Origin of the sequence: Nocardioides sp. SYSU D00038 (assembly GCF_016924665.1) — a bacterium.
GTDB lineage: Bacteria > Actinomycetota > Actinomycetes > Propionibacteriales > Nocardioidaceae > Nocardioides.
Genome location: NZ_JAFFJT010000024.1, coordinates 164,962 through 215,970, shown reverse-complemented (window position 1 = coordinate 215,970; position 51,009 = coordinate 164,962). Strand labels below are relative to the sequence as shown.

Annotated in this window: 46 protein-coding genes (1 of these 46 only partly in view); 27 read left to right on the top strand and 19 right to left on the bottom strand. The window is 73.9% G+C overall.

Going from position 1 to position 51,009, the window contains the following annotated elements; translation table 11 throughout:
• The coding region (locus tag JT721_RS14745) for a winged helix-turn-helix domain-containing protein (protein WP_205473995.1) at positions 1–436 on the top strand (436 nt) is incomplete at its 5' end.
• A gap of 47 nt (positions 437–483) precedes the next feature.
• On the opposite strand, the gene JT721_RS14740 is transcribed toward JT721_RS14745, so the two are convergent.
• The 7 genes from JT721_RS14740 to rplM form a co-directional block, all read right to left on the bottom strand.
• Complete coding sequence (locus JT721_RS14740; protein WP_205473994.1) at positions 484–1,197, bottom strand: hypothetical protein; 714 nt, start codon at positions 1,195–1,197, stop codon at positions 484–486.
• On the bottom strand, positions 1,194–2,651 hold the full coding sequence (locus tag JT721_RS14735) for a glycosyltransferase (protein WP_205473993.1): 1,458 nt from the start codon (positions 2,649–2,651) through the stop codon (positions 1,194–1,196). The genes JT721_RS14740 and JT721_RS14735 overlap by 4 nt, the downstream gene beginning before the upstream one ends.
• A gap of 61 nt (positions 2,652–2,712) precedes the next feature.
• Entirely contained in the window at positions 2,713–3,969 is a 1,257-nt protein-coding gene (locus JT721_RS14730; protein ID WP_205473992.1) for a carboxypeptidase-like regulatory domain-containing protein, read from the bottom strand.
• 49 nt (positions 3,970–4,018) lie between these two features.
• Complete coding sequence (locus tag JT721_RS14725; protein WP_205473991.1) at positions 4,019–5,014, bottom strand: GNAT family N-acetyltransferase; 996 nt, start codon at positions 5,012–5,014, stop codon at positions 4,019–4,021.
• Between the two features lie 62 nt (positions 5,015–5,076).
• A complete protein-coding gene (gene glmM, locus JT721_RS14720; protein WP_205473990.1) occupies positions 5,077–6,423 on the bottom strand; it encodes a phosphoglucosamine mutase in 1,347 nt (448 codons plus the stop codon).
• 10 nt (positions 6,424–6,433) lie between these two features.
• A complete protein-coding gene (gene rpsI, locus JT721_RS14715) occupies positions 6,434–6,934 on the bottom strand; it encodes a 30S ribosomal protein S9 (protein WP_205473989.1) in 501 nt (166 codons plus the stop codon).
• A gap of 40 nt (positions 6,935–6,974) precedes the next feature.
• On the bottom strand, positions 6,975–7,418 hold the full coding sequence (rplM, locus tag JT721_RS14710; protein WP_205473988.1) for a 50S ribosomal protein L13: 444 nt from the start codon (positions 7,416–7,418) through the stop codon (positions 6,975–6,977).
• A 283-nt stretch (positions 7,419–7,701) separates the two neighbouring features.
• Between rplM and JT721_RS14705 the strand changes: the two genes are divergently transcribed.
• The 3 genes from JT721_RS14705 to JT721_RS14695 are packed head-to-tail and all read left to right on the top strand — an operon-like array spanning position 7,702 to position 10,012.
• Positions 7,702–8,991: a citrate synthase gene (locus JT721_RS14705; protein ID WP_205473987.1), complete on the top strand. Its 1,290-nt coding sequence runs from the start codon at positions 7,702–7,704 to the stop codon at positions 8,989–8,991.
• Positions 8,982–9,599, top strand: a complete 618-nt coding sequence (locus JT721_RS14700; RefSeq protein WP_205473986.1) for an HAD family hydrolase — start codon at positions 8,982–8,984, stop codon at positions 9,597–9,599. The genes JT721_RS14705 and JT721_RS14700 overlap by 10 nt, the downstream gene beginning before the upstream one ends.
• Positions 9,596–10,012 (top strand): 4'-phosphopantetheinyl transferase superfamily protein, encoded by a 417-nt coding sequence (locus tag JT721_RS14695; RefSeq protein ID WP_205473985.1) that lies wholly within the window; start codon positions 9,596–9,598, stop codon positions 10,010–10,012. The genes JT721_RS14700 and JT721_RS14695 overlap by 4 nt, the downstream gene beginning before the upstream one ends.
• Here JT721_RS14695 and JT721_RS14690 read toward each other — a convergent pair.
• Together JT721_RS14690 and JT721_RS14685 are read right to left on the bottom strand one after the other, a co-directional pair.
• A complete protein-coding gene (locus JT721_RS14690; protein ID WP_205473984.1) occupies positions 9,978–11,288 on the bottom strand; it encodes a M1 family metallopeptidase in 1,311 nt (436 codons plus the stop codon). The two genes, JT721_RS14695 and JT721_RS14690, sit on opposite strands and share 35 nt — an antisense overlap.
• Positions 11,285–15,130 (bottom strand): Pls/PosA family non-ribosomal peptide synthetase, encoded by a 3,846-nt coding sequence (locus JT721_RS14685; RefSeq protein ID WP_307828069.1) that lies wholly within the window; start codon positions 15,128–15,130, stop codon positions 11,285–11,287. The genes JT721_RS14690 and JT721_RS14685 overlap by 4 nt, the downstream gene beginning before the upstream one ends.
• Before the next feature lie 83 nt (positions 15,131–15,213).
• Between JT721_RS14685 and JT721_RS14680 the strand changes: the two genes are divergently transcribed.
• Together JT721_RS14680 and JT721_RS14675 are read left to right on the top strand one after the other, a co-directional pair.
• Positions 15,214–16,404, top strand: coding sequence for an NAD(P)/FAD-dependent oxidoreductase (locus JT721_RS14680; RefSeq protein ID WP_205473983.1), 1,191 nt, complete (start codon positions 15,214–15,216; stop codon positions 16,402–16,404).
• A gap of 45 nt (positions 16,405–16,449) precedes the next feature.
• Positions 16,450–17,883 carry a S1C family serine protease gene (locus tag JT721_RS14675; RefSeq protein ID WP_205473982.1) on the top strand — a complete coding sequence of 478 codons (1,434 nt, stop codon included), beginning with the start codon at positions 16,450–16,452 and terminating at the stop codon, positions 17,881–17,883.
• 3 nt (positions 17,884–17,886) lie between these two features.
• On the opposite strand, the gene JT721_RS14670 is transcribed toward JT721_RS14675, so the two are convergent.
• The 3 genes from JT721_RS14670 to JT721_RS14660 all read right to left on the bottom strand — a co-directional run bounded on the left by JT721_RS14670 (position 17,887) and on the right by JT721_RS14660 (position 21,962).
• Positions 17,887–18,912: a GNAT family N-acetyltransferase gene (locus JT721_RS14670; RefSeq protein WP_205473981.1), complete on the bottom strand. Its 1,026-nt coding sequence runs from the start codon at positions 18,910–18,912 to the stop codon at positions 17,887–17,889.
• A complete protein-coding gene (locus tag JT721_RS14665) occupies positions 18,909–20,594 on the bottom strand; it encodes an ABC-F family ATP-binding cassette domain-containing protein (RefSeq protein ID WP_205473980.1) in 1,686 nt (561 codons plus the stop codon). The genes JT721_RS14670 and JT721_RS14665 overlap by 4 nt, the downstream gene beginning before the upstream one ends.
• 585 nt (positions 20,595–21,179) lie before the next feature.
• On the bottom strand, positions 21,180–21,962 hold the full coding sequence (locus JT721_RS14660; RefSeq protein WP_205473979.1) for a hypothetical protein: 783 nt from the start codon (positions 21,960–21,962) through the stop codon (positions 21,180–21,182).
• A gap of 94 nt (positions 21,963–22,056) precedes the next feature.
• Between JT721_RS14660 and JT721_RS14655 the strand changes: the two genes are divergently transcribed.
• Genes JT721_RS14655 through JT721_RS14645 form a run of 3 tightly spaced genes read left to right on the top strand, consistent with a single transcriptional unit; the run spans position 22,057 to position 25,376 of the window.
• On the top strand, positions 22,057–23,211 hold the full coding sequence (locus JT721_RS14655) for an acyl-CoA dehydrogenase family protein (protein ID WP_205473978.1): 1,155 nt from the start codon (positions 22,057–22,059) through the stop codon (positions 23,209–23,211).
• A gap of 12 nt (positions 23,212–23,223) precedes the next feature.
• Positions 23,224–24,363: an acyl-CoA dehydrogenase family protein gene (locus JT721_RS14650; RefSeq protein ID WP_205473977.1), complete on the top strand. Its 1,140-nt coding sequence runs from the start codon at positions 23,224–23,226 to the stop codon at positions 24,361–24,363.
• A gap of 44 nt (positions 24,364–24,407) precedes the next feature.
• Positions 24,408–25,376 carry a phosphatase PAP2 family protein gene (locus JT721_RS14645; RefSeq protein WP_205473976.1) on the top strand — a complete coding sequence of 323 codons (969 nt, stop codon included), beginning with the start codon at positions 24,408–24,410 and terminating at the stop codon, positions 25,374–25,376.
• On the opposite strand, the gene mgrA is transcribed toward JT721_RS14645, so the two are convergent.
• Together mgrA and JT721_RS14635 are read right to left on the bottom strand one after the other, a co-directional pair.
• Positions 25,345–26,388, bottom strand: coding sequence for an L-glyceraldehyde 3-phosphate reductase (gene mgrA / locus JT721_RS14640; protein ID WP_205473975.1), 1,044 nt, complete (start codon positions 26,386–26,388; stop codon positions 25,345–25,347). The two genes, JT721_RS14645 and mgrA, sit on opposite strands and share 32 nt — an antisense overlap.
• 657 nt (positions 26,389–27,045) lie before the next feature.
• Positions 27,046–27,627, bottom strand: coding sequence for a TetR family transcriptional regulator (locus tag JT721_RS14635; protein WP_205473974.1), 582 nt, complete (start codon positions 27,625–27,627; stop codon positions 27,046–27,048).
• A gap of 60 nt (positions 27,628–27,687) precedes the next feature.
• Here JT721_RS14635 and JT721_RS14630 point away from each other — a divergent pair, with 60 nt between their 5' ends.
• From JT721_RS14630 to JT721_RS14605, 6 genes are read left to right on the top strand one after another with little or no spacing between them, the layout of a single operon-like run.
• A complete protein-coding gene (locus JT721_RS14630; protein ID WP_205473973.1) occupies positions 27,688–28,440 on the top strand; it encodes an SDR family oxidoreductase in 753 nt (250 codons plus the stop codon).
• Positions 28,440–29,237, top strand: a complete 798-nt coding sequence (locus JT721_RS14625; RefSeq protein ID WP_205473972.1) for an SDR family NAD(P)-dependent oxidoreductase — start codon at positions 28,440–28,442, stop codon at positions 29,235–29,237. The genes JT721_RS14630 and JT721_RS14625 overlap by 1 nt, the downstream gene beginning before the upstream one ends.
• Positions 29,234–30,283 (top strand): phosphotransferase family protein, encoded by a 1,050-nt coding sequence (locus tag JT721_RS14620; protein WP_205473971.1) that lies wholly within the window; start codon positions 29,234–29,236, stop codon positions 30,281–30,283. Before JT721_RS14625 ends, JT721_RS14620 begins: the two co-directional genes overlap by 4 nt.
• Positions 30,284–30,311: 28 nt before the next feature.
• On the top strand, positions 30,312–31,556 hold the full coding sequence (locus tag JT721_RS14615; protein WP_205473970.1) for an acyl-CoA dehydrogenase family protein: 1,245 nt from the start codon (positions 30,312–30,314) through the stop codon (positions 31,554–31,556).
• A 1-nt stretch (position 31,557) separates the two neighbouring features.
• Entirely contained in the window at positions 31,558–32,709 is a 1,152-nt protein-coding gene (locus tag JT721_RS14610) for an acyl-CoA dehydrogenase family protein (protein WP_205473969.1), read from the top strand.
• Positions 32,710–32,737: 28 nt separating this feature from the next.
• Positions 32,738–33,703 carry an alpha/beta hydrolase gene (locus tag JT721_RS14605; protein WP_307828067.1) on the top strand — a complete coding sequence of 322 codons (966 nt, stop codon included), beginning with the start codon at positions 32,738–32,740 and terminating at the stop codon, positions 33,701–33,703.
• A gap of 1,037 nt (positions 33,704–34,740) precedes the next feature.
• Here JT721_RS14605 and JT721_RS14600 read toward each other — a convergent pair.
• A complete protein-coding gene (locus JT721_RS14600; RefSeq protein WP_205473968.1) occupies positions 34,741–35,322 on the bottom strand; it encodes a TetR/AcrR family transcriptional regulator in 582 nt (193 codons plus the stop codon).
• A gap of 23 nt (positions 35,323–35,345) precedes the next feature.
• Here JT721_RS14600 and JT721_RS14595 point away from each other — a divergent pair, with 23 nt between their 5' ends.
• The 3 genes from JT721_RS14595 to JT721_RS14585 are packed head-to-tail and all read left to right on the top strand — an operon-like array spanning position 35,346 to position 38,522.
• On the top strand, positions 35,346–36,521 hold the full coding sequence (locus JT721_RS14595) for an MFS transporter (RefSeq protein ID WP_205473967.1): 1,176 nt from the start codon (positions 35,346–35,348) through the stop codon (positions 36,519–36,521).
• A gap of 43 nt (positions 36,522–36,564) precedes the next feature.
• Positions 36,565–37,920 (top strand): MFS transporter, encoded by a 1,356-nt coding sequence (locus JT721_RS14590; protein ID WP_205473966.1) that lies wholly within the window; start codon positions 36,565–36,567, stop codon positions 37,918–37,920.
• The gene (locus JT721_RS14585; protein ID WP_307828066.1) at positions 37,917–38,522 is read left to right on the top strand and encodes a hypothetical protein; all 606 of its coding nucleotides are present in this window, start codon (positions 37,917–37,919) and stop codon (positions 38,520–38,522) included. The genes JT721_RS14590 and JT721_RS14585 overlap by 4 nt, the downstream gene beginning before the upstream one ends.
• 11 nt (positions 38,523–38,533) lie before the next feature.
• Here JT721_RS14585 and JT721_RS14580 read toward each other — a convergent pair whose 3' ends face one another.
• Positions 38,534–39,007: a DinB family protein gene (locus JT721_RS14580; RefSeq protein ID WP_205473965.1), complete on the bottom strand. Its 474-nt coding sequence runs from the start codon at positions 39,005–39,007 to the stop codon at positions 38,534–38,536.
• Positions 39,008–39,579: 572 nt separating this feature from the next.
• Between JT721_RS14580 and JT721_RS14575 the strand changes: the two genes are divergently transcribed.
• The gene (locus JT721_RS14575; RefSeq protein WP_205473964.1) at positions 39,580–40,245 is read left to right on the top strand and encodes a hypothetical protein; all 666 of its coding nucleotides are present in this window, start codon (positions 39,580–39,582) and stop codon (positions 40,243–40,245) included.
• A 21-nt stretch (positions 40,246–40,266) separates the two neighbouring features.
• On the opposite strand, the gene JT721_RS14570 is transcribed toward JT721_RS14575, so the two are convergent.
• Together JT721_RS14570 and JT721_RS14565 are read right to left on the bottom strand one after the other, a co-directional pair.
• The gene (locus JT721_RS14570) at positions 40,267–41,376 is read right to left on the bottom strand and encodes a phospholipase D-like domain-containing protein (RefSeq protein WP_205473963.1); all 1,110 of its coding nucleotides are present in this window, start codon (positions 41,374–41,376) and stop codon (positions 40,267–40,269) included.
• Between the two features lie 35 nt (positions 41,377–41,411).
• On the bottom strand, positions 41,412–42,629 hold the full coding sequence (locus tag JT721_RS14565; protein WP_205473962.1) for a CdaR family transcriptional regulator: 1,218 nt from the start codon (positions 42,627–42,629) through the stop codon (positions 41,412–41,414).
• 167 nt (positions 42,630–42,796) lie between these two features.
• Here JT721_RS14565 and JT721_RS14560 point away from each other — a divergent pair, with 167 nt between their 5' ends.
• The 8 genes from JT721_RS14560 to JT721_RS14525 all read left to right on the top strand — a co-directional run bounded on the left by JT721_RS14560 (position 42,797) and on the right by JT721_RS14525 (position 50,526).
• Positions 42,797–43,597 (top strand): ABC transporter ATP-binding protein, encoded by an 801-nt coding sequence (locus tag JT721_RS14560; protein WP_307828065.1) that lies wholly within the window; start codon positions 42,797–42,799, stop codon positions 43,595–43,597.
• Positions 43,597–44,301, top strand: a complete 705-nt coding sequence (locus tag JT721_RS14555; protein ID WP_205473960.1) for an ABC transporter ATP-binding protein — start codon at positions 43,597–43,599, stop codon at positions 44,299–44,301. Before JT721_RS14560 ends, JT721_RS14555 begins: the two co-directional genes overlap by 1 nt.
• Positions 44,302–44,311: 10 nt before the next feature.
• Positions 44,312–45,190: a branched-chain amino acid ABC transporter permease gene (locus JT721_RS14550; protein WP_205473959.1), complete on the top strand. Its 879-nt coding sequence runs from the start codon at positions 44,312–44,314 to the stop codon at positions 45,188–45,190.
• A gap of 5 nt (positions 45,191–45,195) precedes the next feature.
• Positions 45,196–46,326: a branched-chain amino acid ABC transporter permease gene (locus tag JT721_RS14545; protein WP_205474014.1), complete on the top strand. Its 1,131-nt coding sequence runs from the start codon at positions 45,196–45,198 to the stop codon at positions 46,324–46,326.
• Positions 46,323–47,663, top strand: coding sequence for an ABC transporter substrate-binding protein (locus JT721_RS14540; RefSeq protein ID WP_205473958.1), 1,341 nt, complete (start codon positions 46,323–46,325; stop codon positions 47,661–47,663). Before JT721_RS14545 ends, JT721_RS14540 begins: the two co-directional genes overlap by 4 nt.
• Positions 47,664–47,837: 174 nt before the next feature.
• Complete coding sequence (locus JT721_RS14535; RefSeq protein WP_205473957.1) at positions 47,838–49,139, top strand: cytochrome P450; 1,302 nt, start codon at positions 47,838–47,840, stop codon at positions 49,137–49,139.
• A gap of 160 nt (positions 49,140–49,299) precedes the next feature.
• Positions 49,300–49,884, top strand: coding sequence for a hypothetical protein (locus JT721_RS14530; RefSeq protein ID WP_205473956.1), 585 nt, complete (start codon positions 49,300–49,302; stop codon positions 49,882–49,884).
• Between the two features lie 39 nt (positions 49,885–49,923).
• Complete coding sequence (locus JT721_RS14525; RefSeq protein ID WP_205473955.1) at positions 49,924–50,526, top strand: SGNH/GDSL hydrolase family protein; 603 nt, start codon at positions 49,924–49,926, stop codon at positions 50,524–50,526.
• Positions 50,527–50,554: 28 nt separating this feature from the next.
• Here JT721_RS14525 and JT721_RS14520 read toward each other — a convergent pair whose 3' ends face one another.
• Positions 50,555–51,009, bottom strand: the 3' portion of a protein-coding gene (locus tag JT721_RS14520; RefSeq protein ID WP_205473954.1) for a calcium-binding protein. Its footprint extends 49 nt past the window's final position; only the last 455 of its 504 coding nucleotides appear in the window; the start codon falls outside the window, past its right edge; its stop codon occupies positions 50,555–50,557.

Sequence of the window (51,009 nt, the reverse complement as noted above, 5' to 3'; positions counted from 1 at the left end):
CGAGCCCGCGCCGCCCGCACCACCCCGCGCCGACCCGCCGCCCCCCGCCGACGCTCCGGCAGCGCCGGTCGCCCCGGCGGCCCCGGCCACCCCGGTCGTGACCCCCGCGGCGCCGGCCGTCGCCCCCGCCGGGCTGGTCGTCGACGCCGCGACCGGCCGGGCGACGTACCAGGGCCGGGGGCTGGACCTGACCCCGCAGGAGCTGATCCTGCTCACGACCCTGCTCGAGACCGGCCGCCGGGTCCGCAGCAAGGCCGACCTGGTGCTGGCGCTGCGCGGCCACGGCTACGTCACCTCGCACTTCGTCAACGAGGCCGACAAGCGCGCGGTCGACGCCCACGTCACCAGCCTGCGCCGCAAGCTCGGCGACGACGGGCCCAGCCCGCGGGTGATCGAGACCGTGCGCGGCGTCGGCTACCGGATCGCACCCGCCTGACTCCCCGTCCCGGCGGCTCGCCGGCGCTCGCCGGACGGTCGCCGCGCCTAGTTCGCGTTGATCGGGATGTCCGCGACCTCGGTGACCTCGTCGGAGTCGAAGATCGCGATCGGCACCTGCTGGGTGACCTCGACCCGCTCGAAGCGGCCCGACCCTGCGCGCGTCTCGACGCTGACCGTGGCGGTCAGGCTGAGGGTCAGCCCGATGGTGTCGCGGGAGACCGGACCGATGCGCTGGTTGCGCAGCTCGAAGGCGCCCTTGGGCGAGGTGACCAGCATGCCGCGGCGGGTGGTCACCGGCTCGGGGTCGAAGGTCGCGCGCGCGGCCACGACGTCGAGGCGGTAGGGCTCCTCGGTCGCGCCGCCCCGGGTGGTCGTGGTCGCCGAGGTGACGACGATCCGGTCCAGGTAGACCTTGCGCTTGGTGCGGAACGGGTCGCGCAGCCCCCGGTCGAGGTCGTAGCCCTGGAAGGTGAAGGAGAAGAACTTGTCGCCGGCTGGGTACCACTCGTTGGTCCGCGGGGTGGCCTTGGTGGGGTAGAGCGTGAAGACGAAGTCCATGCCGGGCGCCTCGGGGAGCGCGATGTGCGACTGGAAGGTGCCGTCGCGCGTGAACTGCGAGTCGAAGACGGGGGCCGCGCTCGTGGCGGAGGTCGACGGCGCCGGCGTCCCCCCGGTGTCGTCGTCGCCGAACGGCGTGCAGCCGCCCAGCAGCACGACGGAGAGCGCAGCCGCGGCGACGACGGACGGACGACGGGTCATGCCTTGTACCCCCTGTAGCGACGCAGCGCCTTGAGCGCCATCCAGGCCGTCTGCAGCACGGTCAGCACGCCCAGCACCGGCCACCCCACCGACAGCACGTCGGACTGCAGGTCGATCGGCAGCTGCAACCACACCGCGGCCACCGCGGCGAGGAACACCGCCAGCACGAGGAACGGGTAGAGGTACGACGACCCCTTGCCCCGCTCGGCGGCCGCCTGGGCCGCCCAGTTGTCGGTCTGCTGGCTGCTGAAGAACTTCCACCAGGCCCGGACGAAGTGGCCCATCCTGATCCACATGTAGAGCTCGGCCAGCACCAGCGTGCTGCCGAAGACGTAGTCGCGCCGGTTGGCGAACGCCATCGACCGGGCCACCCGGAAGTTCAGCCAGATCGCCACCGCGGGCGGGATCAGCCACCACGGGCTGAAGACGAACGCCGAGATCGACAGCGAGCCGGCCAGCAGCAGCATGAAGCCGAGCCGGGTCAGCATGTTGAGCACCATCGAGCCGTGCTCGAACCACCGCAGCCTCAGGTTGGGGTGGAAGGGCTGGCCCCGGGTGTCGCCGCGCTGGCCGGGCCACATGAGGTCGATGGCGCCGTAGTTCCACTTCACCTGCTGGGCGTCGAGCGCCCGCAGGGTCGTCATGCCCCCCACGTGGGCGTAGGCGCGCGCCGAGATCTTGGTGAGGTAGCCGGCGCTCTTGATCTGCAGCGAGAGCAGGGAGTCCTCCACCTCGCTGTCGTTGACCCAGGGCGTGCGCTGGTGGGTCGTGCGCAGCACCTCACGCAGCGCGGTGGTGGAGAAGATCGAGAACTGCCCGCCGAGCACGGCCATGTTGCGGCCCTTGAGGAGGTTCTGCATGTTGAACGCCGAGAACTGGGCCCGCTGACCGGCGATGAGGAACTTCGCCGTCCAGCCGTCGAGGGCGCTGTCGTCGATCGAGTAGATGGCCGAGATGCCGCCGATGCGGTCGTCGCTGGAGATCTCGTCGACCAGGTGCTCGAGCGCGTCGGGCTCGGGGGTGGTGTCGCCGTCGACGCCCAGCAGGTAGTCCATGCTCTCGACGAGGCCGTAGCCGTAGTTGAGCGCCCCCACCTTCTTGTCGGGGTTCTTGCCGATGTCGTGCACGTAGATGACCGTCTGCTGCTTGCCGCTGGGGGTCATCCGCTCGTGGGGACCGGCGTAGTGGCTGGCCACCTCGACCGACTCGTCGGTGGTGTTGTTGATGATCACGTGGATGACGTCGGGCAGCCGGGTCTGCATCAGCAGCGAGTCGAGCACCCCGCCGATGGTCTCGGCCTCGTTGTAGGCCGGGATGACGCAGCCGATGGTGGGCCGCTGGTCGGGCTGGTCGGCGGCTTGGTCGAGGGGGGCCTGCTCGCCGTCGCGCGCGTCGAGGCGCACGAACTGGTCAGTCGCGGCGCCGGACCGGGCGCCGTCTCCCCCGCTGGTCACAGGCCAAGTGTGGTCGGACGGCCGGGGCGGCACAGGAGAATCGCTCAACTCGGTGCGCCGTTCAGGGCTGCGCGGGCGGCGGGGTGTGGCACTGCGCGCCGTCCTGCTGGGCGTCCGGGAGGTGCGGCAGCGCCACGGTGCCGAGCGCGGTCGCGCGACCGGTCACGACCGCGACTCCGGAGCGCGTCGCCGACCCGTACTTGCAGTAGGACACCCCCTGGCCGAGGTACGGCGAGTAGGGGCCGGGGCCGACGACGACGCTGAGGTCGGAGCGGGTGGTGAGCTGACCGCCCAGCGTGAACCCGCCGTCGCTGCGGGTGGTGGCCGTCTGGAGGGTGGCGCCCGACGCGTCGCGCAACCGCACCTGGGCCCCGGCCAGGCCGGTCCCTGGGCGGTTGGCGTCGACCACGGTGCCGGTGACGGTGGCGCCCAGCCGGGTCAGCCGCGCCGTCCCGAACGCCACCCGGCCCTTGCGCACCCTCCCGGTGACGGGCAGGGTCCCGCCGAGGTAGCTGCCTACCCCGTCGGCGACCACGTCGTAGCCGCCGGGGTGCAGGCCGCGGACGGTCGTGGTGCCACCGACCATCCGCTGGGTCCAGAACTGGCCCGAACGGCGGCTGACCAGCGTCACCCAGGTGGTGCCGGGATAGGGCGTGCTCCCTGCGTAGAGGTCGAGCACGAGGCGACCGGCCTTGATGCCCAGCCGGACGTCGACCCGCTTGTAGCGTCCCGGCTTCAGGCGGCGGAGGAAGGTGCTGCGCCCCACCCAGGTCCGCTTCCTGTCGTAGGTGAAGACCGAGTAGGTGCCCGCCGGCAGCCCGGCGAGCGCGTAGCTCCCGCTCCGGTCCGCGGTGGTCTCGAAGGACCGGCGGTCGGCGTTCGCCGCGACCACCCGGGCCCCCGGCGCGACCTTGCCCCCGGCCCGCACGGTCCCCCCGATCGCCGCGCCGCGGGGCATCCGGACGTTGCGGATCGTCGTCGCCCCCGCGGTGACCGTCACCGTCACGTCGCGTGGCGCGAGCTTGCGCACGTCGTACGCCGGACGGCGGTCGGTGAACTGGAGGCGGTAGGTGCCCGGCGGCAGCGCGAGGGAGTAGCCGCCGCCGGTGACGCGCCGCTTCCCGAGGTAGGTCCAGTCGAGGCGGAACCAGGCCACCGAGGCCGGCGGGGAGTCGTCGCCGCCCCCCGTGACCGTGCCGCGCACCCGCCCGACGGCGGCCTGGGCCGTCGGCGGCGCGAGGAGGCCGGCGCCGAGCACCGCGACGAGCGCGGTGGCGAGCAGGAGGAGGACGGGGCGACGTCCCTGGGTCGGGTGCACGCGGCAAGCCTAGGAACGCTCGCCCGCGTCCGTCCGCCGAACGGGCAACTCAGGAGAGGTGCTTCTGGAGGTCCAGGCAGCGGTTGGTGATCCGGTAGCCCAGCCGGTCGTTGACGGCGTTCATCCACTCGTTGACGCCGGCGTTGCCGGTGACCAGCTGCTCGCAGGCGGGGAACTCCTCGCGGACGTAGGCGTGGAGGCGGGCCTTGACCGCGAGGCCGAGGCGGTGGCCGCGGTGCTCGGGCAGCACCAGGGTCGAGGTGATGTGGCCGAGTCGCGGGTCGGCCTCGAGCACCGAGACGGCGCTGTAGCCGGCGAGGGTGCCGTCGGGGGCGACGCCGGCGACCAGCAGGTGCGCGGCACGCACCCGGCGACGGCGCTCCTCCCACTCGCGGATCCGCTCGGGGGTCCACTGCTGGGGCTGGAGGTCGAGCTCGCCGAGCGGGGCCTCGCTGAGGAACCGGCTCCACAGCCGGGCCAGCCCGGCCAGGTGCTCCTCGGGGGTGTGGTCGCGCCACCACACGATGCCGTAGCCGTCGAGCCGCTCGGCGGCGAACGACGTGACCTCGGGCAGCAGCGCGGCGGTGCCGGCCAGGTCGACGGTCTTGGTGAACTCCACGCCCGCGACCTCGTAGCCCGACGCGGCGGCGAACCGCACCCCGGCGTTGTCGGCATCGGTCGGGGTCTCCACCGACGACACCACGGTGGTGCGGCCCGCCTCGCGGCAGCGCCGCTCGGCCTCGGCGAGCAGCGCGCGACCGTGGCCGCGCCGTCGCGCGTCGGGCAGCACCCACACCTCGACGAAGCCGACGTGGGTGTTCTCCTGGTGGTGCAGCTCGAGCCGGGCGGCGCCGACCGTGCGCCCGCCCTCGTCGAGGGCGAGCAGGACGACGTCGCGGCCCACCGGTGGCACGGCCAGCGCTGTGCTCGCGGCGGGCCAGGACGGCCAGTCGCCCACGGGGAGCTCGGCGGCCGCGGCGGCACCGACCTCCCACCAGGACCGGAGGGCGCCCGAGTCGGCGGGATCGACGGGGTGCACGCTCACGACCCGACCCTAGGGGTCGGGCAGGAGCCGCCCGACGGCGTCCCGGCCTGCGGCCACCTGGGTCAGAGCGCGAGCTGGGTGCGGACGACGCCCGCGAGCCGCTCCGCGACGTCGTGCGCCAGCTCGGTGGTCGACGCCTCGACCATGACCCGGACCAGCGGCTCGGTGCCGGAGGGGCGCAGCAGCACCCGCCCGGTGTCGCCGAGGCCGGCCTCCTCCTCGGCCACCGCGGCGGCGAGGACGGCGTCCTCGTCGACCCGCGACCGGTCGACGCCGGGGACGTTGACCAGCACCTGCGGGAGCCGGGTGACCACCGAGGCCAGGTCGGCGAGGCTGCGGCCGGAGTCGGCCATCCGCTGCAGCACGTGGAGAGCGGTGAGCAGGCCGTCACCGGTCGTGGCGTGCTGGCTCATGATCACGTGGCCGGACTGCTCGCCGCCGAGCGTGAAGCCACCGACCCGCATCGCCTCGAGGACGTAGCGGTCGCCGACCTTGGTCTGGCGCACGCCGAGCCCGGCGCCCTTCATCGCCTGTACGAAGCCCAGGTTGCTCATCACCGTCGCCACGACGGTGTCCTTGACCAGCTGGCCGCGCTCGGCCATGGCCAGCGCCAGGATCGCGAGGATCTGGTCGCCGTCGACGACCGCGCCGGCCGCGTCGACGGCCAGGCACCGGTCGGCGTCACCGTCGACGGCGAAGCCGGCGTCGGCCCCGTGCTCCAGCACCGCGCGCCGCAGCGGCTCGAGGTGCGTGGAGCCGTAGCCGTCGTTGATGTTCAGGCCGTCGGGCTCGGCGCCGATGACCACGACCTCTGCGCCGGCCCGCTCCAGGGCGAGCGGTCCGGCCTCCCAGGCCGCGCCGTGGGCGCAGTCGAGGACGACGCGGAGGCCGGCCAGCGGCCGGTCGAGCGTCGCGACCAGGTGGTCGACGTACTCCTCGACGGGAGTGGCGTAGGGGGTGACCCGGCCGACCTCGGCGCCCGTGGGGCGCTCCCAGTCCTGGCCGAGCAGCTCCTCGATCTCCTTCTCGAAGGCGTCGTCGAGCTTGACGCCCGCTCGCGCGAGGAACTTGATGCCGTTGTCGGGCATCGGGTTGTGCGAGGCGCTGATGACCACGCCCAGGTCGGCGCCCAGCGTCTGGGTGAGGTGGGCGACGCCGGGGGTCGGCAGCACCCGCAGGCGCAGCACGTCGACGCCGGCCGAGGCCAGGCCGGCGACCACGGCGTGCTCGAGGAACTGCCCCGAGATCCGGGTGTCGCGGCCGACCACGGCGAGCGGACGGCGTCCCTCGGCTCGGGTGTGGTCGACCAGCACCCGGGCCGCGGCCACCGACAGGTCCAGGGCCAGGTCTGCGGTCAGCTGGCCGTTGGCCAGGCCCCGGACCCCGTCGGTGCCGAAGATGCGCGGCATCCGCAGGAGATCAGCGCTTGCTGAACTGGGGCGCCTTGCGGGCCTTCTTCAGGCCGGCCTTCTTGCGCTCGATGACGCGGGCGTCGCGGGTCAGCAGACCGGCCTTCTTCAGGGCCGGGCGGTTGGCCTCGACGTCGACCGCGTTGAGGCAGCGGGCCACGCCGAGGCGCAGTGCGCCGGCCTGGCCGGTGATGCCGCCGCCGTGGATGCGGGCGATCACGTCGAAGCGGCCCTCGAGCTGCAGCTCGGCGAACGGCTCGTTGACCACCTGCTGGTGGAGCTTGTTCGGGAAGTAGGAGTCCAGCGGACGACCGTTGACGGTCCAGACCCCGGTGCCCGGGACGATGCGGACGCGGGCGACGGCCTCCTTGCGGCGGCCGGTGGCCGCGGCGGGGGCGATGGTCGCGGGACGCTCGGGGGTGTCGGCCGACGGCGAGCTCTCGCTGCTGTACGCGACGCCCTGCTCGTTGACCTCGTAGGTCTCCTCGACCTCGGTGGAGTTCTCAGCCACGGGTGTTCCTCACTAAGACTTGTCTCGGCTGCGGATGCGATTACTGGGAGATCTGGGAGATCTCGAAGGGGACGGCCTTCTGGGCCTGGTGCGGGTGCGTCGGGCCGGAGTAGACCTTGAGCTTCTTCAGCATCTGGCGGCCGAGCTTGTTCTTCGGGAGCATGCCCCACACGGCCTTCTCGATGGCCTTGCGGGCGTCCTTCTCCAGGATCTCGCCGATCGGGGTGGCGGTGAGGCCGCCCGGGTAGCCGGAGTGGCGGTAGGCGAGCTTGGTCGTCTTCTTGCTGCCCGAGAGGGCGACCTTCTCCGCGTTGACGATGATCACGAAGTCGCCCATGTCCATGTGGGGGGCGAAGGTCGGCTTGTGCTTGCCGCGGATGAGGTTGGCCGCCTGGACGGCGAGCCGGCCGAGGACGACGTCGGTGGCGTCGATGACGAGCCACTCACGCTGGACGTCGCCGGGCTTGGGGCTGTAGGTGCGCACGGTTCTGCTGCCTCTGTTCTCGTTCGTGGACCGACCGGTGGTCCCGGTCGGTGGTGGAGCCACGCCCTCTGACGAACACGGCCCGGCTCCCCACCCGCAGGTGGTGGTCCGGGGCTGCACCCCTCGGGTCGTGCGGACCCGTGGGACGCGGCAGGAGGCGCGACTGACAAAGATACGGCGAGCGCGCGGGCAGGGTCAAAACGCGGGGCGGGCGGGCGCCGGCCGCTCTCGTGACCCGGACACCGGGTGTTCGGGCCTCCGGGCCGCGGGCTAGGTTGAGAGTGTGACCGAATCTCTGACCGTCCGAGACAACCGCACCGGACAGGAGTACGACGTCCCGATCACCGACGGCACCATCAAGGCCGCCGACATCGGGCAGATCAAGGCCGGGGACGAGGCCCCCGGGCTCGCCGTCTACGACCCGGGCTTCGTCAACACCGCCTCCTGCCGCTCCGCCGTGACCTACATCGACGGCGAGCAGGGGATCCTGGAGTACCGGGGCTACCCCATCGAGCAGCTGGCCGAGAAGTCCTCGTTCCTCGAGGTGGCCTACCTGCTGGTGTACGGCGCGCTCCCGACGAAGGCCGAGTACGACGCGTGGGTGCACGAGATCACCTACCACACGTTCGTGCACGAGAACGTCAAGGAGTTCATGCAGGGCTTCCGCTACGACGCGCACCCCATGGGGATGCTGATGGCGTCGGTCGGGGCCCTGTCGACGTTCTACCCCGACGCGCGCAACATCACCGACGCCGACAACCGCCACATGCAGATCGTCCGCATGATCGCGAAGATGCCGACCCTCGGTGCCTGGTCGTTCCGCCACGCGCAGGGCAAGCCGTTCGTCTACCCCGACAACGACCTCAGCTACACCGCCAACTTCCTCTCCATGCTCTTCAAGATGAGCGAGGCCAAGTACGAGGCCGACGAGCGGCTGGTCAAGGCGCTCGACGTGCTGTTCATCCTGCACGCCGACCACGAGCAGAACTGCTCGACCAACGCCGTCCGCTCGGTGGGCTCCTCGCAGGTCGATCCCTACTCCGCGGTGGCCGCCGGCGTGGCCGCGCTCTACGGCCCCCTGCACGGCGGCGCCAACGAGGCCGTGCTGCGGATGCTCAAGCGGATCGGGTCGAAGGAGAACATCCCGGCCTTCATCCAGGGCGTCAAGGACGGCAACGAGCGGCTGATGGGCTTCGGCCACCGCGTCTACAAGAACTACGACCCGCGCGCAAAGATCATCAAGAAGGCCTGCGACGACGTCTTCGAGGTCACCGGGGTCAACCCGCTGCTCGAGATCGCCCAGGAGCTGGAGAAGATCGCGCTGGAGGACGAGTACTTCGTCAAGCGCAAGCTCTACCCCAACGTCGACTTCTACTCCGGCCTGATCTACGAGGCCTTCCAGTTCCCGCCCGAGATGTTCACCGTGCTCTTCGCCATCGGCCGCACCCCCGGCTGGCTGGCGCAGTGGCTCGAGCTCGTGCAGGACAAGGAGCAGAAGATCGCCCGGCCCAAGCAGATCTACACCGGCGACCGCACCCTCGACTTCGTGCCCGCCGCGGAGCGGTGGGCCTGACGCCGGCGGGCGTCGTCTGGGACCTCGGCAACGTCCTCATCGACTGGCAGGCCCGCGCGGCGATCGCCGCCGGGGTCGGTGAGGACGAGGCCGACCGGCTGCTCGCGGCCACCGACTTCGACTTCCTGGCCTTCAACCACGGCCCGGACTCCGGTCGCACCTGGGCCGAGGCCATCGCCGACGTCGAGCGCGACCACCCGCAGTGGCTGCCGCACGTGCGCGCCTACCACGCCCACTTCCCGGCGTCGCTGGTCGGCGAGGTGCCCGGCAGCGCCGACCTGCTCCGCGACCTGCACGCCGCCGGCGTGCCGATGTGGGGCCTGACCAACTGGTCCCACGAGCTGTGGCCGCACGCGCCGCAGCGGTTCGGCTTCCTCGACCTGCTCGACGGCGTCTACGTCTCCGGCACCGAGGGCGTGGCCAAGCCCGACCTCCGCGCGTTCGCCGCCGTCGCCGAGCGGATGGGCCTGCCGCCGGAGCGGCTGGTCTTCACCGACGACCGCGCCGGCAACGTCGAGGCCGCGATCGCCGCCGGCATGGACGGCGTGCTGTTCACCGACGCGGCCACCCTGCGCACCGAGCTGCGCACCCGCGGCCTGCCGGTGTGAGCAGCCGGGCCGACCGCGTCGCGCTCCGACCCGTCCTGCACCGGCTGCTCGTCGACGAGCTCGGCGTCCGCACCGTGGCGCGGCTGTGCCCGCGCTGCGGGGGCAGCGACCACGGCCGACCGGTCGTGCCCGGTCGTCCCGACCTCCACCTCTCCCTCACGTACGCCGGTGGGCTGGCGGCGGTCGCGTGGAGCACGACCGGGCCGGTGGGGATCGACGTCGAGCCCGGCGCCGACCTGGCGTGGACGCGCCGCGAGGCGTTGCTCAAGGCCGCGGGCACCGGGTTCGGCGGCAGCGGCTCGAGCGCCGAGCCGGCGCTCGCGACCGTCACCCTGCCCCTGCCCGAGGGCTACGTGGGCACGGTCGCCGGCGTGGACGTCAGCTGGCGGCTGGCAGGTCCGGCAGCTCCGTAGCGTCGAGCCACGCGGCGAGGACGGCCACGGCCTCGTCACCGGCTGCGGCGCCGACGTGGGCGCGGAAGTCGTCGGTCGTCACGCTCCCGCCCCGGTGGTCGGCGACCCAGCCGCGCACCAGGTCGAAGAACGCGTCGTCACCGACGACGAGCCGCAGCGCGTGCAGGGTGAGGGCACCGCGCTTGTAGACCCGGTCGTCGAACATCAGCTCCGGGCCCGGGTCGGACAGCAGCACGTCCTGGTCGAGGTCGGCGAGCCGGTCGTGGTGGTGACGGGCCCACGTGTCTGCGGAGTCGCGCTCGGAGGCCTCCGACCACAACCACTCGCTGTAGCAGGCGAAACCCTCGTGCAGCCAGATGTCCTGCCAGCGGGCCAGCGTCACCGCGTTGCCGAACCACTGGTGGGCCATCTCGTGGGCCACCAGCCGCTCGGCGTCCCAGTCGTCGCGGCAGAAGTTCCGGCCGAAGGTGGCCAGCCCCTGCGCCTCGAGCGGGATCTCCAGGTCGTCGTCGGTCACCACGGCGGCGTAGGACGCGAACGGATAGGGGCCGAAGCGGTCCTCGAAGAGCTCCAGCATCTCGGGCTGGCGGGCGAACCCCGCCTCCTCCACGTCGGCCGGGCCGACCCAGGCCAGCGGCACCGGGCCGTCCTGCTCGCGCACCTCGTAGCGCCCGACCTGCACGGTGGCGAGGTAGGTCGCCATCGGCTCGGGCTGGTCGAAGGTCCAGGTGATCCCCCCGGCACGACGCCGCTGGCCGGTGCGGGTGCCGTTGGCCACGACCGTGTAGCCGGGCGGCACCGTCACCGAGATCGTGTACGCCGCCTTGTCGTCGGGCCGGTCGTTGCAGGGGAACCAGGTCGGCGCGCCGTGGGGCTGGCCGGCGACGATCACACCGTCCTCGAGCTCCTCCCACCCGGCGTCGCCGTGGTGGGGGTCGACCAGCGGCCGCGGCTGACCGGCGTAGCGCACCAGCAGCCGGAAGGCGGTGCCCGCAGGCAGGGGGGTGCGTGCGGTCACGACCAGTCGGTGCCCGTGCACCGTGTAGCGCCGGGGGGCCGCGCCGTCGAGCACGACCTTGGAGACCTGCAGGTGCGCCAGGTCGAGCACCAGGCGCGCGGTGTCGTCCTGGGTGACCCCCTCCACCACGGCCTCGCCGCGCAGCCGGTTGCCGGCGACGTCGTAGTCGAGGTCGAGCGTGTAGCGCTCGGCGCGCCAGGAGCGGTCGCCGTGGCCCGGCAGGTAGGGGTCGGCGGTCGGGAGGTCAGGCCCGCTCACGCGCGGTCCGCCCACGGGCCGATCGGGTTGCCGATCCAGTCGGTGCCGTCCGGCACCGACTCCCCCCTCATCACCAGCGACACGGGACCGACCGTAGCGTGCCGTCCCAGCACGGCCGCGGGCAGGATCACGCTGTTGGGGCCGAGGGTCGCACCCCGCTCCAGGGTCACCGTGTCGAGGCTCAGCAGCCGGTCGTGGAACAGGTGGGTCTGCACCACGCTGCCCTGGTTGACCGTGGCGCCGTCACCGAGCCGGACCAGGTCGACCTCGGGCAGCCAGTACGTCTCGCACCAGACCCCCCGACCCACCCGGGCCCCCATCGCCCGGAACCATGCGTTGAGCAGGGGTGTCCCGGTCACGGCGCGGGCGAACCACGGCGCGGCCAGCACCTCCACGAAGGTGTCGGCCAGCTCGTTGCGCCAGACGAAGGAGCTCCACAGGGGGTGGGCGCCCGGCCGGACCCGGCCGACGAGCACCCACTTGGCAACCGTCGTCACCAGCGCCGCGACCAGTCCCGCCACGGCGAGGAGCGGACCCCCGAGCAGCAGGGCGGCGAGCACGCCCGGCCCCTCGAGCAGGAGCAGGAAGCACCAACCCACGACGGCGTGCAGGGCGACGGCGAGCACCACCGGCACCAGGCGACAGAGCTCGACAGCCGCGCGGGCCGCCTTGAGCCGGGTCGGCGGAGCGTAGGTGCGGGCCCCGTCGCCGTCCGCGACGGCGCGACGCAGCGGCGCGGGTGGGCTGCCGAGCCACGACTCCCCCGAGCGGACGCTCTTGCGCCGCGGCGCCGCCGAGAGCACGGCGACGAGCGACGCCTTGGGCACCTTGCGGCCCGGCGCGGCCATCCCGGAGTTGCCGACGAAGGCGCGCTTGCCGATCTTGACCCGCTCGGCGCGCAGCCAGCCGCCGCCGAGCTCGTAGCCGCCGAGAAGGGTGTCGTCGGCGAGGAAGGCCTGGTCGTTGACCTGCGTGAGCGACGGGATCATCAGCACCGTCGACGCCTCGACGTCGCGGCCGACCCGAGCGCCGAGCAGGCGCAGCCAGTGCGGGGTGAGCGAGGAGGAGTAGAGCGGGAACAGCCAGGTGCGCGCCTCGTCGAGCACCCGCACCGTGGTCCACACCGCGAGCGCCGGCCGGCTGCGCACCGGGTGGGCGCCGACGTCGACCGACAGGGCCGCCACCCGGACGACGCCGACGACGAGCGCGGCCACGACCAGCGGCCCCAGCAACGCGCCGAGCGGCACCCACGGGAGAAGCGCCGCCGCCCCGGAGACGTCGTCGGGGGTGGGCGCCAGGGCCAGCACCGCGCCGGCACCGACCACCACGGCGGTCACGGGGACGGCCGCGAGCGCCAGGGCCACGGCGCCGTACGCCGCCAGCCAGGGGCGCCCGGCCGGGGGCCGCTCCGACCACGGCCCGCGGGCGGCGCTGGCGACCCGCTGGGCCGGCGACCCCGACCAGTACTCGCCGTCGGGGACGACCCCGAAGACCGACGAGCCGGGCGCGACCTCGGCGTCGGCACCCACGTCGGAGCCCGGGCACAGCGTGCTGCGCGCGCCGATGCGGGCCCGGGCGCCGACCCGCACCGAGCCGACCCGGACGACGTCGCCGTCGACCCAGTAGCCGCCGAGGTCCACCTCGGGCTCGACCGAGCAGCCGCGACCCAGCCGGAGCCGCCCGGTCACGGGCGGGAGGCTGTGGAGGTCGACGTCGCGAGCGACCCGGGCGCCGAGCAGCCGGGCGTACCAGGTCATCCACGGCGCTCCGGCCAGCCCGGTCGCGCCGAGCTCGTCGGCGGCCCGCTGGGCCAGCCAGAGTCGCAGGTGGGCCTTGCCGCCCCGGGGGTGCTCGCCCTCGGCCACCGGCCGGAGCAGGGTGCGCGCGATGCCGGCGGCCAGCAGCATCCGGCCGGGTGGGGCGACGAAGATCAGCAGGCCGAGCACCACGGCCCAGAGGGGCGGCCGAGGCACCCACGTGGCGCCGAGCACCTCGAGGGCGTGACCGGCCAGACCGAGCCAGACCAGCCAGCGCGGCACCGACAGCGCCCGCAGCAGCAGCGTGGCGGCCACCTGGCCGACCTGGGTCTTGAGCGGGATGGGCGGCACCCGGCGGTCGCTCGCCGCGCCCGGCCCGTCGAGCCCGTCGAGGAAGGTGGCGAGCGCGCCGAGGGTTGCCCGCTCGTAGATGTCACCGACGGTTACCTCGGGAAACCGGGTGCGCAGCCGCGAGACCATCTGGGCCGCCGTCAGGCTGCCGCCGCCGAGGTCGAAGAAGTCCGCGTCGGCCGCAGTCGCGTCGGCGGCCAGGACGTCGCGCCACAGCTCCGCGACCCAGGCGGCGGTGCCCACGAGACCAGCCGGGGTGGCCGCCGGCGGGAGCGGCCACGGCAGGGCGTCCCGGTCGACCTTGCCCGACGTGCGGGTCGGCAGCTCCTCGACGACCGCCACCCGGGGCACCAGCGCGGCGGGCAGCGATGCCCGCAGCGACTCCACGGCGCTGGCCTGGTCGTACGTCGGGCCGACCGTGACGTAGCCGACGAGGAGGCTGTTGCCGGCGCTGGTGCGGCGCACGGCGGCGGCCGCGCTCACGACCCCCGGCAGCGCGAGCAGGGCGCTGTCGATCTCGCCGAGCTCGATCCGCCGGCCGCCGAGCTTGACCTGGTCGTCGGCCCTGCCGCCGAAGAGCAGCCCGTCGTGGTCGAGGACGACGAGGTCGCCGCTGCGGTAGGCGCGGTCCCAGCCGAGGGTCGGCATGGCGGCGTACTTCTCGGCGTCCTTGTCGGGGGCGAGGTAGCGGGCCAACCCGACCCCGCCGATGATCAGCTCGCCGGTCTCCCCCTCGGCGACCGGGCGACCCTCGGGGTCGACGACCGCGAGGTCCCAGCCGTCCAGGGGCAGGCCGATCCGCACCGGACCCTCCCCGGTCAGCAGCGCGGCGCAGGCGACCACGGTGGCCTCGGTCGGGCCGTAGGTGTTCCACACCTCCCGGCCGGGCGCCACGAGACGCGCCGCCAGCTCGGGCGGGCACGCCTCCCCGCCCATGATCAGCAGCCGCACCTGGTCGAGCGCCTCCGGTGGCCACAGCGCCACCAGGGTCGGCACCGTCGACACCACGGTCACGGCGTTGGCCACCAACCAGGGACCCACGTCGACACCGCTCCTCACCAGGGCGCGCGGCGCGGGCACCAGGCAGGCGCCGTAGCGCCAGGCCAGCCACATCTCCTCGCAGGAGGCGTCGAACGCCACCGAGAGCCCCGCCATCACCCGGTCGCCCACGCCGAGCGGCGCGTCCTGCAGGAACAGCCGCGACTCCGCGTCGACGAACGCGGCCGCGCTGCGGTGGGTGACCGCGACCCCCTTCGGCCTACCGGTCGAGCCACTGGTGAAGATGACCCACGCGTCGTCGTCGGCGCTCGGGCCCGTGGGTGGACGGGCCGCGCCCGGGCGTCGTACGACGACGGTGCGGTCGTTGCCCACGACGGCAGCGACGTCGGCCTCGTCGAACACGAGGCGGGCCCGCTCGTCGGGGTCGTCGACGTCGACGGGCACGTAGGCGGCGCCGGCGAGGAGGATGCCGAGGATCGCGACGTAGAGGTCGGTGGTGCCGGAGCTGACCCGCACCCCGACCCGGTCGCCGGGACCGATCCCGCGCAGGTTGAGCTCGTCGGCCAGCTCGTCGGCCGCCTCCTCCAGCTCGGCGTAGGTCAGGACCCCCGTGCCCGCGTCGACCGCCGGCTCGTCCGGCACCTGCAGCACCGTCTCGCGGAAGACGTCGACCAGGGTGCGGGGGGCGGGGGCGAGCGGACTGCGCAGCAGCAGCGGGTCGGTCAGGGGTGGCACGGGCGGAACCTCCCGCAAGCAGGTGAACGGGAGGTGTCCGGTCCGGAGCGTGGGTCGCCCTCGGTCGATGAGAGGCTGCGCGGGTGCGCGTCGCGGTGGTGGGTCTCGGCATGGGTGGCGCGACCCTCGCCTGCCTGCTGGCCGACCGCGGCGTCGACGTCACGGTGGTCGAGCAGGAGGAGGACCCGCGGCCGGTGGGCGCCGGCATCTGGCTGCAGGCGATGGGCCAGCAGGTGCTCGACCGGCTCGGCCTGCTCGACGCCCTGCGCGCGGAGTCGCGGGCGGTCTCGCGGGTCGACATCCGCACCGCGACCGGGCGCCCGCTGGTCCGGCTCGGGTACGACGCCGTGCCGGGCGCCACGCCGGCGCTGGGCGTCCACCGCGGCGCCCTGTTCGCCCTGCTGCACCGGGCGGTGCGCGAGCGCGGGATCGGGGTCGACCTCGGCGTGCCCGTCACCGGCGTCCGGCCGGTGCCGGGTGGCCTGGCGGTCGAGACCGCGCACGGCGACCACGGGACCTTCGACCTCGTGGTCGGCTGCGACGGCAGCCGGTCGCGGGTGCGGCGGAGCATGGGCGTCGTGGTGCGCGACCACCCCTACGGCTACGGCGCGCTGTGGGCGATCGTCGACGACCCCGGCGAGCTGGCCGCCGACGAGCTCTACCAGTGCCTGCGCGGCACCAGGCAGTACCTCGGGGTGCTGCCGACCGGCCTCGGCCGCACCTCGCTCTTCTGGTCCGTGCGCACCCGCGACATGACCGACGTCCTCGCCCGGGGCCTGCCGGCCTGGCGCGACGCCGCCCGGCCGCTCGCCGGCCGCTACGCACCGCTGGTCGACGCGGTCGACCACCTGCTGCCCGCGTCGTACCGCGACGTGGTGGTCCGCACCCCCTGGCGCACCGCCGACGGCGCCGGCGCGGTGCTGGTCGGCGACGCCGCCCACGCGATGAGCCCCCAGCTCGGCACCGGCACCTCGCTCGCGCTCGCCGACGCCTGGACCCTCCACCACGCGCTCGCCGCGCACCCCCGGCTCGAGGAGGCGCTCGCGGCGTACGAGCGCGGTCGGCGAGGGCACGTGCGCTGGTACCAGTGGTGGACCCGGCTGATGATGCCGGTCTTCCAGAGCGACCTCGCCCCGCTCGCGCTGCCCCGCGACGCGCTGGCGCCGTGGGTGCTGCGGGTGCCGGGCGTGCCCGGGCAGCTGGTCACGACGCTGCTGGGCGACCGCGTCTCGCCGTGGTCGCGCTGGGAGCTGCCGGTTCTTCGCGAAGCCTGACCGACGTCTCAGCGTCGACTCAGCCTGGCTCGCCACCGTGGTCACATGACCGAGCCGAAGCCGCCGTCGGGCCAGGGCCCCGACGCCCACGACCCGCACCACCAGCACGACGAGTACGACGACCAGCCCCCGCAGTACCCCTCGACCTACCCGCCCCCGGCGCCGCCGGCCTTCGCGTCCGCTCCCCCGCCGCCGCCGGCGGCCCTCGATCCGTTCCGGGCGGCGGCACCGCCCACGACGCCGTTCCCCACCGCGGACCGCCACACCGACGGGCCCGCCGCACCGACCTCCCCCTCCGAGAGCGCGAGCGCCCGCCGTCCCCGGCGGCTGGGCCTCGCTGCGGGTGTGGTCGCGGCGAGCCTGGTGGTGGGAGGCGGCGCCGGGGTCGGCGGTGCCGCCGCCTGGAACGCCCTCGCCGACGACGAGCCCGGCACCGGCGGCTCGGGCGGCGTCACCACCTCCCAGGTCGTCGACACCCCCGAGACGCCGGCCGCCGACGGCACCATCGAGCAGGTCGCGGCGAAGGTGCTCCCCTCGGTGGTCAAGATCGACGTCGCGGGCGGACAGGGCGCCGGCTCGGGCTCGGGCATCGTGCTCAGCTCCGACGGCGTGATCCTCACCAACGAGCACGTGGTGGCGGTCGCCGGGGACGGCGGCACCATCCGCGTGTCGTTCAACGACGGCAGCTCGGCGACGGCCACGGTCGTCGGCACCGACCCGCTCACCGACACCGCGGTGATCAAGGCCGACGACGTCTCGGGCCTGACCCCGGCCGCCATCGGCAAGTCGGGCGACCTCCGGGTCGGGCAGGAGGTCGTGGCGATCGGCTCGCCGTTCGGGCTGGAGTCGACCGTGACGAGCGGCATCGTGAGCGCCCTCGACCGCCCGGTCGACGTCGGCTCCGACAACGAGGGCAACTCCACGACCTATCCCGCGATCCAGACCGACGCCGCGATCAACCCCGGCAACAGCGGCGGCCCGCTGGTCGACCTCGACGGCAACGTGGTCGGCATCAACTCCTCGATCCGCACCGCCTCGTCGGGGATGTCGCAGGAAGGCGGCTCGATCGGGCTCGGCTTCGCGATCCCGATCGACGAGGTGCTGCCGATCGTGGACCAGATGCGCGAGGGCGAGACGCCCACCCACGCCCGCCTCGGCGTCACGGTCTCCGACGTGGGCGTCCGCCCGGGCCAAGGTCCCGGCCAGGAGCAGGGCCCGGACCAAGGGGCGGAGGTGCTGGCCCAGGGCGCGCAGATCCAGGAGGTCGGCGACGGCTCCACCGCGGCCGAGTCCGGCCTCGAGGCCGGCGACGTCATCACGAAGATCGACGACCGGGTCATCACCGGCGCCGACTCGCTGGTGGCGACGATCCGGTCCTACCGCCCCGGCGACACCGTGACCGTCACCTACGTGCGCGACGGCGAGACCAGCACCACCGAGCTGACGCTCGACTCCGACGCGGACCGCGCGGCGTCGTAGGCCTCAGGCGAGCCGCTTCTCCAGCTCGCCGAGGCGCTCGACCTCCCGGAAGCCCAGCCGGCGGTTGACCGCGATCATGTGCTCGTTGACCTCGGCGTTGTAGGTGGTCAGCCTGCGGACCTGCGGCGCCTCGCGCTGCAGCAGCCGCAGGTTGGCCACCTTCACGGCCAGCCCGAGCCGGTGGCCGCGGGCGTCGCGGCGCACCAGCGTGCCCCACTGGTAGGCGCGGTCGGGCTCGTGGGCGGTCAGGCACAGGTCGGTGTAGGCCACCACGTCGCCGGCCGGGTCGAGCGCGACGGTGTTGAGCTTGGTGCGGCCCTGGGCCGCCACGAGCGCCTCGTTGTCGCGCACCACCGCCGGGTCGGCCGACTGCTGCTCCCGCTCCAGGTCACCCAGCGGCGCCTCGGTGATGATCGTGGAGACGAGGTCGGCCCAGCCCTGGAGGATGTCGTCGGGCACCGGCCCGACGAACGAGCGCAGCTCGTAGCCCTCGTGGTGGGCGGCGGCGTCGGCCGCGAGCTCGTCGAGGAGGGCGGCGTCGACGGGCAGCGCGAGCTCGCGGTGGACGTCGACGAGGCCGAGGGTGAAGCCCCGCCGGCGCAGCCAGTCGACGCCGACGACGCCCTCGCCCTCGGGATGGTCGTCGTGGGGCCAGCTGGTCTCGGTGGCCAGCAGGGTGCGCCCCCGCTCGCGCGCGACCGCCTCCAGGTGGGCGAGCATCGCGCTGCCGTGGCCACGGCCGCGGGCGTCGGGGACGGTGTGGACGTAGGCCTCCATCAGCTCGAGGTTGTCGACCTCGGAGCCGCGGGCCCGCCCGGTGGTGACCACCCGGTCGCCGTCGAGCCCGGCCCAGGCCAGCGCCCAGCGGCTCGCCTGCTCGGTGGCGAGCTCGGCGCGCACCTCCTCCAGCTGCCAGAACGCCGCCTGCGGCCCGCGACCCGCGGCGTCGGCCTCGGCGTACGCCGCGTGCCAGCCGCGCAGCAGTGCGTCGTCGGCCGGGTCGACCGGCACGATCCGCAGACCGCTCACCGCTCCCTCACCACCCTCGTCTCGTCCCACACCGGGCCGTCGGACTCGTAGACCTCGCCGTCGGCGCCGTAGACCAGGAACCGGTCGAAGCCGCGCGCGAACCACCGGTCGTGGGTCACCGCCAGCACCGTGCCCTCGAACGACTCCAACCCCGCCTCCAGCGCCTCCGCCGACTGGACGTCGAGGTTGTCGGTGGGCTCGTCGAGCAGCAGCAGCGTGGCGCCCGACAGCTCCAGCAGCAGGATCTGGAAGCGCGCCTGCTGGCCGCCCGAGAGCGACTCGAAGGTCTGCTCGGCGGCGTGGGCGAGCTCGTAGCGGTCGAGCACCCGCGACGCCTGCTCGCGACCCATGCCGTCGCGGTGCTCGTCGCCGCGGTGGAGGACCTCGAGCAGCGTGCGGCCGAGCAGCTCGGGGTGGGCGTGGGTCTGCACGAACCAGCCCGGCCGCACCCGGGCGCCCAGCCGGGCGGTGCCCCGGTGGCGCACCGGCTCGATGTGCACGTCGCCGACCGGCTCGTGCTCCTTGTCGGGGCGGGTGCCCCCCGCCGCGAGCAGGCGCAGGAAGTGGGACTTGCCCGAGCCGTTGGATCCGAGCACGGCGACCCGCTCGCCGTACCAGACCTCGAGGTCGAACGGGCGCATCAGCCCGCTCAGCTCCAGGCCCTCGCAGACCACCGCGCGCTTGCCGGTGCGCCCGCCCTGCAGGCGCATCGTCACCTGTTGCTCGCGCGGCTGCTCGGTGGGCGGCCCGGCCTCCTCGAACCTGCGCAGCCGGGTCTGGGCGGCCTGGTAGCGGCTGGCCATGTCGGAGTTGTAGGCGGCCTTCTGCTTGTACATCAGCATCTGGGCGCGCAGCTTGGCGTGCTCCTCGTCCCAGCGCTTGCGCAGCTCCTCGAAGCGGGCGAACCGCTCGCGGCGCGCCTCGTGGTACGACGCGAACCCGCCGGGGTGGGTCCACACCAGGTTGCCGGCGTGGCCGAGCTCGACCGTCACGACCCGGGTGGCGGTGTTGGCCAGCAGCTCGCGGTCGTGGCTGATGAACAGGATCGTCTTGTCCGACTCGCGGATCCGCTCCTCCAGCCAGATCTTGCCGGGCACGTCGAGGTAGTTGTCGGGCTCGTCGAGCAGCAGCACCTGGTCGGGGCCGCGCAGCAGCTGCTCGAGCACGAGCCGCTTCTGCTCGCCGCCGCTGAGCGTGCTGAGCGCGCGGTACTTGGCGCGCTCGTACGGCACGCCGAGCGCGGCCATGGTGACGACGTCCCAGGTGACCTCGAGGTCGTAGCCGCCGGCATCGGCGTAGTCGGAGAGCGCGACGGCGTAGCGCATCTGGGTCTTCTCGTCGTCGTGCTCCATCAGCGCCAGCTCGCAGCGGTCGACCTCGGCGGCGGCCGCCCGCACCCGGGGTGGCGAGACGCTGAGCAGCAGGTCGGCGACGGTCGGGTCGGCGCCGAGGCCGGCCCCCACCGCCTGGCGCATCACGCCCAGCCCGCCGGAGCGGGTCACCGAGCCGGCGGACGGCGTCAGCTCCCCGGTGACGATGCGCAGCAGCGTCGTCTTGCCCGCACCGTTGGCGCCGACGAGAGCGACCTTGGCGCCCTCACCGACCCGGAACGAGACGTCCTCGAGCAGCACCCGGCCGTCCGGGAGCTGGTAGCGGACTCCGGCGACCTCCACGTGACCCACGAGGGGAGATTGTCCGGGACCGGCCGCCGGAGGTCATCCGGTTTTGCCCGGGCGGTGGTGAGCAGGCCCCCGTTCGCGGGGCGGGGATCGAGGCTGACGCACCGCCACTGTTGGCGACCCAGGCAGCGGTGAGCAGACCCCCGTTCGCGCTGCGGGGAACGAGGCTGACGCACCGCCACCCCGCGGCTCGCCAGGCAGCGGTGAGCAGACCCCCGTTCGCCCGGCGGGGAACGAGGCTGACGCACCGCCACCCCGCGGCGACCCGGGCAGCGGTGAGCAGGCCCCCGTTCGCGGGCCGGCGATGGAGGCTGACGCACCGCCACCCCGCGGCCCGCCCAGGCAGCGGTGAGCAGACCCCCGTTCGCGCTACCGAGAACGAGGCTGACCCACCGCCACCCCGCGGCCCGCCCAGGCAGCGGTGAACAGACCCCCGTTCGCGCTACGGAGAACGAGGCTGACCCACCGCCACCCCGCGGCCACCCAGGCAGCGGTGAGCAGACCCCCGTTCGCGCGGCGGAGAACGAGGCTGACCCACCGCCACCTCGCGGCGACCCGACCACCCAGGCCGCCCGAGCCGGCGCCGCGCTACCCCAGCGGAGCCGCGATCGTGCCGACCAGCGACTTCTCCTCGTCGCGGTAGTCGACGTCGAGGCAGACGCCGCCGGCGTCGACGGCGACGACCTCGACGGTGCCGGTGGCCCCGTCGGCGGTGCCGTACGCCCGCCCGCCGCCGTCGAGGGAGACCGAGAACGTCAGCACGCCGAACTCCGCGGTCCACCGCACCACCTGACCGGCCTCGAGGTCACGGAGGTCGTCGCCGGCGTTGTAGGCGGTGAGGAACACCGTCGCGAGGTGCTGGTCGGCCTTGGGCTGCACGCCCTTGGTCGCCAGGCGGTCGATCGGCACGGGGAAGTCGGCGGCGTGCAGCGTGTGGATCGGCCCGCCGAGGTTGATGCCGCCGGCCTGGGTGAGCCGCAACGACTCGCCGTCCGGGTACGTCGCGGTCACCGAGGTGGTGCAGTTCTTCAGCGCCTCGCTCGGCCGGCTGCCGCTGGAGCCGCCCGACCCGCCGCTCCCGGAGCCGCTCCCGGAGCCATCCCCGGAGCCACCCCCCGACCCACCGCCGGAGCCGCCGGCGTCCGGCTCGCCGTCGCCGTCGACGTCCGCGTCGTCGGCGTCGGGCACGCCGTCGCCGTCGGTGTCCTTGCTGCCGTCGGGCTCGCCGTCGCCGTCCTCGTCGGAGACGGCGTCGTCGCCCGAGGCCGAGGCGGACGACGACGGCGACCGGTCGGCCTCGGCGCCGTCGTCGCCACCGCAGCCGGCCAGCACGAGCACGAGGGCGCAGGCGAGCACGGGAAGGGAACGCATGCCCGGGACGGTACTGGTTGGGCGCCCCGCCCATGTCGTCGTGTCCACCCACGCGCCAGAATGGCGGGACACGACGAAAGCGAGGGTGTCCGGGATGCAGCTGGAGCTGTCCGCCGAGGACCAGGAGTTCCGCGAGAAGGTGCGCACCTTCTTCACCACCGAGGTGCCGGAGGAGATCCGCGAAGCGGTGCGCGAGGGCCGTGAGCTCACCAAGGAGCAGTTCGTGGAGAGCATGCAGGTGCTCAACGCCGCCGGGCTGGCCGTCCCGAACTGGCCCACCGAGTGGGGCGGGCAGGACTGGACCGAGCTGCAGCGCCACATCTGGCACGAGGAGCTCCAGGCCGCGAGCGTGCCGCTGCCGCTGGCCTTCAACGCCACGATGATCGGCCCGGTCATCGCCCACTTCGGCACCGACGAGCAGAAGCGGAAGTTCCTGCCGCCCACGGCCAACCTCGACATCTGGTGGTCCCAGGGCTTCTCCGAGCCCGACGCCGGCTCCGACCTCGCCTCGCTGCGCACCACCGCGGTGCGCGACGGCGACGGCTGGGTGGTCAACGGCCAGAAGACCTGGACCACGCTGGGCCAGTACGGCGACTGGATCTTCACGCTCGTGCGCACCGACCCCGACGTGAAGAAGCAGGCCGGCATCTCGATGCTGCTCATCGACATGACCACCCCGGGCGTGGAGGTGCGGCCGATCGAGCTGATCGACGGCGGCCACGAGGTCAACGAGGTGTGGTTCGAGGACGTCCGGGTGCCGGGCGAGAACCTCGTCGGCGACCTCAACGGCGGCTGGACGATCGCGAAGTTCCTGCTCGGCAACGAGCGGGTCGGGGTGGCCCCGGTGGGCCAGGTCAAGGGTGCCCTGGCCCGTGCCAAGGAGAAGGGCGCGGCCGTGCTGGCCGACGACCCGCTGCTGCGCGCCCGGGTGGCCGAGCTCGAGAACGAGCTGCTCGCCCTCGAGCTCACCGCACTGCGGGTGGTCGCCCGCTCCGCCGACGGCGCGCCCCACCCGGCCAGCTCGGTGCTCAAGCTCAAGGGCTCCGAGCTCCAGCAGGCGGTCAGCGAGCTGACCCTCGACCTCGCCGGCTCCGGCGCCCTGGTCTTCGGCGCCCAGGAGGGGTCGGGCCTCGAGGAGTGGGCGCAGCGCGCCGCGCCGACGTACCTGAACTTCCGGAAGGCCTCCATCTACGGCGGCTCCAACGAGGTGCAGCGGCAGATCATCGCCAAGACGATCCTGGGACTCTGAGGGAGCACGACGATGGACTTCACCTACGACGACGAGCAGGTCGCGCTCCGCGACGCCGTGCGCGGCCTGGCCGGCAAGGCCTACTCCGACTTCGAGCAGCGCCGCCGCACCGTGGCCGACGACCCCGGCTGGGACGAGGACCAGTGGCGCCGGATGGCCGAGATGGGCCTGCTGGGGCTGCCGTTCGCCGAGGAGGACGGCGGTGTCGGCGCCGGGCCGGTCGAGATCGGCATCGTCTGCCAGGAGCTCGGGCGCGTGATCGCGCCGGAGCCCTACCTCACCTCGGTCGTGTTGGCCGGGGGGCTGGTCTCGGCGGTGGGCACCCCCGAGCAGCGCGGCGAGGTGCTCGGCGCGCTCTCGACCGGCGAGCGGGTGCTCGCCTTCGCCCACGACGAGCCCGGCACCCGCTGGACGTCGACGGCGTCCGAGGTCACCGCCGCCGTCGACGGTGACACCTGGACCCTGAGCGGCACCAAGGAGCCGGTGCTCCACGGCGCCCGCGCCGACCTGCTGGTCGTCAGCGCGGCGCTGCCCGACGGCGGCACCGGCCTGTTCCTGGTCGAGGGCGACGCGGCCCAGCGCAGCGGCTACCGCACCCTCGACGGGGGCCGGGCCGCGCGGGTCCTGCTCGACGGCACGGCCGCCGCACCCCTCGGCACGCCGGGGCAGGACGTCACCGCGAGCATCGCCACGGTGCGTGACATCACCCGGGTGATGGCCGCCAACCAGGCCCTCGGCGCGATGCAGACCGCGCTGGCGGCCACCACGTCGTACCTCACGAGCCGCAAGCAGTTCGGCGTCACGCTCAACACCTTCCAGGCGCTGACCTTCCGGGCCGCGGACATGTACGTCTCGCAGGAGCTCACCCAGAGCATCGTCGACTGGGCCACGATGGTCGTCGCCAAGGGCGACCCGGCGGAGGTGGCGACCGCCGCGCAGCGGGCCGCGCTCCAGGTCAGCCGCGCGGGTCGGCACGTCGGGCAGGAGGCGATCCAGCTGCACGGCGGCATCGCGATGACGGCGGAGTACAGCGTGGGCAGCTACACCGCGCACCTGACCGCTCTCGACCACCTGCTCGGCGACGGCGGTCACGTGCTGCGCGAGCTGGCCGAGGACGTCCTCGACCACGGCGCGCTGGAGCCGCTGGACTGAGCCGGTGCCCCACGGGGCTGAGAGGGTTGTCTACCCTCTAGCCCATGGTCCAGCAGGTCGACGGTCGCGCCGACCTCGAGGAGGTGCCCGGGCCGGGTCGCACCCGACGCCCGGTGCGGGCCGCAGCGATGGCGGTCTACGCCGGGCTGCTGGTCGCCTGGTCACTCACCGTCGGGGTGCCCAACGACCCCGTGCAGGTCATCGTCTGGCTCTACCTCGGCACCATCGCCTGGAACATCGAGGCGCCGCCGCGCCACCACCTCGCCTTCCTGCGGGACTGGTGGCCGGTCGTGGTGGGCCTGGTCATCTACTTCTTCTCCCGCGGCCTCACCGACGAGCTGGGGCTGCCGGTGCACTGGCGGATGCCGATCCGCTTCGACGAGTGGCTCGGTGGCGGGCTGACCCCCACCGAGCGGCTCCAGGACGCGTGGTGCGCCGACCCGTGCACCAAGGACAGCGCGCCGCGCTGGTACGACGTCCTCCTCACGACCGTCTACTGCACCCACTTCGTCGCCGGGCTCACCATCGCCGGCGTGCTGTGGGTGCGCAAGCGCACCGAGTGGGTGCTGTGGATGCGCCGCTACCTGGCGATCAACTACGGCGCGCTCGTGGTCTACATCGTCTACCCCATGGCGCCGCCGTGGATGGCCTCGCAGGAGGGGCTGCTGCAGACCGAGGTCACCCGGATCACCAGCCGCGGCTGGAGCGACCTGGGGCTCGACCGGATCGACCTGATCCTGCACGGCGTCGGCAACCCGGTCGCCGCGATGCCGTCGCTGCACGCCGGCATCAGCTACCTGATCGCGATGTACGCCATCTGGCGGCTCACCACGCCGCTGCGCTGGCTGCTCGCGCTCTACCCGCTCGCGATGTCGACCGCGCTGGTCTACTACGCCGAGCACTACGTCATCGACATCGTCGCCGGCGCCCTGCTCGCCGCGGTCGTGATGGCCGGCTGCCGGATCTGGGAGGAGCGCCGGGTCAGGACCCGGTCGACCGAGCCCACAGGTTGATCCCGGCGTCGACCGCGTGGCGGTCGATCTCGGCCAGCTCCTCCTCGGTGAGCGGCGGCCCGGAGAGCGCGTCGAGGTTGGCGTCGAGCTGCTCCACCGACGACGCCCCGATCACGGCCGAGGTGACCCGCGGGTCGCGCACCGCCCACTGGAGCGCGAGCTGCGCGAGCTTCTGGCCACGGCCCGTCGCGAGCTCGTTGAGGCGTCGTACGTGGGTGAGGGTCTGCTCGTCGAACGACTCCCCCGGCACCGTCGACCCCTCGCGCGCGGCGCGGGAGTCGGCGGGGATGCCGTCGAGGTACTTGTCGGTCAGCAGCCCCTGGGCGAGCGCCGTGAACACGATGCACCCCATGCCCTGCGCCTCGAGCTCGTCGAGCAGGTCCTCCTCGATCCAGCGGTTGAGCATGCTGTAGGACGGCTGGTGGATCAGCAGCGGCGTCCCCAGCTCGCGCGCGATCTGGGCGGCCTCGCGGGTGCGGGCGGCGGAGTAGGACGAGATGCCGGCGTAGAGCGCCCGCCCCGAGCGCACCGCCCGGTCGAGCGCCATCATCGTCTCCTCGACCGGAGTGTCGGGATCGAAGCGGTGGCTGTAGAAGATGTCGACGTAGTCGAGCCCGAGCCGCGTCAGCGACTGGTCGAGCGAGGCCAGCACGTACTTCCGCGACCCACCGCCCTGCCCGTACGGCCCGGGCCACATGTCGTAGCCGGCCTTGGTCGAGATCACCAGCTCGTCACGGTGGTGCTTGAAGTCGTCGCGCAGGTAGCGCCCGAAGTTCTCCTCGGCCCGGCCGTACGGCGGCCCGTAGTTGTTGGCCAGGTCGAAGTGGGTCACGCCCCGGTCGAACGCGCGGCGCAGGATCGCCCGCTGCACCTCCTCCGGCCGGTCGGTCCCGAAGTTCTGCCACAGCCCCAGCGACAGCACCGGCAGCTGCAACCCGCTCCGTCCGCACCGGCGGTAGCGCATCCCGGTGGTCTCGGTGTCGTAGCGGTCCTCGGCTGCGGTGTAGGCCATGCCCCCACCCTGCCACCCGGGTGGTTCGAGCTGCGCGCTGGTTGAGGTGCGAGCGAAGCGAGCCTCGAAACCCCGCGCACCCGAACGCCCCCAGGGGAACGGGAGGGCCCTCGCCTCACCGGGTCTCGAGGCTCAGGCCTGGCGGCCTTCGCACCTCGACCACCGCCCGCATCGGTGGTCGAGCAGCGACGAGCCCCAGCGAGGAGCGCCCGTCGAGACCCCAGACGGCCGAACGCCCTCCAGTGGGAACGGGAGGGCACTCGGCTCACCGGGTCTCGACGACGCTCGCTGGACTCGACCACCGCAAGCCGGGATGCCGCGCCGCTGGCACGGAGGCGGCGGAGCGACGGGCTTCGTTCGGCACGTCAACGGCGGCGTGGCGCCGCAGCGAACGCCAGGGCACCGCAGGGCAGCGTCCGGCGACACGGCAACGAGTGCCGAACGACGTCCGGCGCGCAGCAGCCGCAGTGCCCCCCCAACGCGCGGCCCCCCGCACCCCACCCACCAACAGCCCCCGCCCGCCGGATCAGACGACAGCGAGTGAGCCCCCGCCCGAGCTCCGCGCGCAGAGCCACCCACCTACGGCAGGGCGTTCGGCTCACCGGGTCTCGACGACGCTCGCTGGCGCTCGCTGCTCGACCAGCCAGCGCCCCCTCCTCAGCCGGCACCCACCATCCGCAGCGCGAGCTCGACGTAGTGGTCGGCGAGGGCGGCGGGGGGCCAGCCGGGCTCGTCGTACCAGCGGGCGACGTCGACGCCGAGGGAGACCAGGGCGGCGGCGGTCATCAGGGGGTCGGGGGTGGTGAAGACGCCGGCGCGGACCCCGCGATCGACGACGTCGCGCACGATGCCGTCGATCTGGTGCCGCACGGCGTCGATCTCGGCGCGGTGGTCGGGGGCGAGGGCGGCGAGCTCGTAGTTCACCACCCGGGCCGAGACGTGGTTGACGGCGTGGTGGTGGACGAAGTCGCCCACCAGCGCGGTGAGCTGGACGACGGGATCGTCGGACGCGGCGACCGCGGCGCGGCACAGGGCAAGGGTGCGGTCGTGGCCCTCGCGGGAGATCAGGTGGAGCAGCTCCTCCTTGGAGCGGTGGTGCACGTAGAGGGCCGCGGGGCTCATCCCCGCCGCCGCGGCGATGTCGCGGGTGGTGGTGCCGTGGAAGCCCTTGACCGAGAACGCCGTGACCGCGGCGGCCAGCAGCCGCTCGCGTGCCCCCGCGTTGACCTCGGCCGTCATGCCAGCGATAGTAAGCAAGCGCTTAGTCACCCGCAACGACCGGACGACGCAGGAGGACGGATGAGGGGTCTCGACGGCAAGGTCGCGATCGTGACCGGGGCCAGCCGCGGCATCGGGCTCGGGATCGCCGAACGGCTGGTCGCGGAGGGGGCGCGGGTGGTCGTCACCGCCCGCAAGCCCGAGCAGCTGGCCGAGGCGGTCGAGCGGCTCGGCGGTGCCGACCACGCGCTGGGGATCGCGGGCAACGCCGGCGACGCCGACCACCGCGCCGAGACCGTGGCCCGCACGATCGAGACGTTCGGCAGCCTCGACCTGCTGGTCAACAACACCGGCATCAACCCCGTCTTCGGCCCCCTGGTCGAGCTCGACCTCGACGCCGCCCGCAAGGTCACCGAGGTCAACGTCGTCGCGGCGCTCGCCTGGGTGCAGGAGGCCTGGCGGGCCTGGATGCAGGAGCACGGCGGCGCGGTCGTCAACGTCTCCTCGCTGTCGGGCGTGCGGCCGGCCCCGATGATCTCGTGGTACGGCGCCACCAAGGCCATGCTGCTCAGCCTCACCGAGAGCCTCGCGGTCGAGATGGGCCCCACGGTGCGGGTCAACGCCGTCGCCCCCGCCATCGTCAAGACCCGCTTCGCCCAGGCGCTCTACGAGGGCCACGAGGAGGAGACCGCCGCGCGCTACCCCGTGAAGCGGCTCGGCGTCCCCGAGGACGTCGCCTCGGCGGTCGCGTGGCTGCTCTCCGACGAGGCCTCCTGGGTCACGGGCCAGAACATCGTGCTCGACGGCGGCGTGTCGCTGACCGGGGGCGTGTGATGGGTGCGCTCGACGGCCGCGGCGTCGTCGTCACCGGCGCCGGGCGCGGCATCGGCCGGGCGCTCGCCGTCCGGGCCGCCGCCGAGGGCGCCCGCGTCGTGGTCAACGACCTCGACGCCGAGACCGCCGCCGCGGTCGCGGCCGAGGTGGGCGGCACCGCCCTGCCCGGTGACTGCTCCTCCGCGGCGGGCGTCACCGCGCTGGTCGACGGCGCCACCGATGCGCTAGGCCGCGTCGACGTCTACTGCGCCAACGCCGGCATCGACCGCACCCACCCCGACAGCCTCCAGCTGCCCGACGACGACTGGGCGGCGATGCTGGAGACCAACGTGATGTCCCACGTGCGGGCCGCGCGCACCCTGGTGCCGCGCTGGCTGGCCGACGGCGAGGGCGGCCGGTTCGTGGTCACCGCGTCGGCCGCGGGGCTGCTCTCGATGATCGGCGCGGCGGCGTACTCCACCACCAAGCACGCCGCGGTCGGCTTCGCCGAGTGGCTCTCGCTGACCTACGGCGACCGCGGCGTCACCGTGCAGGCGATCTGCCCGCAGGGCGTGCGCACCGCGATGCTCGACCAGGCCGGCCCGCTCAAGGACCTGCTCTCCCACGACGACGCGCTCGCCCCGGAGGCGGTGGCCGACGCGTGGGTCGACTCGCTGGCCGACGACCGGTTCCTCGTGCTGCCCCACCCCGAGGTGGCGGGCTACTACGCCGCCCGGGCCGCCGACACCGACGCCTGGCTGGGCGGCATGCGCAGGCTGCGCGCCAAGGTCGACGCGCTGACCGAGGGTGCGCGATGAGCGAGCTGCAGGCGAGCGGCGTACCCGGCCTCGACCTCGACGCCTTCCGGGGCTGGTACGACGGTGTCCGCCCCGGCGAGGTGGCTGGCGAGCTGCGGGCCCGGGTGATCGCGGGCGGCAAGTCGAACCTGACCTACGAGGTCACTGACGGGACGTCGTGGTGGATCGTGCGGAGGCCGCCGCTGGGGCACGTGCTGGCCACGGCCCACGACATGGGCCGGGAGTTCACCGCGATGTCGGCGCTGGCCGACACCGACGTGCCGGTGCCGCGCACCTACGCCCACTGCACCGACCCGGAGGTGCTGGGCGAGCCGTTCTACGTGATGGAGCGGGTCGTCGGCACGCCCTACCGCAGCCGCGCCCAGCTCGAGGAGCTCGGCGCCGAGCGCACCCGCGCGATCGCCACCGAGATGATCGACGTGCTGGCCCGCCTCCACGCCGTCGACCCCGCGGCCGTCGGGCTCGACGGGTTCGGTCGGCCGCTCGGCTTCCTCGGCCGCCAGGTCAAGCGATGGGGCATGCAGCTCGACGCCTCCAAGACCCGGCCGCTGCCCGACGCCGACCGGCTGCTCGAGCGGCTCGCCGCCGAGGTGCCCGCCGGCGACGGTGAGGACGCCACGATCGTCCACGGCGATTACCGGCTCGACAACCTGCTGGTCGACGCCGACCACGCCGAGCCGGTGCGCGCCGTCGTCGACTGGGAGATGGCGACCCTCGGCGACCCGCTCACCGACGTCGCGCTGCTGATGGTCTACGACGACCTCGGCAACCTCCACCCCGGCAACGCGGTCGCCGACGCCAGCACGGCGCCCGGCTACCCCGCCACCGAGGAGCACCTGGCCCGTTACGCCGCCAGCAGCGGCCGGGACCTGTCCGGGATCGGCTTCCGCCTCGGGCTGGCCCACCTCAAGCTCGCGGTGATCTGCGAGGGCATCAACCTGCGCCACCAGCTCGGCCAGACCGTCGGGGAGGGCTTCGACGCCATGGGCGAGGCCGTCGAGCCGCTGCTCGCCGCCGGCCTCGCCGCCCTCGACACCCGGCCCTGACGCACCACCCACGAGAGGGAGACCCCGCATGGACTTCAGCTACGACGACCGCACCCGCGAGCTGATCGCGACGATGGAGTCGTTCCTGGCCGACCACGTCCACCCGGCCGAGCAGGTCTTCCACGACCAGCTCGCCGCCTCGGACAACCCGTTCGCCTGGACGGCGGCGCCGGTGCTCCAGGAGCTGCGCACCGAGGCCCGGGCGCGCGGGCTGTGGAACCTCTTCCTGCCCGGCGACACCGGGGGGCTGGGCGGCGGGCTGACCAACCTCCAGTACGCGCCGATCGCCGAGCTCAGCGGCCGCAGCGGCCACCTCGCACCGGCCGCGATGAACTGCGCCGCGCCCGACACCGGCAACATGGAGGTGCTGCACATGTTCGGCACCCCCGAGCAGCAGGAACGGTGGCTGCACCCGCTGCTCGAGGGTCGCATCCGGTCTGCGTTCGCGATGACCGAGCCCGACGTCGCCTCGTCCGACGCCACCAACATCGCCACCCGGATCGAGCGCGACGGCGACGAGTACGTCGTCAACGGTCGCAAGTGGTGGATCACCGGGGCGGTCGCGCCGGAGTGCGAGATCTTCATCGTGATGGGCAAGACCGACCCGTCGGCGTCGCGGCACCGCCAGCAGAGCATGATCCTGGTGCCGCGCGACACCCCCGGCCTCACGGTGGTGCGGCCGATGCACGTGCTGGGCTACGACGACCACGAGCACGGCGGCCACGCCGAGCTGGTCTTCGAGGACGTCCGGGTGCCGGCCGCCAACCTGATCGGCGAGGAGGGGCACGGCTTCGCGATCGCCCAGGCCCGCCTCGGCCCCGGCCGGATCCACCACTGCATGCGGGCGATCGGGGTCGCCGAGATGGCGATCGACCTGATGTGCCGCCGGGTTCAGCAGCGGGTCGCGTTCGGCCGGCCGCTGGCCAACCAGGGAGTCATCCGCGACTGGATCGCGGAGTCGCGCGTCGCCGTGGAGCAGCTGCGGCTGCTGGTGCTCAAGACCGCGTGGCTGATGGACACGGTCGGCAACCGCGGCGCCCACACCGAGATCCAGGCCATCAAGATCGCCACCCCCAAGGTGGTGCAGGAGATCCTCGACCGCGCCATGCAGGCCCACGGGGCCGGCGGGCTGAGCCAGGACTTCCCGCTGGCCAACGCGTTCGCCGGCATCCGCACGCTGCGGCTGGCCGACGGACCCGACGAGGTGCACAAGAACTCGTTGGCCAAGGCCGAGATCGCCCGCCACCCGGTGGCGGGCGCGGGCGCTGAGTGACGTGGACCTGTCGCTGAGCCCCGAGCAGGAGAGCTTCCGCGCCGCCGCCCGGCAGCTCCTCGAGGCCGAGGCGGTGCCCCACCGCACCCGGTGGGACCGCGAGGAGCAGGTCGATCTGGCGATCGTGCCGCGGCTGGCCGAGCTTGGCTTCTTCGGGCTGACCATCCCCGAGGAGTACGGCGGCGTGGGCGGCGACTACGTCACCTACGCCCTCGGCATGGAGGAGCTCGGCCGCGCCGACTCCGCGCTGCGCGGGATCGTGTCGGTCTCCAACTGCCTGGTGGGCAAGTCGATCCTCGGGTTCGGCACCGACGAGCAGAAGCAGCGCTGGCTCCCCGGCATCGCGGCCGGCACCACCCTGGGCTGCTTCGGGCTCACCGAGCCCGGCACCGGCTCCGACGCCGGCAGCCTGGTCACCCGCGCCCGCCGCGACGGCGACGACTGGGTGATCTCGGGGCAGAAGCTCTACATCACCAACGGCACCTGGGCGCAGGTCGCGCTGGTCTTCGCCCGCACCGGCGGCGAGGGCCCGCGCGGGGTCTCGGCGTTCCTCGTGCCCACCGACTCCCCCGGCTTCGAGGCCCGCGAGATCAAGGGCAAGCTCGGGCTGCGCGGCCAGGCGACGGCCGAGCTGTTCCTCTCCGACGTCCGGGTGCCGGCCGACGCGCTGCTCGGCGAGGAGGGGCAGGGCTTCAAGATCGCGATGTCCTCGCTCGACAAGGGGCGGATCTCCGTCGCCGCCGGCTGCGTCGGCATCGTCCAGGGCTGCCTGGAGATCTCGGTCGACTACGCCACCTCGCGCACCCAGTTCGGCCGCCCGATCGCCGGGTTCCAGCTGGTGCAGGACCTCATCGCCGACATCTCCCTCGACGCCGACGCCGCTCGGCTGCTGGTCTGGCGCGCGGCCGACCTCGTCGACCGCGGTGAGCCGTTCGGCACGGCGGCGTCCAAGGCCAAGCTGTTCGCCTCCGAGGCCGCGGTGCGGGCCGCCAACAACGCCATCCAGGTGCATGGCGGGTCGGGCTACGTCGACGAGTACCCCGCGGAGAAGTACCTCCGCGACGCCCGGGTGATGACCCTCTACGAGGGCACCAGCCAGATCCAGAAGCTGCTGATCGGTCGAGCCGAGACCGGCATCAGCGCGTTCGTCTGACCACTTTCGCTCCCGAGAGGACCCCACCGTGGCCCGTGACCCGCGCCTCGACCCCGACCTGGCGAACCTGCTGGCGTTCCTCGACGCCGCCGCGACCCGCCCGATGCACGAGGGCACGCCGGCGGAGGCGCGGGCGTCGTTCCGCACCCTCGCCGTCGACCTGCGCGACCAGTCGCTGCTGCCGCAGGTCGAGGCGGTGGACGACACCACCGTGCCCGGCGGCGCCGGCCCGGTCGCAGCGCGCGTCTACCGGCCGCGCGCCACCGGCCCGCTGCCCACGGTGGTCTTCCTCCACGGCGGCGGCTGGGTGATCGGCGACCTCGACACCCACGACCTCACCTGCCGCACGATCGCCACGCTCTGCGACGCGGTGGTGGTCTCGGTCGACTACCGCCTCGCCCCCGAGCACCCCGCCCCGGCGGCGTACGAGGACGCGCTGGCCGCGACGACCCACGTGCACGACCACCTCGCCGACTACGGCGGCACCGAGGTGCTCGGCGTCGCCGGCGACTCCGCGGGCGGCAACCTCGCCGCGGTCGTGGCGCAGTCGTTCCGCGACGCCGGCCGCCCGCTCGCCGGCCAGCTGCTCGTCTACCCCGGCACGGACCTCGCCGGCGACCACCCGTCGCTCACCGAGAACGCCGACGGCTACTTCCTCGACCTGCCGACGATCGCGTGGTTCATGGAGCAGTACGTCGGCCACCTCGGCGGCACCGGCCTCGACGACCCGACCCTCTCCCCGCTCCGCGGCCGCCTCGACGACCTCGCTCCCGCGGTGGTGGTCACCGCCCAGTTCGACCCCCTCCGCGACCAGGGCGCGGCGTACGCCGAGGCACTCTCGGCCGCCGGCGTGCCGACGTCGTACCGCTGCTTCGACGGGCTGATCCACGGCTTCGTCGACATGGGCCGCCACTCCCCCGCCGCCCAGGCCGCCGTCGAGGAGACCTGCCACCTCTTCCGCTCCCTCCTCCACCCCACCCCCGCCGCTGGTTGAGGACGCCGCGCCCGCAATGCCCGCGGTGGTTGAGGAAGTCGCGCCAGCACCGCCCTCGGTGGTTGAGGAAGTTGCGCTAGCAACTGTCTCGAAACCCAGTACGACGAAAGCCCTCCGGTGGGAACGGGAGGGCGGTCGTCTCGCCGGGTCTCGAGGCCACCGGTGGTTGAGGAAGTTGCGCTAGCAACTGTCTCGAAACCCAGTACGACGAAAGCCCTCCGGTGGGAACGGGAGGACGTTCGTCTCACCGGGTTTCGAGACAGGACTTCGTCCTTCCTCAACCAGCGGTGGTCGAGACCCCAGACGGCCGAACGCCTTCCTGGCCCCGCGCTGGTTGAGGAAGTCGCGCTAGCGACTGTCTCGAAACCCCCGTCGGCCGAACGCCCTCCGGTGGGAACGGGAGGGCACTCGGCTCACCGGGTCTCGAGGCTCGTCGCCAGGGCTCCTCGCACCTCGACCGGCGCCACCCACCGGTGGTCGAGCAGCGACGAGCCCCAGCGAGGAGCGTCCGTCGAGACCCCAGACGGCCGAACGCCCTCCGGTGCCCACTGGAGGGCTCTTGGCTCACCGGGTCTCGACGCCGCTCGCTGGCGCTCGCTGCTCGACCAGCGGTGCCCGCCGTCCGCACGCCGGGTTGCCGCGCCGCACGCACGGAGGCGGCGGAGCGACAGGCGGCGTTCGGCACGTCAACGCCCGATGTGGTGCCGCTGACCACCTGGGCGCGGCAGGGCAGCGTCCGGCGACACGGCAACGGGTGCCGAACGACGTCCGGCGCGCAGCAGCCGCAGTGCCCCACCACGCGCGGCACCCCGCACCCACACCCACCAACAGTCAGCACCCGCCCGGATCACACCAGCCCGCAGTCACCACCCGCCCGAGCACCGTCCGCGGAGTCACCCGCTACAGGGAGGGCTGTGGGATCACCGGGTAACGAGTGAGGGACTTCGTCCCTCCTCAACCAGCGGCGAGGGAGGGCTTCTGTCTCACGGGTCCCGAGGCTCAGGCCTGGCGGCCTTCGCACCTCGACCAGCGACCGGTCAGGCGCCCAACCGGTCGGGGTGGTCCACCACCATCGCCGCGATCGCGCGGGCGCTGCGGGCGGAGGTGCGGGTCATGCCGGGGCGCAGGCGGACGGCGAGCTGGCCGGAGAGGACCAGCACCAGGGCGTCGGCCACGACGGGGGCCTGGTCGCCGACGAGCGGCTCGGCGAGGCGCCTCAGGCGGCTGCGCAGCGCCTCGGTCTCCTGTCTCACGGCGGCGGCCAGCACCGGTGGCGGATCGACGTAACCGGCGGCGGTGCCGAGGAACGCGCACCAGCGCGCACCCGTACGGCGCCGGCGGAAGTCGTCGAGCGCGTCGAAGACCGCGAGCAGCCGGTCACGGTCGCTGCCGGCGCGGGCGACGGCGGCGTCCCAGACCTCGAGCCAGGCCTCGTGGCGCCGGTCGAGGGTGGCGGCGACGAGCGCCTCCTTGCTGCCGTAGGCGCGGTAGAGGGTCGCGGGAGAGACGCCGGCGCGCTCGAGGATCCGGTCGACGGGGGCGTTGGTGGCGCCGGCCGCGAAGAGCAGCTCGTCGGCGGCGTCCAGCAGCCGGGTGCGGGTCGATTCGCGGGTGCTCACCCCTCCACCCTAGACTCGACAAAGTGAAACGAACGTTTTCGTTCGACGCGACCCGCACGACGGCGCTCGTCGTGGCGGGCACCTGCCTGATCGCCGGCACCTATGGGCTGGTGCGGCTGGCGTACGGCCTCTTCCTGCCCGACATCCGGGAGTCGGTGTCGATGGGGTCGGCGGTGGCGGGCTACGTGTCCTCCGGCGCCTCGGCGGCGTACTGCCTGGGCGCGCTCGCCGGGCTGCTGGCGCCCCACCGGCCCCGTGCCCTCGTCGTCGGTGCGCTCTCGACCGCAGCGGTCGGCTCGACCGGCATGGCGCTCGCCCCGGGGCTGGCCGTGTTCGTCCCGGCGGCGGTGCTGGCCTCCTGCGGCGCCGGGCTCGCCTCCCCGGGGCTGGTCGCCGTCGTGGCGCGCAACGTCGGCCGGCCCCACCTCGACCGCGGGCAGGCGACGGTGAACGCCGGCACCGGCCCGGGCCTCGTCGGCGCCGGGCTGCTCGCGCTGCTGCTGCCCGACTGGCGGGCGGGGTTCGCGGTGGCCGCGGCGTTCACCGCGGCGGCCGGCGTCGCCGTGCTGCTGCTCGACCGCCACGACCCGGCCGCCGACGACCAGCCCCAGCCACCCACCGGCCTCACCGACCCCCGCTGGCTCACCGACCTGGCCGTGCCCGCTGCCGCCGCGGTGCTGCTCGGGGCCGCCTCCGCGGCGACGTGGACCTACGGCCGCACCCACCTGGTCGAGGCGGGGGCGAGCACGCCGCTGACGGTGGTCGCCTGGATCGGCATCGGCGTCGGCGGCACCCTCACCGTCGTCACCAGCGGGCGGCTCGGCGCCCTGCCTCCACCCCGGGCCTGGCTGGTCACGGCCGCCACCGCCGCGCTGGCGACCGCTGCGCTGGGCCTGGGCGCCGGGCTGCCGGTGCTGCCGGTGGTGGCCTGCGTGGTGTTCGGGTGGGGGTTCGTCGCGGCGAGCTCGGCCCTGATCGCCTGGACCTCGGCGCTGGTGCCCGACCGGGCCGCGGCCGGCACCTCGCTGCTGTTCATCGCGTTGGTGGTCGGCCAGGCCGCCGGGTCGGCGGTCGCCGGCGTGCTGTCCGGTCCGATCGGCCTGTCGGGCGTTTTCGTCGTCGCGGCCGCCGTCACCGCGGTCGCCGCGGGGTGCTCCCGTGCGCCGTCGCCGCGACGGTCGGTGCCCGCCGGCGGCTGAGCCTCGCCCCGGGCGGGCTGGCCCGGGCTGCGAGGATGGCGCCGTGCGTCGTGCCGTGGCCCCGCTCCTCGCCGTGACCGTGGCCCTGGTGCTCGCGGACTCGGCGGTGGTGACCCTGGCGCTGCCCGACATCCTCGCCGAGCTCGACGCGACCGTCGGGCAGGTCGCGTGGGTGCTGATCACGTTCAACCTGGTGCTGGGGCTGGGCGCCGTGCCGGCCGCGCTCGTCCTCGGCCGCACCGCGCCGCGCCACCTCACGGCGCTCGGCGTCGCGGTGTTCGCCGGCACGTCGGCCTGGTGCGCGCTGGCCGACTCGATCGAGGTGCTGATCCTGGCCCGGTGCCTCCAGGCGGTCGGCGGGGCACTCGCGCTGGTCGGCTGCCTGGAGCTGATGGTCGACGAGTACGGCGAGCGGCGCGGCGTCGCCACCTGGGTCACCGCCGGCGTGGTCGGCACCGCCACCGGCCCGGTCGCCGGTGGCCTGCTCACCCAGGCGATCTCGTGGCAGGCGATCTTCGTGGTGCAGGTGCCGTTCGCGGCGCTGGCCGTCCCGGCAGCCCTGTCCGTGCGGGCCGGCCCGGCGCCCGCCCCGGACCGGCACCGGCCAGCCGTCCGCCCGAACCTGACGCTGGCACTGCTGTCGGCGGCCCTGACCGCGGCCCTGTTCCTGCTCGTGCTGCTGCTGGTCGAGGGGTGGCGCCGGTCGCCGGCGACTGCGGCGCTCACGGTGTCGGTGGTGCCGCTCGCGGCGCTGGCGGCACGACCGTTCGCCCGGCTGTTCCGACCCTCGCCGGCGGTCGAGGTCGCCGTGGGCTCGCTGCTGGTCGCGGGCGGGCTGGCCGGCCTGGCGATCCCGCCGTCGGCCTCGCTCGCCTGGACCGTCGCCCCCCAGGCGCTGGTCGGCCTCGGGCTCGGCCTCACCGTCGACCGGCTGACCGCGCAGGCGATGGAGATGCGGCTGCCGCGGGTGCGGCACGCCGGGTGGACCATCGCCGCCCGTCACGTCGGGGTCGTCGTCGGGCTGGCGATCCTCACGCCGGTCTTCACCGCCGACCTCCGCGATGCCGAGGTGCCCGCCCAGGAGGCGATCACCGCGCTGGTGCTCGACGCGCCGCTGGAGCCGCAGGACAAGATCGCCCTCGCCGAGGAGCTCGGCGCCGAGCTCTCGGGCCAGCGGGGTCAGGTGCCCGACCTGCACCGCGCGTTCGACCGCCTGGTCCCCACCCTCGACCCCGACGACCGCGCCGCCGCCGCGCGCCTCGAGCGCGACCTCGACGTCCAGCTCGAGAGCGCCGCCACCCACGCGTTCCGCGACTCGTTCCTCATCGGCGCCGGGCTGGCGCTGCTCGCGCTGCTCACCGTCGCCCTCCCCGGGCGCCGCGACCGGAGCGCGTCGTGAGCCGCCGTGCCTGGCCGATGCCGGCCGTCGCGCTCGCGTTGGTGGCCGCCGTGCTCGGCGTGCAGGTGGCGAACGGCGGTGGCACGTTCGAGCCGCTGCGGCCGGCCGACCCGTGCGCGCCCCGGGTGGTCACCTCGCAGGCCGACGGCATCGACGGCCTCACCGAGCGGCTGGTGCTGCTCGGGATCGACGGCGCCGCCTGCGAGCTGGGGACCAGTCGCGAGGCGCTGACCCTCGAGCTCGCCCAGCCGGGCGAGCGCACCGACGCACAGGTCGAGGCCCTGCGCACCGGCCTGCTCTCGGCCGTGAGGCGGATGGCCGACGACGACACCCTGCCGCCCGCCTCCGACCTGGTCGACGAGGCCCTCGACAACGCCGACCTCAACGGGTTCCTCGAGGCCGCGATCCGCGCCCTGCCCGACTCGGTCGTCGACGCCGCGCTCGCGACCGACGACGTCCTCACCCGCGCCATCGAGGACCTCGACCTGCGCGCGGTGCTCGCCGACCTCGACGACCAGCAGGCGCTGGAGCGGCAGATGGAGGCCGCGATCACCCGGGCGGTCAGGGACTCCCTCGAGGCCCGCCTCCGCGACCTGGTCTGACGCCTGCGCAGTCAGCGGGCGGCCAGCACCTGCTCGCGGAGGATGTCGGCGTGGCCGCAGTGCTGCGCGATCTCGCGCAGCACGTGCGCGTAGATCGCCCACACGGGCCGGGGCCCGCGACCGGTGACCTCCTGGTCCAGCCGCAGGTCGGCGACGAGGCGCCGCGAGTTCGCGCAGGCCGCGGCGTACGCCGCCCGGACGGACTCGATCGTGTCGCCGTCGTCGAGCACGAACGACCGGTCGGGGGTCGGCGGGGCCCCGATCTCGCGGAGCGACCGGCCGGTGAGGGCCTGGTCGAACCAGACCTTCTCGACGTAGGTGAGGTGCTTGACCAGTCCGAGCAGGGTGGTCCGCGACGGCACCAGCGACCGGCGCGCCTCCGCCTCGGTCAGCCCGTGGAGGCTCGCGTCGATCTTCGCTCGGTGCTCGTCGAGCAGCTCGTCGAACCGCTGCCTCAGGTCCTCGGTCCACGCCTCGTCGTCCACCCGCCCAGCCTGCCTCACACCGCCGCCCCCGGTGCTCGAGGGCGCTGGTGGTCGAGCAGCGAGGAGCGCCAGCGACGAGCGCCCGTCGAGACCCCAGACAGGCGAACGCCCTCCGGCGGGGACGGGAGAGCAGTCGGCTCACCGGGTCTCGAGACAGGACTTCGTCCTTCCTCGACCACCGCACGCCGGCGTGCCGCGCCGCCGGGCACGGAGGCGGCGGAGCGACGGGCGTCGTTCGGCACGTAGACGGCGGCGTGGCGCCGCCGACCACGCCAGGGCACCGCAGGGCAGCGTCCGGCGACACGGCAACGAGTGCCGAACGACGTCCGGCGCGCAGCAGCCGCAGTGCTCACCAACGCGCGGCACCCCGCACCCCACCCACCAACAGTCAGCACCCGCTCGAGCCCCGTCCCCGGAGTCACCAGCTACGGGAGGGCGTCCGTCTCACCGGGTCTCGAGACGGGACCTCGTCCTTCCTCGACCAGCGGGGGCGCCCGGCTCGTCTCTCCCCCACCCGGCGGGGTACCGCACCGCCAGAGCGGCTCACCCGAGCCCCGCCCACGGAGGTCAGCATGAGGATCGGTTCCCGCACCCAGGCCCATCACCGTCGTCCCGGGCCGGCCGACGCGCCGCCGCAGCACGACGACCACGCGACCGGCGATGCGCACGTCGCGACCCCGACGACGGACCGGCTGGCGCGCGACCGGGAGGCCCACGCCCGCGACAAGTTCGGCGGCGTCAACATCGGGGCGGTGTTCTTCGGCTGGCTGGTCGCGGTGGCGCTGGCCATCCTGCTCACCAGCATCGTCGGCGCGGTCGCCGCGGCGGTGGGCAGCAACGCCGAGATCAGCCAGTCCGACGCCGAGCGCCAGGCCGGGACGATCGGGGTCACCGCCGCGGCGGTGCTGCTCGCCGTTCTGGTCATCGGCTACTACGCCGGCGGCTACGTCGCCGGTCGGATGTCGCGCTTCGACGGCGCCCGGCAGGGGCTCGGGGTGTGGCTGCTGGGCCTGGTCGTCACCCTCGTCGCGCTCGCGCTCGGGGCAGTCTTCGGCACGCAGTACAACATCCTCGACCGGGTCGACCTGCCCCGCATCCCGATCTCCACCGACGAGCTCGGCTGGGGCGGCCTGATCACCGGCGTCGCGGTGCTGCTGCTCACCCTGCTCGCCGCCGTGCTCGGCGGATCGGTGGGCCACCGCTACCACAACCGGGTCGACCACGCCGCCGGTCGCTGACCCCGGCGGGAGGGCCGGGCGTCAGGGGCGGGTCGTGGCGTAGCGCGCCAGGCGCACGAACTGGTCGTAGTAGGCCCGGTAGGTCGCCGGCGACGACACCTGGAGCACCATCTCGTCGGCCTTCTTGGCGGCGTCGGTCCAGACCTCGGTGCCCATCCAGGTGCGGTAGACGCGCTTGCCGTTGCTGGCGATCCAGCTGGCGGTCATGAACTTGTGGTGCAGGAAGTGGTGGTCGTCCTCGCTGTCGTACCAGTTGACCCGCGCGAACGAGATGCCCGCCTTGATCATCCGGCTCCGCTGCGCGCTGTCGTTGGGCTGGGCGTAGACGAAGCCCACCGTCGCGCCCGCCCGCCGCTTGGCGATCAGCGCGTCGGCGATGGCCCTGGCCCGACCACCCGTGAACGCCGACTGGGCGATCCGGATCTGCAGGCCGCGGGTCGGCAGGCCGGCGATCCGGTTGACCACCGGGTCGCTCTGGCCGGGGTTGAGCGGGGTGGCGTACGCCGACGCCGTGGTGTCGGAGAACGCGGCGAACGGCTTGGCCCGCGCCTTGTCGGCCATCAGCTGCGAATGCACGGCGTTGAACCACCTGTAGAACCGGTCCCAGCCCACGCTCTGGTAGGCGTCGTTGTGCTGGTAGTCGCGGGCGTTCTCGGTGAAGTTGGCCGAGGTCAGCAGCACCACCTGGGCGCGGCCGCCGGTGCTCGAGAACGACGCGCCCTTGATGTGCATGGTGCCGTCGGAGCCGCGGGCGCCGTTCGCCGCGCAGGTTAGCCGGATGCCTGCGGCCTTGAGCCGCTTGGGCTGCGAGCCGCCGCACGTCTTCTTCGCCAGCACCACCTGCACCGAGACGCCGCGCTTGCGGGCGTTGATCAGGGCGGTGGCCACCGGGCTGTCGGTGAACGTCATGCTGGCCAGCCGGATCGAGCTCCCCCTCGGAGCGCCGTTGGCCAGCGCGATGACCCGCTGGTGGATGGTCCCCTGCTCGTTGTCGAAGAGCGGCCCCGGCTTCGGCACGTACGCCGCAGCGCGCGGCGCACCGGGCTCGGCGACGACCGGGGCGGCACCGCCGCCGAGGACGAGGGCGGCGGTGAGCGCCGCGGCGAGCAGGGACCCGAGTCGTCGCGTCATGCCGCACACCGTAGGCCATCGCGACGACGCCGCCCTCAGCCCGGCCCCCGCGCCATCACCGCCAGGCCGAGCAGCATCTTGTCGCGCGGGTCGGCGAGCACCCGTCCGGTGAGCTCCTCGATCTGGCGGAGCCGGTAGATGACCGTGTTGCGGTGGCAGTAGAGCTCCTCCGCGGCGTGGGTCGGCGAGCCGTCGTGGCGCAGCAGCGCGACCAGCGTGTCGACCAGCGTCCGGCCCTGCGCCTCGGGCATCGCCAGCAGCGGCCCCAGCACCGTGGTGACCAGCAGCTGCGCCACCAGCGGGCTGCCGGCGATCAGCACCTCCGGCAGCCTCTCGGTCACCGAGACCACCCGCCGCTCGTCGCGGGCCAGGGTCTCGGCGGCCCGGCTGGCGAGCTGGTACGCCGTGGCGAAGCCGGCGAGGCCGTCGGGGCTTAGCGCGACGGCCATCCGGGCGGGCGGGTCGTCGGCGAACAGCGCCGCGAGCCCCGGCTCGTCGGGCAGCGGGCCGGCCAGCAGGCCGTAGTAGACGCCGGAGCGCACGTGCCAGCGGGCGTGGACCCCGGCCTTGTCGAGCCGGTCCTCGGCCTGGAGGAGCAGCGGCAGGTTGGGCCCGTCGAGCAGGGCCACCACGCAGCCCACCGCCTCGCCGGTCTCCAGCGCCAGCACCTGGCGGGCCTCCTCGGCGAACTCCTCGTCAGCGCCCCGGCCCTCGATCAGCGCGTCGAGCACGCTCTGCTGGCGCTGCAGGTCCTGGCGCTGCATCCGGGCGCTCTCGCGGCGGTAGGAGTCGATCACCACCGCCGTGACGACGTCGAGGTCGGCCCAGACCCGCTCGGCGGCGCGGCGCAGCACGCCGTCGCTGATCGCGGGCTTGCGCACGACCCGGGCCTGGGCGACCAGCGCCTCCCACAGCACCCGCGAGCCCATCGTGTAGGCGTTGAGCACCAGCTCCAGCGGCACCCCCTGCCGGGCTCGGCGGCGGCCCGCGTCGCGCCAGAGCTCGGCCGCGGAGTGGCGCTTGCCGGTGTCGCCGGAGAGCACCTCGAGCGCGCGGCACACGTGCTGGCGGTTGGCCGCGCGGACGTCGGCGCGCAGCTCGGGCCCGATCCGCTCGTAGATCTCGAAGTCGCGCTCGAAGAGGGCGAGCGTGATGGTGTCGGCGATCTTGTCGGCCTGGTCGCGGATCAGGCCCCAGGCGCGCTCGAGCTCGTCGTCGGTGTGCTGGCCCGTCGTCGCGCCCTGCGCCGCCATGAGGGCACCTTCGCACCAAGCGCACAAAAATGACCAGTGCCCACCGCCCGGTCAGGCGAGGTCCGGGCTCCCCTCACAAGCCACTTTGGGCGGAGCGCCCAATGACCTCCCTGTGCGGCGGCACCAAGGTGGTGGAGGTCACATCCCTGTCTGCCGAGGAGTCCCGGGTGCCCGCAGCGACCACCGACCACGCCCAGACCGGCGCCGTGACCGAGCTGGAGCTGCGCGACGTGACCGTCACCTTCGGGGGCCTCACGGCGCTGTCGGGGGTGGGCCTGGCCCTCCAGCACGGGCAGGTGCACGGCGTGATCGGGCCCAACGGCGCCGGCAAGACCACGCTGTTCAACGTCGCCTGCGGCTTCGTACGGCCCGACACCGGCACCATCGAGCGAGCCGGCCGGCCGGTGCCGGGGCTGCGCACCCGCGACCTCGCCGGGCTCGGCATGGCCCGCACCCTGCAGGGCCTCGGGCTCTTCGACCGGATGACCGTGCTCGAGAACGTCATGGTCGGCGCCGAGCGCCACGCCCGCTCGGGCTTCGCCGCGGCCCTGCTCGCGACCCTCGGCTCCTCGCGCGACGAGGCCGCGCTGCGGGAGCGGGCCCGCGAGGTGCTCGACGGGCTCGGCATCGCCCACCACGCCGACCGCTACCCCACGAGCCTGCCCTACCCCGTCCGCAAGCGGGTGGCGCTGGCCCGGGCGCTGGCCGCCGACCCCGAGGTGCTGCTGCTCGACGAGCCGGCCAGCGGCCTGTCCGGCAGCGAGATCGAGGAGCTCGGCGACCTGGTGCGCACCCTGGCGGGGCGGACGTCGGTGCTGCTGGTCGAGCACCACATGGACCTGGTGATGCGGGTCTGCGACCACATCACCGTGCTCGACTTCGGCCGGGTGATCGCCTCCGGGCCGCCCGACGTCGTCCGCGACGACCCCGCCGTGCTCGCGGCGTACCTCGGCGAGAGCGTCGCCTGATGCTCGAGGTGCAGTCGTTGTGTGCCGGCTACGGCCCGGTGCGCGCGCTCGACGGCGTCAGCTTCGCGGCGGCCGAGGGGCAGGTGACCGCGGTGCTGGGCGCGAACGGCGCCGGCAAGACCACGCTGCTGCGCACGGTCTCGCGGCTCCACCAGGCGCGCAGCGGCTCCGTGCGGTTCGCCGGCCACGACCTCTCGCGGCTGCCGGCCGAGCGGCTGCCGGCCCTCGGCCTCTCCCACGTGCCGGAGGGCCGCGGGGTGATCACCGAGCTCACCGTCGAGGAGAACCTCCGGCTGGGCGGCCTCGGCCGCGGCTCGCGACCCACCGCCGCCGACCTCGACCGCGTCTACGACCTGTTCCCGCCGCTGGCCGAGCGCCGCGACGCCGCGGCCACCACGCTGTCGGGCGGCGAGCGGCAGATGCTCGTGGTCGGCCGGGCGCTGATGGCGAAGCCCACGATGCTGCTGCTCGACGAGCCCTCGCTCGGCCTCGCCCCGCGGGTGGTGGCGCAGATCTTCGACCTGCTCCGCACGCTGGTGCGCGAGCAGGGGCTCTCGGTGCTGCTCGTGGAGCAGAACGCCCGCAGCGCGCTGTCGGTCGCCGACCGCGGCGTGGTGCTCAACCTCGGCCGGGTGGTCGCCGACGAGCCGGCCGAGGTGTTGGCCGGCGACACCACCCTCCGCCACGCCTACCTGGGCTTCTGAGGAGGACGACGTGCAGCAGTTCCTCAACACCGCGCTCAGCGGGCTGACGCTCGGCATGGTCTACGCCGCGTTCGCGCTCGCGCTGGTGCTGATCTTCCGGGCGACCCGGGTGGTGAACTTCGCGCAGGCGCCGATGGCGATCGTCACCACCTTCATCGCGCTGACGATCATCGACGACGGCCACTCCTACTGGCTGGCCTTCGTCGCGGCGCTGGCCAGCGGGCTGGTGCTGGGCGCGGTGATCGAGCGGGTGGTGATCCGGCCGGTCGAGGGCAAGTCGGAGATCAACGCCGTGATCCTCACCCTCGGCCTGTTCATCGTGCTCCACGGCGTCGCGGCGGTCGTCTTCGGCAACCGGTTCCGCTCGTTCCCGGCGCCGTTCGGCATCCGCGGTTTCGAGGTCGGCGACACCACGATCGCGCTCACCGGCTTCGGGGTCTTCCAGATCGTCTCGGTGCTCGTGGTGATGGCGCTGCTGGTGCTGCTGTTCCGGTTCACCGACCTCGGCCTGAGGATGCGCGCGGCGGCGTACAGCCCGGAGGTCTCGCGGTTGCTCGGCGTGCGGGTCGGGCGGATGCTCACCCTGGGCTGGGCGCTGGCCTCGCTGGTGGGCTCGCTGGCCGGCCTGCTGATCGCCGGCGGCAGCCTGGTGCACCCCTCCTACATGGACTCCGTCGTCGTCTTCGGCTTCGTCGCCGCCGTGCTCGGGGGGCTCGACAGCCCGGTCGGGGCGGTGGTCGGCGGCCTGGTGCTGGGGCTGTCGCTGAGCTTCGTCAGCGGCTACGTCGGCTCCCAGCTCGTAGCGCTCGCGGCGCTGCTGATCCTGGTGCTGGTGCTCACGCTGAGGCCCGGCGGGCTGTTCGGCACGGCCCAGGAACGGCGGGTGTGAGCGCGATGCGCAGCCGCCTGCTCACCACCTGGCGCGAGGTCACGCTCGCGCGCCACCTGCTGCTGGCCGTGCTCGCCCTGGTGGCCGTGGTCGCGGTCGTCGAGAGCACCTCGGAATTCCGCAACCTCCAGCTCGCGTCGATGGCCGGGCTCGGCATCGCGGCCGGCGGCCTCACCGTGCTCACCGGGCTCAACGGCCAGATCTCGCTCGGGCACGGTGCGTTGATGGCGATCGGCGCCTACACCACCGCGCTGCTGCTGCCCGACCGCGAGGCGTCCACGCCCCTGGTCGTGGTGATGCTGCTCGCCGTCCTGGCCACCACCGCCGTCGGCGTGGTGGTGGGCCTGGCCGCGGCCCGGCTGCACGGCCCCTACCTCGCCGGCGCCACCCTCGCCCTGGCGGTCGCCGTGCCGGGCATCGCCCTCTACTTCAAGGAGACCCTCGGCGGCGAGCAGGGCCTGCGGGTCTCGCTGCCGGAGATCCCCGGCTGGATCGCCGACGCGGCGTTCTTCGTCACCGGCAGCGACCTCACTCGCAGCAGCTACGTCGCCTACCTCGCCTGGGTCACGCTGGTCGTGGTCTTCGTGCTGCTCGCCAACCTCTCCCGCAGCCGGGTGGGACGGCGCTGGCGCGCGGTGCGCGACGACGACGTCGCCGCCGAGCTCGCGGGCATCGACCTCGGCCGGGCCCGGGTCTCGGCGTTCGTGGTCAGCGCCGCGGCGGCCGGCGCCGGCGGTGCGGTGCTGGCGCTGACCGTGCGGCTGGCCGCGCCGAGCGGCTTCACGCTCACCGTGAGCCTCACCCTGCTGGCGGCGGTGGTGCTGGGCGGCCTCGGCAGCCTGGCCGGCGCGCTCGTGGGCGCCGGGCTGCTCACCTTCCTGCCGGGCGTCGTCACCGACGCCGGCACCGGCGCCGGCCTCACCGACATCCAGGCCGCCGAGCTGGCCCCGCTGGTCTACGGCGTCGTGATGGTGCTGGTCGTGCTGCTGGCCCCGAGCGGGCTGGCCGGGCTGGTCCGGTCGGCCGTGCTGCGGGTCCGCAGCCGGCGTACGCCCCCCGAGCCGCCCGTCGAGACGCCCGCACCCTCCCCCGACCCCTCACCGTCCACCACCACCTCGAAGGGAACATCACCATGAAACCAATCCTCCGGAGGTCGGCGCCCCTGGCCGGCCTGGTCGCGGCGACCGTGCTGCTCGCGGCGTGCGGCGCGGGTGGCCGCGACGACGACGACGGTGACGGCGACGGTGGTGGGGGCGGCGCCTCCGCGCCCGGCGTCACCGCCGACTCGATCACCGTCGGCGCGCACTTCCCGCTCACCGGGGTGGCGGCCCCGGGCTACAGCGAGATCCCGCTCGGCGCGCAGGCCTACTTCGACTACGTCAACGAGGCGGGCGGCATCAACGGCCGCACCATCGAGTACGTCGTCAAGGACGACGGCTACAACCCGACCAACACCAGCACGGTGACCAACGAGCTGGTGCTCGACGAGGAGATCTTCGCGATGGTGGGCGGCCTCGGCACGCCGACCCACGCCGCGGTCGTCGACTTCCTCAACGACGAGGGCGTGCCCGACCTGTTCGTCTCCTCCGGCTCGGCGCAGTGGGGCGACGACGTGGAGAACCGGCCGTTCACGTTCGGCTGGCAGCCCGACTACGAGGTCGAGGGCAAGATCATCGGCCAGTGGGTCGCGGAGAACATGCCGGACGCCAAGGTGGGGCTGTTCCTGCAGGACGACGACTTCGGCGACGACGCCGAGCGCGGCGTGCGCCAGTTCATCGACGACCAGATCGTCGCCGAGGAGCGCTACACCTCGGGCAACACCGACGTGGGGCCTCAGATCGCCGGCCTGCAGGCCAAGAAGGCCGACCTGGTGCTCGGCTTCGACACCCCGTCGTACACCGCGCTGAGCCAGCTGGTCTCGCTGCGGCTGGGCTACACGCCGAAGTGGTTCTACAGCAACGTCGGCTCCGACCCGACGCTCGTCGGCGGCCTGCTGACCCGCTTCTCCGAGGGCGCGGTCGAGGGCAGCGCGAGCTCGCTCGACGGCGTGATGACCACCGAGTACATCGCCGGCGTCGACAAGCCCGACGACCCGTGGGTGCAGCTGTGGCAGAAGGTCTGGGACGCCCACGGCAAGGAGGGCGAGCTCTCCAACTACAAGATCTACGGCATGTCGCAGGCCTACACCTTCGTGCAGGCCCTGGTCGCCGCGGGTGAGGACCTCACCCGCGAGGGCATCGTGGAAGCGCTCGAGGAGGAGGGCGCCGGCTTCGAGGGTCCCAACCTGGCGCCGTACCGGTTCAGCTCCGACAGCCACCTCGGCATCTCGGGCGTGTCGGTCGTCGAGATCAAGGGCGGTGTGGGCGAGGAGCTCACACCGGTGCTGACCAGCGACGTCGGCGACGCCGAGATCGTCGAGGACGACTCGGGCGCGGCCGAGGACGCCCCGCCGGAGAGCGGCATCCCCGAGTGAGCCGCTGAGCGACGACGCGGCGTCCGCCCCGCTGGGGGGTGGGGGCGGACGCCGCGACGGTGGCTGGCCGCGGCTGGGCCCGAACGTGGCTTGAACGGGGTGGTGCTACCCCTACCCCGGACTGGGGTGTGTCCCCGATGGCCGTCCGGGGTCCGGTCGCGGGAGACTGGTGCCATGTTCCGATCGATGCTGGCTCCGTTGCGCCGGCGCCTGCTCCAGGTGGCGGTGGCCCGCCGTGGCTCCGTCGTGCCCGACGTGACGACGCTGGGCAGGTTCCCGGACAGCTCGACGTACCCGCTGCGCCGCGACGGCGTGCACCCGGTGCCGCTGCTGGCCGAGACCCGCGAGCGCGAGCCGGTGACCCGGCTGACCCGGGTGCTGGGCATGGACGTCTGGCTGGTCACCGGCTACGACGAGGCGCGCGGCGTGCTGGCGGACGGCGCGGCGTGGAGCAACGACATGCGCCACCTGCTCGGCAACCGCAAGCGCACCGCCGCCGAGGGCATCGGCGGGCTCGGCATGACCGACCCGCCCGACCACACCCGGCTGCGGGGGCTGCTCACCCCCGAGTTCACCAAGCGCAGGCTGCAGCGCCTCCAGGTGCAGATCGAGTCGGTCGTCGCGGACGCGCTCGACGACGTCGAGCGGCGCGGCCCGGTGGTCGACCTGGTGCCGCACTTCGGGTTCGCCGTGCCGTTCCAGGTGATCTGCGACCTGCTCGGCATGCCCGACCACGACCGCGACGCCTTCCACGAGCTGGGCATCGCCCGGTTCGACCTGAGCCAGGGCGGCGCCGGGGTGTTCGGGGCGGCCACCGAGTCGCGCGAGTTCCTCATCGAGGCCGTGGCCCGCCAGCGCACCGAGCCGGGCGAGGGCCTGATCGGCGCCCTGATCCGCGACCACGGCGAGGAGTTCGACGACGTCGAGCTCGGCGGTCTGGTCGACGGCGTGTTCCTCGGCGGCTACGAGACCAGCGCCTCGATGCTGTCGATGGGCGTCTACCTCCTGCTGCAGAACCCCGACGCCTGGCAGACGCTGCGCACCGGCGAGCCGGCCGAGATCGACGCGATCGTCGAGGAGCTGCTGCGGCTGCTCTGCCCCGTGCAGGTCGCGTTCCCGCGGTTCGCCCGCAACGACGTCGAGCTCGGCGGTCACTCGGTCGCGAAGGGCGACGTGGTGATCGTGTCGCTCTCCGGCGCCAACCGCGACCCGTCGTTCGTGCCCGACCCCGACATGTTCAGCATCCGCGGCGAGCGCGGCGGCCACCTGGCCTTCGGCCACGGCCTGCACCGCTGCGTCGGCGCTGAGCTGGCCCGGATGGAGATCCGTACCGCCCTCACCGCCCTCGCCCGCCGGTTCCCCGACCTCCGCCTCGCCCCCGGCGTCGAGCCCACCTTCCGCGAGCTGTCGGTCGTGCACTCCCTCGACGCCCTGCCCGTGCAGCTGGCTCACGAGGACGCGGTGGTCGGGGCCTGACCCGGGGGGTGGTTTCCCCGGTTCACCGGGGAAACCCTGACTGGTCGGCCAGAACTCCGGCCGAGAAGTCGAGGTTCTGGCCGAGGAGTCGGCGCAGCAGCCACGTGGGTGGCCCGTTCGGGTCATGGTCCCTGAGGCCGACCAGGACGAGGGTGGACCCATGGCCAAGATCACTCCCTCGTTCGTCGTCGCCTCGCTCGCGCTCGTCGTCGCTTGCACCGGTGGTGCCTACGCCGCCACCAAGATCGGGTCCGCCCAGATCAAGAACAATTCCATCCAGTCCAAGGACGTCAGGAACCGCACGCTGACGGGCAAGGACGTGAAGGACGGCTCGCTGACGCGCGCCGACGTCCGAGCCGGGCTGCCCGCGACATTCGCTGGGGACGTCGTCATGGGCAACGGCGGCTTCGCCTTCCCTACGGGCCTGACCTACCACTTCCCCAGCGGCAACACCCCCGGCACCGGGGTGAGTCTCCAAGAGGCCGGCATGGTCGTCCCCGTCCCCGTGACGGCCCGGGACCTCGCCGTCACCTCGATGCCGGGAACCCGCTTCGCGATCGTGGTCAACGGCGAGGTCTCCGCTCTCAGCTGCGTGACCGGCACCGACGGCCGTTGTGCCAACCGCACTGCGCGGGTGCACATCCCTGCGGGTGCGGCCGTTGCGTTTCAGCAGTACCGAGACGTCGGCGGGGGCGCTGGCCCGATCGTGCCCTTCGCCTTCGGGTGGCGCGCCGTGGCGCCGTAGCCGCGTCCGCCGTTTGGTCCCGGCTGGTCTGCTGGTGCCATGACCGCGCGACTGGCCCTCCTCGGCGACTCGATCGCCTGGGGGCAGGGCGCGGCCCGCGAGCAAGACCGGCTCGGACCCCGCCTGGTCGACGGCCTGGCCCGGCACGGGGTGGGGGCCGAGCACCGGGTGTACGCCGTGCCCGGCGCCCGCAGCGCCCACCTCGCCGGGCAGGTCGACCGTGCCGTGACCTGGCCTCCCGACCTGGTCGTCGTGGTCATCGGCGCCAACGACCTCACCCACCTCGAGCCGGTCGAGCAGGCGGTGGCCGCGCTCGGCGCGGCGGTGCGCCGCCTCCGCCGAGCCGGCGCCGAGGTCGTGGTCGCCCCGGCGCCCGACCTGAGCATGGTGCCCCACGTGCCCGCGGTGCTGCGCGACGTCGTCCGCGCGACCTCCGACGCGTTCCGCGAGCGCCAGGTCGCTGCGGTGACCGCAGCGGGCGGCCACGTCGCCGACGCCGACCACCGCACGTCGGCGGCGTTCGCCGTCGACAGCACCCTGTTCTCGGCCGACCGGTTCCACCCGAGCAGCAAGGGGTACGCCGTGATCGCCGACTCCGTGCTGCCCGCGCTGGTCGAGGCCGCGCGGTCGCTGGCCTCCTGACCCGTCGCCGCCCCGCCGGACGGCGGCGTCAGTCGGCGGTGGCGCGCACGAGCTCGCAGCCGCGCAGCACGTCGCGCCGGTCGACGCCGTGGCTGTAGAAGACCTCGTCGCGGCCGGCCCCGCAGTCGATCACGTCGCGGCGGCCGTCGGGGTAGACGTGCACGCGGTCGGCGCCACCCCCGGTGATCACCTCGTCGCGCCCGGCACTCAGGTCGACCAGGTCGCTGCCACCGGCGGTGGCGACGCGGTCGTTGCCCTTGTTGTCCTGCACGTAGTCGTCGCCGGGCCCGGCCAGCACGACGTCGCTGCCCCCACCCGCCCGGATGTCGTCGTCGCCGCCCCGGCCGCGCAGCAGGTCGTCACCGCCCCTGCCCCGCATGGTGTCGGCCTCGGCGGTGCCGCGCAGCACGTCGTCGCCGGCCGTGCCGACCACCCGCTCCGCCGCAGCCGGCAGGGCGACGGCGACCAGCGCCAGCGGCACGG

Bases quoted from the DNA above. Each gene is read 5' to 3' on its own strand.
- JT721_RS14650 (WP_205473977.1), top strand. From the start codon at position 23,224: ATGGACTTCACCTACGACGACGAGCAGGTCGCGCTCCGCGACGCCGTG.
- JT721_RS14655 (WP_205473978.1), top strand. From the start codon at position 22,057: ATGCAGCTGGAGCTGTCCGCCGAGGACCAGGAGTTCCGCGAGAAGGTG.
- JT721_RS14545 (WP_205474014.1), top strand. From the start codon at position 45,196: ATGCGCAGCCGCCTGCTCACCACCTGGCGCGAGGTCACGCTCGCGCGC.
- JT721_RS14565 (WP_205473962.1), bottom strand. From the start codon at position 42,629: ATGGCGGCGCAGGGCGCGACGACGGGCCAGCACACCGACGACGAGCTC.
- JT721_RS14570 (WP_205473963.1), bottom strand. From the start codon at position 41,376: ATGACGCGACGACTCGGGTCCCTGCTCGCCGCGGCGCTCACCGCCGCC.
- JT721_RS14740 (WP_205473994.1), bottom strand. From the start codon at position 1,197: ATGACCCGTCGTCCGTCCGTCGTCGCCGCGGCTGCGCTCTCCGTCGTG.
- JT721_RS14625 (WP_205473972.1), top strand. From the start codon at position 28,440: ATGGGTGCGCTCGACGGCCGCGGCGTCGTCGTCACCGGCGCCGGGCGC.
- JT721_RS14540 (WP_205473958.1), top strand. From the start codon at position 46,323: ATGAAACCAATCCTCCGGAGGTCGGCGCCCCTGGCCGGCCTGGTCGCG.
- JT721_RS14615 (WP_205473970.1), top strand. From the start codon at position 30,312: ATGGACTTCAGCTACGACGACCGCACCCGCGAGCTGATCGCGACGATG.
- JT721_RS14555 (WP_205473960.1), top strand. From the start codon at position 43,597: ATGCTCGAGGTGCAGTCGTTGTGTGCCGGCTACGGCCCGGTGCGCGCG.
- JT721_RS14635 (WP_205473974.1), bottom strand. From the start codon at position 27,627: ATGACGGCCGAGGTCAACGCGGGGGCACGCGAGCGGCTGCTGGCCGCC.
- JT721_RS14620 (WP_205473971.1), top strand. From the start codon at position 29,234: ATGAGCGAGCTGCAGGCGAGCGGCGTACCCGGCCTCGACCTCGACGCC.
- JT721_RS14630 (WP_205473973.1), top strand. From the start codon at position 27,688: ATGAGGGGTCTCGACGGCAAGGTCGCGATCGTGACCGGGGCCAGCCGC.
- JT721_RS14530 (WP_205473956.1), top strand. From the start codon at position 49,300: ATGGCCAAGATCACTCCCTCGTTCGTCGTCGCCTCGCTCGCGCTCGTC.
- JT721_RS14525 (WP_205473955.1), top strand. From the start codon at position 49,924: ATGACCGCGCGACTGGCCCTCCTCGGCGACTCGATCGCCTGGGGGCAG.
- glmM (WP_205473990.1), bottom strand. From the start codon at position 6,423: ATGCCGCGCATCTTCGGCACCGACGGGGTCCGGGGCCTGGCCAACGGC.
- JT721_RS14675 (WP_205473982.1), top strand. From the start codon at position 16,450: ATGACCGAGCCGAAGCCGCCGTCGGGCCAGGGCCCCGACGCCCACGAC.
- JT721_RS14645 (WP_205473976.1), top strand. From the start codon at position 24,408: ATGGTCCAGCAGGTCGACGGTCGCGCCGACCTCGAGGAGGTGCCCGGG.
- mgrA (WP_205473975.1), bottom strand. From the start codon at position 26,388: ATGGCCTACACCGCAGCCGAGGACCGCTACGACACCGAGACCACCGGG.
- JT721_RS14660 (WP_205473979.1), bottom strand. From the start codon at position 21,962: ATGCGTTCCCTTCCCGTGCTCGCCTGCGCCCTCGTGCTCGTGCTGGCC.
- JT721_RS14535 (WP_205473957.1), top strand. From the start codon at position 47,838: ATGTTCCGATCGATGCTGGCTCCGTTGCGCCGGCGCCTGCTCCAGGTG.
- JT721_RS14575 (WP_205473964.1), top strand. From the start codon at position 39,580: ATGAGGATCGGTTCCCGCACCCAGGCCCATCACCGTCGTCCCGGGCCG.